The organism is Flammeovirgaceae bacterium, assembly GCA_015180985.1.
In the GTDB taxonomy this organism is placed as follows: domain Bacteria; phylum Bacteroidota; class Bacteroidia; order Cytophagales; family Cyclobacteriaceae; genus UBA2336.
Genome location: CP054185.1, coordinates 1 through 57,671 on the forward strand (window position 1 = coordinate 1; position 57,671 = coordinate 57,671).

Annotated in this window: 57 protein-coding genes (1 of these 57 running past the window's edge); 27 read left to right on the top strand and 30 right to left on the bottom strand. The window is 46.1% G+C overall.

Annotated features, from left to right (window positions below):
* Nucleotides 1-263: 263 nt before the first annotated feature.
* Nucleotides 264-713 (top strand): hypothetical protein, encoded by a 450-nt coding sequence (locus HRU69_00005; protein ID QOI95952.1) that lies wholly within the window; start codon nucleotides 264-266, stop codon nucleotides 711-713.
* Nucleotides 714-958: 245 nt separating this feature from the next.
* Complete coding sequence (locus HRU69_00010) at nucleotides 959-1,756, top strand: NAD(P)H-binding protein (GenBank protein QOI95953.1); 798 nt, start codon at nucleotides 959-961, stop codon at nucleotides 1,754-1,756.
* Between the two features lie 198 nt (nucleotides 1,757-1,954).
* Here the strand turns inward: HRU69_00010 and HRU69_00015 are convergent, their stop codons facing one another.
* A complete protein-coding gene (locus HRU69_00015) occupies nucleotides 1,955-2,491 on the bottom strand; it encodes a redoxin family protein (protein QOI95954.1) in 537 nt (178 codons plus the stop codon).
* Nucleotides 2,492-2,631: 140 nt separating this feature from the next.
* Here HRU69_00015 and HRU69_00020 point away from each other — a divergent pair, with 140 nt between their 5' ends.
* From HRU69_00020 to HRU69_00030, 3 genes are read left to right on the top strand one after another with little or no spacing between them, the layout of a single operon-like run.
* A complete protein-coding gene (locus tag HRU69_00020) occupies nucleotides 2,632-3,129 on the top strand; it encodes a mechanosensitive ion channel (GenBank protein ID QOI95955.1) in 498 nt (165 codons plus the stop codon).
* 17 nt (nucleotides 3,130-3,146) lie between these two features.
* Nucleotides 3,147-3,965, top strand: a complete 819-nt coding sequence (locus tag HRU69_00025; protein ID QOI95956.1) for a DUF1801 domain-containing protein — start codon at nucleotides 3,147-3,149, stop codon at nucleotides 3,963-3,965.
* A gap of 1 nt (nucleotide 3,966) precedes the next feature.
* On the top strand, nucleotides 3,967-4,332 hold the full coding sequence (locus tag HRU69_00030; protein QOI95957.1) for a DUF2200 domain-containing protein: 366 nt from the start codon (nucleotides 3,967-3,969) through the stop codon (nucleotides 4,330-4,332).
* Between the two features lie 35 nt (nucleotides 4,333-4,367).
* On the opposite strand, the gene HRU69_00035 is transcribed toward HRU69_00030, so the two are convergent.
* From HRU69_00035 to HRU69_00080, 10 genes are all read right to left on the bottom strand, one after another.
* Nucleotides 4,368-4,736: a group III truncated hemoglobin gene (locus tag HRU69_00035; GenBank protein QOI95958.1), complete on the bottom strand. Its 369-nt coding sequence runs from the start codon at nucleotides 4,734-4,736 to the stop codon at nucleotides 4,368-4,370.
* A complete protein-coding gene (locus tag HRU69_00040; GenBank protein ID QOI95959.1) occupies nucleotides 4,736-5,926 on the bottom strand; it encodes an exo-alpha-sialidase in 1,191 nt (396 codons plus the stop codon). Before HRU69_00040 ends, HRU69_00035 begins: the two co-directional genes overlap by 1 nt.
* Nucleotides 5,927-5,929: 3 nt before the next feature.
* Complete coding sequence (locus HRU69_00045; GenBank protein QOI95960.1) at nucleotides 5,930-6,697, bottom strand: ABC transporter permease subunit; 768 nt, start codon at nucleotides 6,695-6,697, stop codon at nucleotides 5,930-5,932.
* A gap of 3 nt (nucleotides 6,698-6,700) precedes the next feature.
* Nucleotides 6,701-7,483, bottom strand: a complete 783-nt coding sequence (locus HRU69_00050; protein ID QOI95961.1) for an ABC transporter ATP-binding protein — start codon at nucleotides 7,481-7,483, stop codon at nucleotides 6,701-6,703.
* Nucleotides 7,467-8,714, bottom strand: a complete 1,248-nt coding sequence (locus HRU69_00055; protein ID QOI95962.1) for a nitrous oxide reductase family maturation protein NosD — start codon at nucleotides 8,712-8,714, stop codon at nucleotides 7,467-7,469. The genes HRU69_00050 and HRU69_00055 overlap by 17 nt, the downstream gene beginning before the upstream one ends.
* Nucleotides 8,715-8,744: 30 nt before the next feature.
* Nucleotides 8,745-9,182: a nitrous oxide reductase accessory protein NosL gene (locus tag HRU69_00060; protein ID QOI95963.1), complete on the bottom strand. Its 438-nt coding sequence runs from the start codon at nucleotides 9,180-9,182 to the stop codon at nucleotides 8,745-8,747.
* A gap of 1 nt (nucleotide 9,183) precedes the next feature.
* On the bottom strand, nucleotides 9,184-9,756 hold the full coding sequence (locus tag HRU69_00065; GenBank protein ID QOI98781.1) for a hypothetical protein: 573 nt from the start codon (nucleotides 9,754-9,756) through the stop codon (nucleotides 9,184-9,186).
* Between the two features lie 115 nt (nucleotides 9,757-9,871).
* Nucleotides 9,872-11,842: a Sec-dependent nitrous-oxide reductase gene (gene nosZ / locus HRU69_00070; GenBank protein ID QOI95964.1), complete on the bottom strand. Its 1,971-nt coding sequence runs from the start codon at nucleotides 11,840-11,842 to the stop codon at nucleotides 9,872-9,874.
* 25 nt (nucleotides 11,843-11,867) lie between these two features.
* Nucleotides 11,868-12,413, bottom strand: coding sequence for a fasciclin domain-containing protein (locus tag HRU69_00075; GenBank protein ID QOI95965.1), 546 nt, complete (start codon nucleotides 12,411-12,413; stop codon nucleotides 11,868-11,870).
* A 19-nt stretch (nucleotides 12,414-12,432) separates the two neighbouring features.
* Complete coding sequence (locus tag HRU69_00080; protein ID QOI95966.1) at nucleotides 12,433-12,894, bottom strand: cytochrome c; 462 nt, start codon at nucleotides 12,892-12,894, stop codon at nucleotides 12,433-12,435.
* Nucleotides 12,895-13,131: 237 nt separating this feature from the next.
* Here HRU69_00080 and HRU69_00085 point away from each other — a divergent pair, with 237 nt between their 5' ends.
* A complete protein-coding gene (locus HRU69_00085) occupies nucleotides 13,132-14,670 on the top strand; it encodes a GAF domain-containing protein (GenBank protein QOI95967.1) in 1,539 nt (512 codons plus the stop codon).
* A gap of 12 nt (nucleotides 14,671-14,682) precedes the next feature.
* Here HRU69_00085 and ccoS read toward each other — a convergent pair whose 3' ends face one another.
* The 10 genes from ccoS to HRU69_00135 all read right to left on the bottom strand — a co-directional run bounded on the left by ccoS (nucleotide 14,683) and on the right by HRU69_00135 (nucleotide 24,006).
* Entirely contained in the window at nucleotides 14,683-14,871 is a 189-nt protein-coding gene (gene ccoS / locus HRU69_00090; GenBank protein QOI95968.1) for a cbb3-type cytochrome oxidase assembly protein CcoS, read from the bottom strand.
* On the bottom strand, nucleotides 14,868-17,276 hold the full coding sequence (locus HRU69_00095; protein QOI95969.1) for a heavy metal translocating P-type ATPase metal-binding domain-containing protein: 2,409 nt from the start codon (nucleotides 17,274-17,276) through the stop codon (nucleotides 14,868-14,870). Before HRU69_00095 ends, ccoS begins: the two co-directional genes overlap by 4 nt.
* 4 nt (nucleotides 17,277-17,280) lie before the next feature.
* The gene (locus HRU69_00100; GenBank protein ID QOI95970.1) at nucleotides 17,281-18,117 is read right to left on the bottom strand and encodes a universal stress protein; all 837 of its coding nucleotides are present in this window, start codon (nucleotides 18,115-18,117) and stop codon (nucleotides 17,281-17,283) included.
* An 81-nt stretch (nucleotides 18,118-18,198) separates the two neighbouring features.
* On the bottom strand, nucleotides 18,199-19,095 hold the full coding sequence (locus tag HRU69_00105) for a 1,4-dihydroxy-2-naphthoate polyprenyltransferase (GenBank protein QOI95971.1): 897 nt from the start codon (nucleotides 19,093-19,095) through the stop codon (nucleotides 18,199-18,201).
* Nucleotides 19,096-19,112: 17 nt separating this feature from the next.
* Nucleotides 19,113-19,514: a DoxX family protein gene (locus HRU69_00110; protein ID QOI95972.1), complete on the bottom strand. Its 402-nt coding sequence runs from the start codon at nucleotides 19,512-19,514 to the stop codon at nucleotides 19,113-19,115.
* Between the two features lie 6 nt (nucleotides 19,515-19,520).
* The gene (locus tag HRU69_00115; protein QOI95973.1) at nucleotides 19,521-20,075 is read right to left on the bottom strand and encodes a glutathione peroxidase; all 555 of its coding nucleotides are present in this window, start codon (nucleotides 20,073-20,075) and stop codon (nucleotides 19,521-19,523) included.
* Entirely contained in the window at nucleotides 20,062-20,523 is a 462-nt protein-coding gene (locus tag HRU69_00120) for a glutathione peroxidase (GenBank protein QOI98782.1), read from the bottom strand. Before HRU69_00120 ends, HRU69_00115 begins: the two co-directional genes overlap by 14 nt.
* A 108-nt stretch (nucleotides 20,524-20,631) precedes the next feature.
* Nucleotides 20,632-21,162: a GNAT family N-acetyltransferase gene (locus HRU69_00125; GenBank protein QOI95974.1), complete on the bottom strand. Its 531-nt coding sequence runs from the start codon at nucleotides 21,160-21,162 to the stop codon at nucleotides 20,632-20,634.
* 6 nt (nucleotides 21,163-21,168) lie between these two features.
* The gene (locus HRU69_00130; GenBank protein QOI95975.1) at nucleotides 21,169-22,950 is read right to left on the bottom strand and encodes an arginine--tRNA ligase; all 1,782 of its coding nucleotides are present in this window, start codon (nucleotides 22,948-22,950) and stop codon (nucleotides 21,169-21,171) included.
* A 78-nt stretch (nucleotides 22,951-23,028) separates the two neighbouring features.
* Nucleotides 23,029-24,006, bottom strand: coding sequence for a deoxyhypusine synthase family protein (locus HRU69_00135; GenBank protein ID QOI95976.1), 978 nt, complete (start codon nucleotides 24,004-24,006; stop codon nucleotides 23,029-23,031).
* A 94-nt stretch (nucleotides 24,007-24,100) separates the two neighbouring features.
* Here HRU69_00135 and HRU69_00140 point away from each other — a divergent pair, with 94 nt between their 5' ends.
* On the top strand, nucleotides 24,101-24,307 hold the full coding sequence (locus HRU69_00140; protein QOI95977.1) for a hypothetical protein: 207 nt from the start codon (nucleotides 24,101-24,103) through the stop codon (nucleotides 24,305-24,307).
* 55 nt (nucleotides 24,308-24,362) lie between these two features.
* Complete coding sequence (locus HRU69_00145; GenBank protein QOI95978.1) at nucleotides 24,363-24,752, top strand: hypothetical protein; 390 nt, start codon at nucleotides 24,363-24,365, stop codon at nucleotides 24,750-24,752.
* A gap of 44 nt (nucleotides 24,753-24,796) precedes the next feature.
* On the opposite strand, the gene HRU69_00150 is transcribed toward HRU69_00145, so the two are convergent.
* Together HRU69_00150 and rocF are read right to left on the bottom strand one after the other, a co-directional pair.
* Nucleotides 24,797-25,471 carry a hypothetical protein gene (locus HRU69_00150; GenBank protein QOI95979.1) on the bottom strand — a complete coding sequence of 225 codons (675 nt, stop codon included), beginning with the start codon at nucleotides 25,469-25,471 and terminating at the stop codon, nucleotides 24,797-24,799.
* A 263-nt stretch (nucleotides 25,472-25,734) separates the two neighbouring features.
* Nucleotides 25,735-26,697, bottom strand: a complete 963-nt coding sequence (rocF, locus tag HRU69_00155; protein QOI95980.1) for an arginase — start codon at nucleotides 26,695-26,697, stop codon at nucleotides 25,735-25,737.
* 292 nt (nucleotides 26,698-26,989) lie between these two features.
* Between rocF and HRU69_00160 the strand changes: the two genes are divergently transcribed.
* Nucleotides 26,990-28,396, top strand: coding sequence for an arginine decarboxylase (locus HRU69_00160; protein ID QOI95981.1), 1,407 nt, complete (start codon nucleotides 26,990-26,992; stop codon nucleotides 28,394-28,396).
* Between the two features lie 67 nt (nucleotides 28,397-28,463).
* On the opposite strand, the gene HRU69_00165 is transcribed toward HRU69_00160, so the two are convergent.
* Nucleotides 28,464-30,065 (bottom strand): hypothetical protein, encoded by a 1,602-nt coding sequence (locus tag HRU69_00165; protein QOI95982.1) that lies wholly within the window; start codon nucleotides 30,063-30,065, stop codon nucleotides 28,464-28,466.
* 23 nt (nucleotides 30,066-30,088) lie between these two features.
* Complete coding sequence (locus HRU69_00170) at nucleotides 30,089-30,562, bottom strand: YceI family protein (GenBank protein ID QOI95983.1); 474 nt, start codon at nucleotides 30,560-30,562, stop codon at nucleotides 30,089-30,091.
* Between the two features lie 408 nt (nucleotides 30,563-30,970).
* On the opposite strand from HRU69_00170, the gene HRU69_00175 reads away from it, so the two are divergent.
* From HRU69_00175 to HRU69_00190, 4 genes are all read left to right on the top strand, one after another.
* On the top strand, nucleotides 30,971-33,097 hold the full coding sequence (locus HRU69_00175; GenBank protein QOI95984.1) for an elongation factor G: 2,127 nt from the start codon (nucleotides 30,971-30,973) through the stop codon (nucleotides 33,095-33,097).
* Between the two features lie 202 nt (nucleotides 33,098-33,299).
* Nucleotides 33,300-34,046, top strand: coding sequence for a polyprenol monophosphomannose synthase (locus HRU69_00180; protein ID QOI95985.1), 747 nt, complete (start codon nucleotides 33,300-33,302; stop codon nucleotides 34,044-34,046).
* 156 nt (nucleotides 34,047-34,202) lie between these two features.
* Nucleotides 34,203-36,044 carry a DUF3857 domain-containing protein gene (locus HRU69_00185; GenBank protein ID QOI95986.1) on the top strand — a complete coding sequence of 614 codons (1,842 nt, stop codon included), beginning with the start codon at nucleotides 34,203-34,205 and terminating at the stop codon, nucleotides 36,042-36,044.
* A gap of 32 nt (nucleotides 36,045-36,076) precedes the next feature.
* Nucleotides 36,077-37,531, top strand: a complete 1,455-nt coding sequence (locus HRU69_00190) for a hypothetical protein (GenBank protein QOI95987.1) — start codon at nucleotides 36,077-36,079, stop codon at nucleotides 37,529-37,531.
* Here the strand turns inward: HRU69_00190 and HRU69_00195 are convergent.
* Nucleotides 37,528-38,748 (bottom strand): ABC transporter permease, encoded by a 1,221-nt coding sequence (locus HRU69_00195; GenBank protein ID QOI95988.1) that lies wholly within the window; start codon nucleotides 38,746-38,748, stop codon nucleotides 37,528-37,530. The two genes, HRU69_00190 and HRU69_00195, sit on opposite strands and share 4 nt — an antisense overlap.
* Nucleotides 38,749-38,776: 28 nt before the next feature.
* Here HRU69_00195 and HRU69_00200 point away from each other — a divergent pair, with 28 nt between their 5' ends.
* The 8 genes from HRU69_00200 (at nucleotide 38,777) to HRU69_00235 (ending at nucleotide 45,981) form a co-directional block, all read left to right on the top strand.
* Nucleotides 38,777-39,955, top strand: a complete 1,179-nt coding sequence (locus HRU69_00200) for a DUF1343 domain-containing protein (GenBank protein QOI95989.1) — start codon at nucleotides 38,777-38,779, stop codon at nucleotides 39,953-39,955.
* Between the two features lie 112 nt (nucleotides 39,956-40,067).
* Nucleotides 40,068-40,703, top strand: coding sequence for an endonuclease III (gene nth, locus HRU69_00205; protein ID QOI95990.1), 636 nt, complete (start codon nucleotides 40,068-40,070; stop codon nucleotides 40,701-40,703).
* 26 nt (nucleotides 40,704-40,729) lie between these two features.
* Complete coding sequence (locus HRU69_00210; protein QOI95991.1) at nucleotides 40,730-41,647, top strand: methionyl-tRNA formyltransferase; 918 nt, start codon at nucleotides 40,730-40,732, stop codon at nucleotides 41,645-41,647.
* A 16-nt stretch (nucleotides 41,648-41,663) separates the two neighbouring features.
* Nucleotides 41,664-42,167 (top strand): dihydrofolate reductase, encoded by a 504-nt coding sequence (locus tag HRU69_00215; protein ID QOI95992.1) that lies wholly within the window; start codon nucleotides 41,664-41,666, stop codon nucleotides 42,165-42,167.
* A gap of 44 nt (nucleotides 42,168-42,211) precedes the next feature.
* Nucleotides 42,212-43,027: an SDR family oxidoreductase gene (locus tag HRU69_00220; protein ID QOI95993.1), complete on the top strand. Its 816-nt coding sequence runs from the start codon at nucleotides 42,212-42,214 to the stop codon at nucleotides 43,025-43,027.
* Nucleotides 43,027-43,785, top strand: a complete 759-nt coding sequence (locus tag HRU69_00225; protein QOI95994.1) for a sulfite exporter TauE/SafE family protein — start codon at nucleotides 43,027-43,029, stop codon at nucleotides 43,783-43,785. The genes HRU69_00220 and HRU69_00225 overlap by 1 nt, the downstream gene beginning before the upstream one ends.
* Nucleotides 43,785-44,681 carry a hypothetical protein gene (locus HRU69_00230; GenBank protein QOI95995.1) on the top strand — a complete coding sequence of 299 codons (897 nt, stop codon included), beginning with the start codon at nucleotides 43,785-43,787 and terminating at the stop codon, nucleotides 44,679-44,681. The genes HRU69_00225 and HRU69_00230 overlap by 1 nt, the downstream gene beginning before the upstream one ends.
* A 52-nt stretch (nucleotides 44,682-44,733) precedes the next feature.
* Nucleotides 44,734-45,981 (top strand): sodium:proton antiporter, encoded by a 1,248-nt coding sequence (locus HRU69_00235; GenBank protein QOI95996.1) that lies wholly within the window; start codon nucleotides 44,734-44,736, stop codon nucleotides 45,979-45,981.
* A gap of 9 nt (nucleotides 45,982-45,990) precedes the next feature.
* On the opposite strand, the gene paaN is transcribed toward HRU69_00235, so the two are convergent.
* Nucleotides 45,991-47,661 (bottom strand): phenylacetic acid degradation protein PaaN, encoded by a 1,671-nt coding sequence (paaN, locus tag HRU69_00240; GenBank protein QOI95997.1) that lies wholly within the window; start codon nucleotides 47,659-47,661, stop codon nucleotides 45,991-45,993.
* Nucleotides 47,662-47,669: 8 nt separating this feature from the next.
* Nucleotides 47,670-48,386, bottom strand: coding sequence for a DUF4197 domain-containing protein (locus HRU69_00245; GenBank protein ID QOI95998.1), 717 nt, complete (start codon nucleotides 48,384-48,386; stop codon nucleotides 47,670-47,672).
* Between the two features lie 106 nt (nucleotides 48,387-48,492).
* Between HRU69_00245 and HRU69_00250 the strand changes: the two genes are divergently transcribed.
* The 5 genes from HRU69_00250 to HRU69_00270 all read left to right on the top strand — a co-directional run bounded on the left by HRU69_00250 (nucleotide 48,493) and on the right by HRU69_00270 (nucleotide 53,384).
* Nucleotides 48,493-49,740, top strand: coding sequence for a competence/damage-inducible protein A (locus tag HRU69_00250; protein QOI95999.1), 1,248 nt, complete (start codon nucleotides 48,493-48,495; stop codon nucleotides 49,738-49,740).
* A gap of 215 nt (nucleotides 49,741-49,955) precedes the next feature.
* Complete coding sequence (locus HRU69_00255) at nucleotides 49,956-51,257, top strand: 2-oxo acid dehydrogenase subunit E2 (GenBank protein QOI96000.1); 1,302 nt, start codon at nucleotides 49,956-49,958, stop codon at nucleotides 51,255-51,257.
* 7 nt (nucleotides 51,258-51,264) lie between these two features.
* On the top strand, nucleotides 51,265-51,888 hold the full coding sequence (locus tag HRU69_00260; GenBank protein QOI96001.1) for a ParA family protein: 624 nt from the start codon (nucleotides 51,265-51,267) through the stop codon (nucleotides 51,886-51,888).
* Nucleotides 51,885-52,202, top strand: coding sequence for a hypothetical protein (locus HRU69_00265; protein QOI96002.1), 318 nt, complete (start codon nucleotides 51,885-51,887; stop codon nucleotides 52,200-52,202). The genes HRU69_00260 and HRU69_00265 overlap by 4 nt, the downstream gene beginning before the upstream one ends.
* A 36-nt stretch (nucleotides 52,203-52,238) precedes the next feature.
* Complete coding sequence (locus tag HRU69_00270) at nucleotides 52,239-53,384, top strand: PLP-dependent transferase (GenBank protein QOI96003.1); 1,146 nt, start codon at nucleotides 52,239-52,241, stop codon at nucleotides 53,382-53,384.
* Between the two features lie 6 nt (nucleotides 53,385-53,390).
* Here the strand turns inward: HRU69_00270 and HRU69_00275 are convergent, their stop codons facing one another.
* Nucleotides 53,391-55,457 carry a tetratricopeptide repeat protein gene (locus HRU69_00275; protein QOI96004.1) on the bottom strand — a complete coding sequence of 689 codons (2,067 nt, stop codon included), beginning with the start codon at nucleotides 55,455-55,457 and terminating at the stop codon, nucleotides 53,391-53,393.
* A gap of 71 nt (nucleotides 55,458-55,528) precedes the next feature.
* Nucleotides 55,529-56,755 (bottom strand): MFS transporter, encoded by a 1,227-nt coding sequence (locus tag HRU69_00280; protein QOI96005.1) that lies wholly within the window; start codon nucleotides 56,753-56,755, stop codon nucleotides 55,529-55,531.
* Nucleotides 56,756-56,889: 134 nt separating this feature from the next.
* On the opposite strand from HRU69_00280, the gene HRU69_00285 reads away from it, so the two are divergent.
* A protein-coding gene (locus tag HRU69_00285) for a glycosyl hydrolase (protein QOI96006.1) crosses the window boundary here: on the top strand, nucleotides 56,890-57,671 show its 5' portion. Its footprint extends 2,353 nt past the window's final position; only the first 782 of its 3,135 coding nucleotides appear in the window; its start codon is at nucleotides 56,890-56,892; its stop codon lies off the right edge, out of view.

Genomic DNA, 57,671 nt, shown 5'->3' on the forward strand with positions numbered 1-57,671 from the left:
CGTTGGCGGCAATTTTGCGAATGACAAAATAAAGAGCGATTTTAGGATAAAAATTTTGGAAATATGGTGATTGAACGGACAAAAAACGAGGTGATTATTAGACTTCCATCCTACATTGACACTGAAGGACTTCAGAATCTTATTAACTATCTGACCTATAAAGAGGCAACCGACAAATCTCAGGCAAAGCAAGAGGACGTTGATAAATTAGCCAAAGACATAAAAAAAGGTTGGTGGAGTAAAAACCGTAGACGATTTATTAAGTGAAAATAATTGTCGACACCAACATAATTTTTAGTGCCCTACTAAAAACTCAAACGACATTTGGTCACATAATCTTCAATTCAGACGGGATTTTTGAATTTTACAGTCCAAACTATTTAAGGACTGAAATTCGAAAGCATTGGGACAGAATTAAAAAGATTTCAAAACTCACCGACCAACAATTAGAAGAATCATACGACTCACTGCTGACAAAAATCAATTTTATTAATGAGGAGATAATTCCTCAAAAAATATGGTTGGACTCTGAAAAAATTGCTGACGGGGTTGACCTAGACGATACAGACTTCATTGCTCTTACAAAACATCTAAAAGGAAAGCTTTGGACTGGCGACTTAGAATTGAGAAACGAATTGAAAAAGAAGGGTTTTAAAAATATACTAACGACAGGAGAGATATTTAAACTTTGGACTAAGAAGAGAGAGGAGTAGCAAAACGGCCGCTAACAAACAGGTGTAGGCGGACAAATCCTCCGGATTTGTCCGCTATCAAGAAAACACAAACGTTGGCGGCAATTTTCGGTGACACTAAAAACGTTAAACAGTTCGGAGCAGGTCGCGCTAAACATTCCGCTACGCTTCATTTTAAAGCCCTTCTATTCAAACAACTGATTGGTAGCAACAACTCATGAAAAACCAAACAATCAAAAATCATCCGCACGAAATAAAAACAAACCATGACTTCTGATAAACAAATACTCGTTACAGGAGGAACAGGTAAATTGGGTACCGTGCTTGTTGCGCAGTTATTAAAAAATAATTTTCGATTTGAAGTGCTGACTTCGAAAAAAACTGAAAGCGCACCACCATCATTTTCGTTAGTTTATGGAAACCTTGTAAATGGGGAGGGCCTGGAAAATGCGCTCAGGGGAGTTGAGTTGATAATCCATTGCGCTAGCAATTTCTTTGACCATGAAAGCATAGATGTTGCCGGCACGCAAAAACTTATTGACAACCTTGATAGGGCATCTGTTAATCTGCTTATTTATGTTTCCATTGTTGGGGTTAATAAAATTCCGCTGCCATACTACAAGTCAAAGAGAAAAGCAGAGTTGATAATTCAGCAATCAGGATTTCCCTATCTTATACTGCGGTTCACCCAGTTCCACGACTTTGTTTTGCACTTACTCGATGGCTTTGAACAACAAAGCACCGCATTACCTTATTTCGAAATTCCTGACAAACTTCAGTTTCAGTCCATCAGCATGGATGATGCAACCGCAACTATTCTGTCAACTATTAAATCAACACATAAAGGAATAATTGAAACAGGCGGACCAGAAATACTACCGTTGAACAAAATGGCAGAAACATATTTGCTTTTCAAAAGGAACCATAAAAAATTAAAGACATTTGAAGCCACCGATGAATTACACAAAGCATTTACAGGAGGAAAAAATCTGACTGCAAATAAATTGACAGGCGGCATTACCTGGGAAATGTTTTTAGAGCAAAATCCCGCTTTGGTATTCTGACGAATTAAGCAAATTTGAAATGACAGCGATGATACCAAAAAAGAGCAACCCCTAACATAGTGTTTATTCCGGATACGGATGGCGTGTTGTTACGAAATTTAGTTTCCCTTAAATTCGCTTTATCCTTTTGGGATAATGACCCGCTTCGAAAGCCGTAGCTGTTATAAATCCAACGCGTAACACCTAATACCCATCTTATCACCTCAACACCTTGCTCAACTGCCTTTTCAACGCTTCCGTATCGCTTGGCTTTGAGGCATTGGCATTAACCACCCTTCCATCGGCATCGATAAGTAAATAAGTGGGGTATATTAATGCCCGTTCGCCAGAACTTTTCAAGGGTCTGGAAAATCGTTTTATGATATCCAGTTTAAGTGATTGATTTGCCCGGAGGTGGTAACCGTGCAGGTTATTTTCGGTAACAACCCGTTTCCACTTCGCCTCATCCGCATCCTTATCTCCGGAAACATACAGCAGGATAATTTTATTTTGATTGGCCAGTTGCTGAAGATACCCCAAATGCCGGAATTCGCGCCTGCAGGGCTGGCACCAGGTAGCCCAGATATCCACAAAAACCGGTGTGCCCCTGAACTGCGCCAGTAACGAATCGAAGCCGGCCACCGGTGTCGTGATGAAGGTAACGGTCTTGCCAGACGGGTGGCTTTCTTTGTGCTGAGCCGTAGCCACACAGGCTACCGCAAAAAAACATACCACAAAAAGCAAGCACCTTCTCATTTGTTTTTCAATTCCATGCATACCCTAAGCCTGATTGAAACAAGTTGTGATTTCAAAAATAGTCGAAACTCCATTTACCGGCCGAAAATCTGCACAACAAACTGAACTTTACTTATTTTTAAGCAGCAACTTGCCGGCCTATGGAACCCCTTCATCTTAAAATCATCGAAACGGTACTTGTACTGGTAGGGCTTGTTATCCTTAGTTTGATCATCAAAGGAACAATCCGGAGGATCGGCAACCGCTACCACCTGCAGAAAGACCGCGCTGCCTTTATTATTAAAATCGTATCCATCGGGCTGTATGTTGCGGCAGGTGTAACCCTGTTGTTCATCTGGGGTGTTGACCAGAACGAACTCGTGTTGTTCCTGTCGTCTTTTGTGGCCATTCTGGGCATTGCCCTGTTTGCCCAATGGTCTATGCTCTCAAACGTTACGGCCAGCATTTTACTTTTTGTGAGTCATCCGGCCAAAGTTGGCGACAGCATCAGCATACTCGACAAGGACTACCCGCTTACCGGAACCATTAAAGACATCGGGGCCTTTTTTGTAACAGTTGAAACAGAGGCAAACGAAGTTGTTACCATACCCAACTCGTTGTTGTTTCAAAAGATGATTAAGGTTATTGCGAAGCACTAATTCAAAACATTGACAAAATGAATACCAGCCGGGTGAAGCATGGAAATGTTGAGCGTTATATAGCCGCCTTTCCGGTGCCTGTACAGGAAATCCTTAAAAAAATCAGAGCGGCCATACGAAAAGCCGCGCCCGGAGCAACCGAGCGCATTAGTTACGGGATGCCGTTCTACGAGTATGGCGGAAGAGGCTATGCCGGCCGGCTGATTTATTTTGCCGCCTTTAAAAAGCACATCAGCCTGTTCATTACACCACGCCACAACGAAACAATACCCTCAGCGATGAAAAAATATCATGTATCAAAAGCAACGTATCAGTTTGCCTTAAACGAGCCTGTTCCGTTTTCGCTGATTGAAAAAACCGTAAAAAACCTTGTAAGCCAACGCGACAACCAACGCCCGGAAAGTAAACCGGCCGTTTCAACATCAAAAAAACAAATGCAGCCATTCAGTCAGGCAATTCGAAAATACAACAGCCAATTAACCCCATCAGAAGCAGCAGTTTGCAATTTACTGGCACAGGAAATCACGAATGGATTGCCCGATGCAGAAAACAAAATCTGGCACGCACACCCGGTGTGGTTTTTAGCCGGCAATCCGATAGTGGGGTACAGCAAACAGAAAAAAGGCATCCGGCTTATGTTTTGGAGCGGTGCCGGTTTTGAAGAAGATAAATTGAACGTACGCGGAGAAAAATTTAAGGATGCCTCTGTTTTCTATAACACTTCTTCGGAAGTTAATGCAAAGGATTTGCAACGCTGGCTTAAAAAAGCACGGCTCATTCAATGGGATTATAAGAACCTGGTAAAAAGAAAAGGACGACTGGAACGACTTCTGTAATATGAAAGCAACAGCTGCGCACGATGAGCGAATTGCAAAAATGGCATTCGCTTCGGTATATCCGCATTATCTCACAAAAGTGGAAAAAAAAGGCCGGACAAAAGAAGAACTGCACCAGGTGATTAAGTGGCTAACCGGTTTTGACGACAAAAAACTGCAGAAGCTCATTACCGAGAAAGCAACCTTCGAAATATTCTTTCAACAGGCCCGGCTTAACCCCAACGCCCGCCTGATTACCGGGGTCATCTGCGGGTACCGGGTAGAAGAAATCAAAAACCCCTTAACCCAACAGGTGCGCTACCTCGATAAGCTGGTGGAGGAACTGGCAAAAGGAAGGAGCATGGATAAGATTTTGCGTAGCACCTGAGTTGAACTTGCCAGCGCGTGATGACGGATGCCCGTTCAGGTTTTTAAAAGTCCCATTTTATATTGAAACAACTGCGCTACCGAGTTAGCCCTGCTTTTGGCCTCCTTGGCATTGGAGCCCTCAAAGTGTTCATCAACTGTTTTGGTGAATAGCTCCAGCCAGCGGGTAAAGTGCTCCGGTCTGATTTTTAATGGCAGGTGCTTGGTCAGCGGGTTGCCGCTGTAGGTCAGGTCGCCAAACAACACCGATGACCAGAAATTGTACATGACGGGCAAATGATGCGGCCAGTTAACATGCGCGAACACCGGGGCCAGCAGTTCATCGGCTTTTACTTTTTCATAAAAGCTGTCTACCAGCAACTTTACATCAGTACGGGTTTTAATATCGTTTTTGGCGGCTTCCATTATTTCAAACCAAGTGCAGCTGTACGGATTGTTTTTGTATTGCTGTCAGTCCAGGCCATCAATAAGCCAGCTCCGGCTTTGGTTAATTGAGGAAATCCGCTGGAACGGGCTTCCGATGATTTAGCAATTGATGTTATAGCCTCCACCTGTCCGCTTCGGTTAACCGTTGCCACTTTAATTTCCGATCCTTCCATCCAGCTAACAACCGCAGTACTCTCATTGAGCAGCACCAAATCAACCCGGCCGATGGTTTCGCTTTGGCTTAACTGAACGGGAATTGAAAATGTTTCTCCGGCATCATCTGAAAAAGACACCTTCACCGCAGGATTGTCATTTGCCATGGTAAACCAGGCCACGGCCAATGTATTGCCTATAGCTTCGCAACGCGGGCCGTTAACCGGGCAGCCGCTGATGTTCCAGTTATCAGCATAAACCGGTTTGGGCGCTGTCCAACTTCCATTTACCCACCGTACGATGTAGATGTCGCGAATCTCCTGGTGCGAGCGATCGCGGTAAATCACCACCGGACCGTTGGCTGTAATCGCAGCCGTAGTCTGGCAACAGTCGCACACGCGGTTGTCGAGTTCCCATTCATGTGCTTTAGCTCCCTTGTTGCTCAGCAACGCAGCCCGCAAGGTCATTTGCCCGTGGTGGTCGTGGCCGGTTTGTTCAGGCTTGTCGCTTACCGTATTTCGTCCATCCAGCCAACTGATAAAAACCTGGTCGCCCTGAGGCACCAGCGAAACGAATCCGTGTTCAGCATATTTTCCGTCATCATGGAGCATAGTTGGATCGCCCCAGGTAATACCATTGGAAGAGGCGGTGATTTTTACATCATAGGAGAATTTCTCATCGCTGCTTTTTTCCAGAAATGCGGCCATCAGGTTTTCGCGGCCATTTGAAACAATCATCGGATAATCGGCCCAGTTTACAAACCAATTGCTGCTACTGGCAATGGTAACCGGTTCATTCCATTGCTGCCCGTTCCACCGGGAATACCGCAGTTGGTGGATCGTATCGTTTGTTTCAATCCATGAAAGCAAAACATCACCTGCCGGGTCAGTAAACAGGTACGGTTCGCCCGCGTTGTTTCCGGCCGGTGAAGGAAGGAACTCAATCGTAAATGACTTATCGTTTACAGAACAGGCCAGAAGAAGCAGAAGAACAGGTAGTGACGTAATTTTTGACATGGTCTATAAATCCTTTCGGATAAAAATACGCAATGCGCCCCATACCGGAACAACAATCCACACCAGCAACACCAGCGAAGAAAAGATCAGGCCGAGGTTACTTCCAAAAAACTCTTTATAAAATGCGCCTGTGTAACCCATCAGTGCCGAAATATCCAGTTGCAGCAGCATAAGGATACGGGCCAGGTCAACCGGGTTAAGCGAAACAAGGGCAAGGGTAATTTTCTCCAACGGGTAATCCATGAAGGTATAAATAATCCACATGAGCAGCCCATCGTAGATCAACGAAAAGTAAAACCAGAATAGCAAGGCTATGCCAATGGCTTTGGCCTTATCGCGTGTAACTACAGATGAAAGAAATGCCAGCGAAACGAACACCAGCGTAAGCATAATGCCGGAATAGACCAGCGTAAACCCGCTTACATCGGCTTCATAAAAAACCATGGGAATGCCCACGCCAGCTACAAAAGCAGAACAAAGTGAAAAGACTACCGCGAAATATTCACCCAGAAAAATGATTCTGCGGTTAACGGGTTGCGCCAGCAGCAACTCTATAAACTCGTAGGAATTAAAAAAGTGGATGGTGCTGAACACAATGCTCACCAGCGGAACCACCATCAGCACAATGTTCATCAGACTTAAAATAACTTTGCCCGTATCGGTATCGAGCTGAAACATGGCGATGGTACTTACCAACAGAAATAACGTGTACAGCAGGATAAACCGCGTGCGCAGGATGTCGTAGAAAACGTATTTGATTACACGGGGCATAGCTTATCCGGTCTTTATTCTGACACTCCCCGTTCCCCCCTCGAGGGGGGACACAGGGGGGTGTTTTGATTGTTTCTCATGTTCCAATCCTCTGATCATCTTCGCCATGGCTTTGCCAAGTTTGCCCTCACCGGTAATGTCTTTTAATTCTTCAATGGTGTTGTTGTAGCGTATCCTGCCCTCCTGCAGGTACACCACTTCGGTAGCCAAATCATCCAGGTCGCTCATAATGTGCGAGGTGATGATCAACAGCCGGCCGGCTTCTTTTTCTTTTTGAATTTTATCTTTCAGTAATTCTACCGATACCGGGTCAAGCCCGGCAGTCGGTTCATCTAAAAACAATATGGGCGGGTTAAACATAAATGCCAGCGCTGCACTCACCTTCTGGCGCGTGCCACCCGACAGGGTGTGCATGCGTTTATCTATAATCTGATGCAACCGGAAAGCATCTATTAATTCTTCATCCGGCAGAGGCGGGTTTTTACGGATGTTGCGCATCATTTCGAACAACTGCCCGATGCGCATGTTGTCGGGGTAGCGGCCAATCTGCGGCATATACCCGATTTTTTCGCGGTAGTGCCAGTGATTTTTTACGGGCTCCTTATCCACCACGATATCGCCCGAAGTGGGGATGACCATGCCCAGCACGCTTTTGATAAGGGTTGTTTTCCCTGAACCGTTCGGCCCGATTAATGCATACGATTTACCCGGATGGAAATCAACCGTAACGCCATCCAGGGCCCTGAGCTTGCCGAAGGTTTTAACTACGTTACGTATTGAAATCATGCGGTCGCAAGTTAGGATATTCGTCTTTCAGGTTTTCGGGTGTTACCGCAGGAAATACTTTTTCGGCCCGATCGAGCAGAAATACCAGAAAACTGCGCCATAATAATACCGCGGTAGGAATGCGTTCAACCACCATCGTGTACATGTTTACGGGGCGGTAGGGCACATCGCCAATGCCGTCTTTATTCAGGTCGTAGCCCTGATATTTATCCCAGTAATTGCCGTTTATGGTATTCAGCACCAATGTTCCGTTGGTGGCAAAATCAAACGTATTGCGGGTAAAATTATTCCGTGTAAATGTATTGGCATCGCAACTGGCCTGCAGCCGTATTCCCCAGCCATTTGATGTAAAAATGTTTTCTGAAAATTCGGTACGGCTGGTGCCCTCCATGTAAACAGCAATGGTGTTTTGAACAAATCGGTTGTTGGTTACTTTGCTGTCGCTGATGTCTTTGAGCAGTAATCCATACACACTGTTGCCCCAGTTCTTTTCAAACAGGTTGTACGTCATGGTTACATTGCGGGTGTACATCACAGCAACACCGGCACCGTTCTCCCTGAAACTATTCCGGTGGTACTCGTCATCATGCGAGAACATAAAATGCAAACCATAGCGCTGGTTGCGCTCGCACGTGTTACCTTCAATGCGTGAACTGGTAACAAATTCAAAATAAATACCATCGCGGTGGCCGCTAACGTAATTATTGCGAATGGTAGCCTGGGTGCTTTGCCATAAATGAATGCCATTGCCTATCTCGTATTCGCTTCGCGCACTCACCAGAAGCCTGTTGTTTTCGATAATGCTGTTGCGGCTGTTTGAGATGTGGATGCCAAAAAAAGTTTCGGCAAACTCATTATTACGGATAACCAACCGGTCGGTATTGATAGCACCAATGCCGGCAAGGTCTTTCACACTGGAAACCCCTGAATTGATGATGCGAAATCCTGAAATACTAACACCATCGGCATTTATAGTAAATACCTCATGTTTCATTTCGCCATCCAGTACAGGCCTTCCTTCCCCAATAAATACCAATGGTTTGTTGATGGTGATGTTTCCCTCGCGGTAAATACCGGATTTAACCAGTATGGTATCGCCTGCTGCGGCAAGTGATATAGCCAGGTTAACCGACTTAACCGGACCACCCGGATTAACGATTATTCTTTTTGCGCTAACCGGTATACCGGCAAGACATAGTACAAGTGCAATATAGAATTTTAACGGGTTCATTTTGCGTGGCGACAAAACAACCTTACAGGATTATTTATACTGTGTGGTTAGTTCGCCCCAGGTTAAATAAATGCTGTTGCTCCATTGTTTCTTAAATTCATTTTTGCGCTCATCGGTTTCAAACGAAGCCACCTGGCCGGCCATGGGGCTTCGGATGTCCGGTGATTTGATGAAGAAGGCTTCATCGGCAGCAATAAGTTTACCCGGCTGGCTGTAATCCGTTACCAATCTAAAAGCAACATCGCGTTCTTCGAGGTAACCGGAGTTCAGAAAATTAACCATGCAGTTTACATCGTCAAATTTGAAAACTTTGCCTTTGGTGGTCACTACTTCAGCTCCAAACTTTTTATCCATAATAGTCATTTTACATAAATGACAATTATCCTGACCGTAGTTGATAGGCTCAGGCTTTACGGAACAGGCTGTAATCACAACAGCGCCAATTACTGCAAGTACTTCAACTCTCATTTTACCTTTGCTTTCCGAATTTAAAAATTTCAAGAGCCAGCACAGCGTATAAAGCAAGGCCAATAACCAGAAAAATCCACCCGCCAATATCAGGACCAGAAAATGCTGTGAAATTCAGTAATTGTTTGGTACCAATAAGCGGGGGCTGATAGGCCATACCCGGTACAACAATGGGTGCCGATGGATCAAGATTATGTCCGTAATCGTAACCCCACATATAAAAATCAACTAATGCCGCAATACCTGTTGCAGTTATTAACACAACCAGTGCGGCAAGTGCCCACCGCTTGTTAATCAGGGCAGTTAGCAATCCGATACCCACCAAGGCCATCACAATGTACTTCATGTAACCAAACTCCGGGAACATGCTCACCTCGATGTGCTTCATGCCGATGTAGTGGTTCAGCGCACTGATGATTTTTACATCGCCCGAAATATCATCTATCCAGATTTTCATTTCAAGCCCTTCGGGGTATTGAGGTGCCCACATCAGAATTTGCCATAGTGGCACGTACAACGCGCTGATCATCGCCAGGGAGGCCACAACAATAACAAGCCGCGTAATTTTATTCAGTTTTTTCACAGCACAAGTAATTTTTCGTTTTAACCCTGGCCCCGTCACGCCAAGGCGTGACGGGTACCCGGGCTTTCAACCTGCAAACTATGGAATTGCCCTGCCGCCAGCGCCACTATTTCTGACTGGCAGTTTCTCCGGTTGAAAATTTCAATGGCGTAGTTGCTCCGGCAGGCGATACACGGGCATACCCCTGCATCTCCTGATGTAAAGCCGAGCAGAAGTCGGTGCAGTAGAACGGATATACTCCGGCCTTCAGCGGCTTCCACAACAGGGTTTGGGTTTCGCCCGGCATAATCAAAATTTCGGCATTGGTAGCGCCTTTTACAGCAAAGCCATGCGGTACATCCCAGTCCTGCTCCAGGTTGGTAACGTGGAAGTACACGTTATCGCCAACGCGGATGCCTTCAATGTTATCGGGGGTGAGGTGCGAACGGATGGCTGTCATGTACACGTGCACATCATTGCCTTTGCGTTCAACACGGGCCATCTTCTCGCCTTTGGCGGCATAAGGATGTTCGTTTTCCTCAATCGGGAAAATCTTTACCGACCGGTCTTTAATTAAACTGGCCGGAATGGCTTCGGCATAGTGCGGCTCGCCAATCGTGGGGAAGTCGAGCAGCAACTGCATTTTATCGCCATCGATTGAGTATAGTTGAGCACTTTGTGTTAACTCCGGACCCGTAGGCAGGTAGCGGTCTTTGGTAATTTTGTTGTACGCGATAACATACTTGCCATGCGGTTTGGCGGTAGGGCCGCCCGGTACACACAGGTGACCAATGGAGTAGTAAGTAGGTACGCGATCGAGCACCTGAAGCGACTTGACATTCCACTTCACAATTTCGGATGAAACAAAAAACGAGGTGTAGGCATTACCATTGGCATCAAACTCGGTGTGGAGCGGGCCCAGGCCGGGCTTCTTCACTTCGCCATGCAGGGCCGATTCGTACTTGATAATCGGGATGCCGGCAAAATCACCTTCATAATCTTTATTGGCAATGGCCGTTTGTATTTTACCGAACGAGAATACCGGCATTACGGCAGCCAGTTTACCGCTGCCCACAATATATTCGCCTGTAGGGTCAACATCGCAGCCGTGAGGCGATTTGGGGCATGGGATGAAATAAACTATATCAGGCAGTTCCATAACATCCAGCACGGTTACTTCTTCCATGATGGTACTGGTAGCCATGTGTTTCTTATGATCGTACACATTGTGGGCATAGCGCACTTTTTCTTTTTTGCCTTTACCGGCTGCTAAGTATTCTTCTGCCTTCTTCCAGTTCACCGCCATAATAAAGTCCTTATCGTTACGCGAAGCGTTTACCTCGAGCAGCGTGTAAGCTTGTTCGGTGTTGTAGCACGAGAAGAAGAACCAGCCGTGTGACGGGCCTTTACCGGCCCGGCTTAAATCGTAATTGAAACCGGGTGTGCGCAACTGAAACTCAATGTTCATGCGTCCCGTTTCCGGATTTACCTTAATAAAACTGATGGAACCCTTGAAATTTTCTTTATACGAACTGATGGGCACATCGCGGTTTTCGCCAAGCGGCACGCTAAAGCGTGTGCCGGCAACAACATACTCGGTGTTTTCCGTAATGAACGGAGAGGAGTGGTTACCACCACTGTTGGGGATTTCAATAATCTCTTCCGTGCGGAAAGTGGCCAGGTCGATGCGGGCTATGCGGGGTGTATTGTTGGCATTGCCAAATACCCAGCGGCCATCGTGCTCACCTTTGGTGGTGGAAATAGCCGGGTGGTGTAAATCGTCCCAGGGTACAAAACCGTGCGAAGTGTTGAGCATGGCCTTGGTTTCTTCGCTGTACCCGTAACCACTGGTGGGGTCAACGGAGAAAACCGGTATGTTGCGGAACAACCGGCCTGAAGGCAGACCGTAAACAGCCATCTGGCCGTTAAAGCCACCGGAAACCAGGTTGTAAAATTCATCATACTGGCCGGGAGCCACATATACTTTCGAAGCGGCATCGCCTGTAGTTACACCGGCAGGACCTTTCGGCTTACAGCCGTTTAACGCATAGAGCGCCAGGCCCAGCACTATAAATAATGATATTCGGTTATGTTTCATGGATGTATAGTTTAATTAGGTTGAATTATTTCTTATCCGGAGGGAGCAGTACGCCATCAATTACGTAAACAGTGCCGTTGCTTGCACTTACCGAGCCGATAACATTAACACCGTTAATGGTTATTTTACCGTCAGCCGATTTGTTCAGCGTTACATTCTGCAAGTTGACCTGGTTGAGTGTCATCCCATCCTGAATCTGATCTTCACGGATGTTGCCTACGTACACATGGTACTCCAGGATGTTCTGAAGTGTTTCTTTGTTTTCAGGTTTCACCAGGTTATCAACCGTACCAGCCGGCAACTTGGCAAACGCATCGTCAGTGGGGGCAAAAACGGTAAACGGTCCGGCATTGGACAGCGCATCAACATAGTCGGCTGCTTTTAAAGCAGCCACCAGGGTTTTGTGAACATTGGAATTAACCGCAATGCGAACGACATCAGGTTTTGATGTTTCATCTTTTACATTGGATTGCCCACCCGGCAGCGGAGCAGAGGCGACTTCGGCACTTCCGGAAGGCTGCTGTGTACAGGCCAGCAGAAGTATGACAGGAAGAACTAATAGTTTTTTCATATTGTAACAGATTTAAGGTTTACTTCTCGCCATCATTTTGCCGCATAAACTCCAGGATGTCCCGCGCATCGCCAATAGAAACATTCTGATTAGGCATGCGGGTTAAGCAAAGTTCAAGTAACTTTTGAGCTTCCGGATCCTGATCAAGCATCACATCCACATTGGTAATCATGTTCATGATCCACTCCGGTTTCCGAATTTTCGTTACCCCCTTCCATCCGGGGCCAACCACACGCTGGTCGTCTAACCGGTGGCAGGCCTGGCATTTCATCTCATAAATATCTTTTCCGCGTTTAATGCGTTCTTCGTCCAGGGGATTGTAGAGGGTTACACTCTTTACCTGGCCGATGCCTTTGGCAGGATCAACTACCTCTTCAACGGCACTGCTTTTCTTCTTCTCCCCTTCCTCAAATTTTGGTTTTTCAGGAGTACATGTGGCCAGCGCCAGCAGCGTGGCTAATGCGAAAATTGATTTTTCCATAGTTTGTAAAGATTAGTTGCGGTTTTAAGCCTTGAAATTTGCCTAAATTTAAAGGGGTCATCTCCGGGCAATTATGAGGTTAGTCATACTGCTACCCTGATTCTAATCAGGTAAATGGCGGAGGCTTAAGTTGATTAATTTTGTTTTCAATTTCTGTTGGCTAACCGTAACCACCCGGTAATTGTTAATCATATAAGGGGACTAAAAATGCCACTTTTTAACGCTCTAAGCCGGTTAATGCACCTAAGTGCGTTTAAATTTCAAAGCACTAAAATCACGCTGGCGGCTATTGTGGCTATAAATGCGCTTACTACCGCCAACCTGATTGCCGAACTGACCATCGACCTGGAAACTACTACCACAGGTGTAATGGTCTTGTTTTGGGCCGTTAGTGTGGGAATGTTACTGATTTACCTGAAGTGGCCCAATTGGTCAGTTATTCCCGGTATAATTACATCTTTCGCTTACCTGCTGCTGGAACTTATTTTTTTCACCAATGCAAAAAGCTTTCATACCATTAACTTCTGGCTCGTTTTTGTACCCATTGCCGCCCTTATTCTTCAAGGTGTTCGCGCATCACTTATTTGGGCATTTATTGTGCTGGCCACTTTCCTGTTCAATGCCTACCGGATTGAATATCTTTTTGAAGGCCGTTATGACATCGTGGTACGAAAGGAGCCCTTTCTCATTACGCATTATATTTTCTTCTTCGGGATACTGGCTTCCGTGTATTTACTCCACAAACTACTTGGAGATGCCTATGAGAATATGCGTAAAAAAAATGAAGAACTTGACCGGCTGCGACAGAATCTCACTGAAAAAAAACAACGCCTGGAGAATTATCAACAATCGATTATAGCGCTAAACCGCGATGAAGCTTTGATTGAAGATGACATCCAGGCCATTAACCATATCGTTTGTACGGCTGCAAAAAAGCAGCTATCCGTGAGCCGCGTAAGTATTTGGGTATTGAATGGTACTATGCTGGAAAGAAAGTGCCTGCAGGAAACCTCTGGTGCTACCGATGCCATTGTTACCCTGCACACCAACGATTACCCGGCTTACTTTAACGCCCTGCATAACAAACCGGTTATTATGGCCGATGATGCCACCGTGCATGAAGATACCCGCGAGTTTGCCGAAGGCTACCTGAAACCACTCCACATTGTTTCGATGATGGATTGCCCTATTAAGATTGGCGGCAAAACCATCGGGGTTATTTGCTGCGAGCAGCAGCAAACCCAGCGCCACTGGCAACCCGAAGATGCTTTATTTGTACAATCGCTTGCTGATATTATGGCCATGTGCCACCAGAATGAACGCATTAAAAACCTGCTGCGCCAGATACGCCATCAAAACCATGAGTTAATTGAAAAAACTAACTCCATCGAGACAATGAACGAAGAGCTTACCTCACTTAACGAAGAACTCATTTCGTTAAACGACCAGTTAACCGGCACCAACGAACGACTTGAACTGGCTGTAAAGAAACGAACCGAGGAGTTGGAATCCCAAAACAAACAACTTACCGAATATGCTTTCATTAACTCGCACCTGCTGCGCGCCCCGCTGGCACGCCTGCTGGGTATATCGCACCTGGTGGCTATGGAGGTGAGCACGGTTAAAGACAAGGAACTGCTCGAAGCCCTGCAGGTTTCAGCCAGAGAATTGGATGAGATAGTAAAAAAGATTTCGGAACTCCTTTATGCCGGCCACCCGATGAGCCGCGAAGATATTAACGCCATTGTGGATAAGAATTTTGCTAAACTGAATTAATACGAATAACAACTACCCGGCCTTTGTATTTGCACTGCCCGACTTGTTCTTGGCCGGATGCTTTGAATCCTCAAACAGCATCCGCACCGAAGGGGTATAGGTGTCATCGTACTGGCCGCTTTTCATGCTCCAGTAAAAAATAGCAAGAAAGACCACCGCTATGGAAACGCTAATCAGTATGAGTAAAGCGATAATTTTCATAATGCAAATTTTCTTGCTGCCACCAAGTTAACTGAAACGGTTGTAAACACCACCACGCTGATGCTGCTGAGCGGCATTAAAACAGCAGCTATTAACGGGGTGAGGTGACCGGTAACCGCAAAACTCAATGCAATGGCGTTATACAAAAACGATAGCACAAAAGCTGATTTAACAATAGTGGTTGCCGATTTGGCCAGATGCAGAAACCTGTCCAACAGCGGAAGTTTATCGCCCTGCAAAATACCATCACACGAAGGTGTAAATACCCCGGTATCATCGGTAACAGCAAGGCCCACATCGGCTTGCTTTAATGCCCCGCTGTCGTTCAGGCCATCGCCCAGCATCAATACCTTGTTACCTGCTTGCTGCAATTCTTTTACGTAATTCAGTTTATCGTGCGGATTCTGATTAAACAGCAGTTGTGCGTCCGCACCAAACAGTATCTTCATCCGGTCTTTATCTGCATCGTTATCACCAGAAACCATAGCCACCGGCCGGTTCCACCTCCTTAGCATAGGCTCAATGTTTTCCCTCACGGAAGTTTTAATCTGAAAATATCCGCGCGGCTGTTCGTTAATGCTTACAAATACCACCGAAGCTGAATCATCGGCAAGTGGCAGCGCTCCGGTAAAGCGGGCCGACCCTACCTGATAGTGATCGGTATTGATACACGCCTCAATTCCCTGTGCCGGTATCTCTTTAAAGTCCTTCACTTCGCCTGCCCCCCGCTGGGTAAGCGCCTGGCTGATGATGGTGCTGAGCGGATGCGTTGAGAAGCTGCATAACCGCCTGATGTTGGCCAACTCGTTATCGCTCAACCTGCCCACAAAATCAACCTGCGGTTTCAAACCGTGTGTAAGGGTTCCTGTTTTATCAAACACCAGTGCATCAATACCGGCCATGCGTTCAATTACATCGGCATTCTTTAAATACAATCCATGCCGGCCAAATTGCCGCAGCATGGTGCCGTAGGTAAATGGTGCGGTAAGCGCCAAGGCGCACGGGCAGGCCACCATTAGCACGGCCGTTACAATAAGCCATACCTGCGAGGCATCGGCCAGGTACCAGTAGCCGGCTGTTATCAGTGCAATGGCAAGTACAATCCAGGTAAACCGTTGCGCAGCCTTATCAAGAATTTTGCGATAACGGCTCTCAAGGGGTTTCTTAAAAATAGCATTATTCCACAGGCTGGTCAGGTGGCTTTGCGATGTTTCCTTGTCCACACGCAACGTTACCGGCTGGCCGATTAACCGGCCTCCTGCATAAACGTAACTGCCGGGAGTAATTTTTACCGGTCTGGACTCACCCGTTACAAAACTGTAATCCATAAAACCCTCACCGGTGAGCAACGTGCTGTCGGCCGGCACAATCTCCATGTTCCTGATTTTGATCTCGTCACCCATGCGCAGTTCGTAGATAACCACCGGCTTCCATTCATTACCCTGTCGCCTCTGCACAGCCAGCGGAAAGTATGATTTGAAATCGCGATCGAAGGCAAGGCTTTGATACGTTTTGCTTTGAAACCAGCGGCCAATCAGCAGGAAGAATACCAGGCCGGTAAACGAATCGAAGTAGCCCGGGCCGTAGCCGGTTATGATTTCCCAGAGGCTTCGTCCGAAGAGTGCGATAAGCCCAACAGCAATTGGAACATCAATGTTAATCTGCCGTTGTTTAAAACTTTTCCAGGCCGATGTGAGATAGTCGATACCGCTGTATAGCAGCACCGGTACAGACAGAAGTACGTTCAACCAGGAGAAAACTTCTTTTAATGAGTCCTCACCTTCCAGCCCCAGGTATTCCGGAAAGCTGAACAACATCACATTGCCGAAGCAAAAACCGGCAATGGCCAGTTTGGTTATGAGTTGTTTATCGGCAGTAAAAAATGATCGGCCGTGTTGTGCCTTTTCAGTATCATCATCCAGTGTGATAACCGGTGCATAACCCACCGTAGCCATCAGCGAAGCCACACGTGCAAGCGAAATCTTTTCCGGATTAAAATCAATAACCACCTGCTTGCGGGCAAAGTTCACTTCCGACTTTACAATACCTCCATCAAGACGTTTCAGGTTCTCCAGCAGCCATATACATGACACACAATGGATAGCCGGTACAAAAAAATTTACACGGCTGAATGTGTCGGAATTAAACGTTAACAGTTTCTGGCGGATGGCCGGCTCATTCAGGTAGTCATAAGCCGACTCATCAACCGGTTTGTTTAACTGGATACCTGGGTTTTGCTGATAATTATAGTATTCGCATAAATCATTGGTGCTGAGTATTTCGTAAACTGTTTTGCAGCCAACGCAACAAAACGGCTTATCGTCCTGCCAGGAAACATCTTCGCAGGGCTGGCCGCAGTGGTAGCATTGAACATCAACATCAATCGTGTCGTGCTGTACCTCCATGCTGTTATTTCTTCAGTGCATACGTCCAGATGGGGCAATCCACATGGTTTACCACATCTTCGGCCACACTGCCGCTCAGGATATGCGCCAACCCTTTACGACCATGCGTACCCATGGCTATCATATCGGCTTTTACAGCGTGCGTATAGTTAATGATTCCTGATTCTTCAAAGGGATCGTTATAAACACTCACTGTAAAATCCTTAAACATAAACCGCTTTGCAAAAGCATTAAGGCGCTCAAATGTTATCCGGTCGGGCGTGAAATTAGTGGGTGTGTTAATCCACACAATGTGAATTTGTGCTTTGAAGAAATTTTGCAGCGCTTTTACCTTCATCACCAGGTCTTCCTGCTTTTCGGTATCCAGGGTGTTTGGAAAGACAATGTTTTTAATGGAGGAAGCCTTTGCATATTTTTTAATGGCTATAACCGGAACCGGTGATCTGCGCACTACCTTTTCGGCATTGGAGCCGATGAGCACCTCTTTAACACCGCTCGCTCCCTTGGTGCCCATTACAACAAGTTCAATAGCGTTATCGGTTATATAATCGGTAATCATTCGCGAAGTGGCCCCGAAAATAACCTGGCTGGTAACGCTAAGTTTACCGGCATATTTATCTTTAAGCTTCTTAAACTCTTTTTCTGCCTTTTCGCGTAACTCTTTCAATAAAGCTTCTTCAAACGACATCACGGGCATGAGTACGGAGTCGTGCATGACCGGCAATTCGATAACATGTACCAGGTGGACTTCGCCTTTTGCCTGATCAGCAACATCAACTGCAAACCGGAAGGCATTTACGGCCTGCTCGGAAAAATCGCATGGAACAAGGATCTTTTTCATAATTCCTGGGATAAGCCTTTCTACAAATATACAAGCCGGCCTTGGCCATGCTGCGTGACGGGCATCACGCCCGGGCCTGATTTATATCATCAACTGTCCGATTCCGAACCAAACAACGAATAACAGGGTTGAAATAGCCAGTTGCTTCAACAGTGGGTCCAGTTCGGCCGGGCCTCTTTTGCTTACCATAGCCACATTATAAATAAAGAAGGGTGCTGTTACCAGGAAGAGAAACTGCCAGGGTGTTTTAAACAGCAACACATTATAAAAGATGGCTGCGGCCAGCCCTCCGACAATAAGGAACCAATGGTAGCGTATGGCATTTTTACGGCCAATACGAACCGGTATTGAAAATTTGCCGGCTTGCCTGTCGGATTCCATATCGCGGATGTTGTTCACATTTAAAACTCCCATTGAAAAAAACCCACAACTTAATGCAGGAAGCAACTGAAGCCAGTTAACCTGACGTGTAAACAAGTACGCGGAGCCCATTACGCCAACAATTCCAAAGAACAACAGCACCGACAGGTCGCCTAAACCTACATAACCGTAGGGCTTTCTTCCTACCGTGTAAGCAATTGCCGCAACGATGCTCAGCACACCCAAACCAAAAAAGAAAAGGAGGGCATTCCAGTTAAAACCGAATGCACGAAGCAATAGTGCAATTCCGCTTGTCAGGCACAACAATACAAACAATCCGATGGCTATTCGCATCTGTGCCGGAGCGATACTTCCCGATTGAACGGCCCGCTGAGGTCCGATGCGAAATTCACTATCGGCCCCATGTACAGAATCGCCATAATCGTTTGAAAGATTGGAAAGAATCTGAAGGAATATGGTTGTTAAGATGCAAAGAAAAAAAATATCCCAACGAAAAGCCCCGGCTGAGGCAGCCAGAAAACCGCCCATACCGATACACGCTATAGCGAGCGGCAACGTACGCAGGCGGAATGCAGTAATCCAGACTTTAACGTTCATACCTGCACAAAAATAATTTATTTATGAATGCCTGCATCAAGCGAATATTTGCCCGGACCGGTAAAAAACAATACCACAAACGGGACAAGAAAAGAGAAGGCGTGTTCGCGTGCAAGAAAGGGTTGCCCGGCATGCCCTATAAGAATGGCAAAACACATATTTAGTATTGCCGGTACCAACGCCAGTCGCATCTGCAAACCCAGAATAATAAAAACCGGACAGACCAATTCCGCAAAAATGGTAAGCCCTAATGATACCCCACCTCCAACATGCAAAGGATCAGGCCAGTAAGCGGCCTTTTCTGAAAAATTAATCAGCTTATCGTATCCATAGTACATGAGGAATGCTGAAAAAAAGCGCAACAGGAGTAACCCGGCATCAGGATATAACGGGGTTGCGCTGAAAATTTTGCGAATCATTCTATACTACAGAATGCTGTCCAGAATGGGTTTATCAAAAACCCTGATGCCGGAGTTGAAATAGGTTACCGTTTGTCCGTCTTCACTCACCAGGTATTTGGCAAAGTTCCAGTCGGGCTTCTTGCCGGTTTTGCTTTGGAGCCAGGCAAATAGCGGGTGCTGATCGTTTCCTTTCACCGAAATTTTCTCAAACATCTGAAAGGTTACCCCATAGTTTCGTTCACAGAATTCGGCTATGGCTTTGTTTGAGCCAGGCTCCTGCCACAAAAAGTTATTGGCCGGGAAGCCCAGTACCACTACCCTGTCGCCATGCTGCTCGTGTAATTTTTGTAAATCGGCATATTGAGGAGTCTTTCCGCATTTAGAAGCCGTGTTAACAATCAGCAGTTTTTTTCCGCGATAGCGTGTAAAATCTATCTCCTTCCCCGAAAGAGCTTTTGCTTTAAAATCATAAACTGACCCGGCACTCACAATCGGTTCACGGCCGGAAAATTTATTTGAAAGGAGTGCGCCCAAGCCCATAAGAATCAGTAAGGCCAGTATGACTTTAATTAAGTTCATCAATAATCTGCGGATCGAGTGGCTTAACCTTGGAATTAAAAAACTTCACGGTGCCATCGGCTTTCACCAGGTACTTGCAGAAATTCCAGGTGGGCTCGCTGCCGGTTTTTTCTTTAAGCCATTTATACAGTGCATGCTGATCATCGCCCTTAACCGAAATCTTTTCAAACATCTGAAATTTAACACCATAGTTTTTCTGGCAGAACTCGGCAATCTCGGCATTGGTACCCGGCTCCTGACCGCCAAAGTTGTTGGCCGGAAATCCCAGCACCACCACCTTATTGCCATAGGTTTCGTGGAGTTTCTCCAGATCGGCATATTGCGGGGTGTACCCGCACTTCGAGGCCACATTAACAATCAGCAGGTTTTTGCCTTTGTAGCGGGCAAAGTCGATAGGCTCCCCATCAATAGAGTTCACTTTGAAATCATAAATAGTAGCGGAGGTCATCAGCGAAGAAACAATCAGCAGCGATAAGGCTTTCATAGTTATTAGGTTTTAACAGGTTAAAAACAAGGGCAAAAGCAAAAATGTTTCGGCTATGAAAGTTCGTTGTTTTTAACGGATTATTGGCTTAAAAATGCGGAAAATATATACCGGGTTATTTTTATAAATGGTTTGTTTTTCAATTTCCATACCGTTGCGCCTGGCTACCTGTTGCGAGGGAAGGTTGGGAACGGTGATGATGGAAATAAGCGATTCAGCAAAGTTTTGTTCAAAAGCATACCTTTTGCATTTGCGTGCTGCTTCGGTGGCAAAACCCTGATGCCAGAATTTTGGCAACAGCGAATAGGCTACTTCCAGTTCTTCAACACCATCAACCTGCTGCACCAGCAAACCGGCATGGCCTATTAATTCGCCTGTATCTTTTTTGATAAGCGCATTCATTCCTCCGCGATCTTCCCGGTAACGCGCATACTGGCTTTCGTACCAGCGTGTACACTCTTCCTCGGGTGTTCCGAAAACGCCCTCCCAATGTTGCTGCGTACGCGGGTCTTCAAAGAACGTTAACCAATCCGGGTAATCCCCGGCTTGTACTTCACGAAACCACAAGCGTTCGGTTTGCTGATTGGTAAGGAGATATTTCATAAGCAATTACATGCGTTCCGGAACCCGAATACCCAGCAACCCCATGGCCTGGCGGATGATGCGTGCAGTAACCTCAGATAAAACAATACGAAGGTTCAGTTTAGCCTGATCGGCCTCATTGAATATGCACACCGACTGGTAAAACTGGTTGTACTCTTTGGCCAGTTCGTATACATAATTGGCAATGATAGCCGGTGAATAGGCGGCCGCGGCCTCTTTTACTTTCTCGGGATACCGGTTTATCACCTGAATCACTTCACGTTCGGGTTTTTCAAGGTTTATTGTTTGATTTAGTGAAGTTACCTGAATTTTCAACTCAGCCGCTTTACGTAAAATAGCCTTGATGCGAGCATGGGTGTATTGCACAAACGGGCCGGTAAAACCCTGTAGCTGGATGGACTCGTTCGGATCAAACAGCATCCGCTTTTTCGGATCAACTTTAAGAAGGAAAAATTTAAGTGCCCCCAACCCGATTAGTTCGAATAACTGCCTGGCTTCATCATCGGTAAGCCCCTCAATTTTACCCAACTCCCGCGTTTGCTTCTCAGCTTCGGTAACCATTTCGGCCATCAGGTCATCGGCATCTACTACCGTGCCTTCGCGCGATTTCATTTTACCGGTGGGCAGATCAACCATGCCGTACGACAGGTGATAACATTTTTTTGCCCACGCATAGCCGAGCTTGCTTAAGATCAGGAATAAAACTTTAAAATGGTATTCCTGCTCATTACCCACAGTATATACCTGTCCTTCAATATTCGGAAAATCGCGGAAACGGAGAATAGCCGTGCCAATATCCTGCGTAATGTACACCGAGGTGCCATCGGCACGCAGTAAAACTTTTTGATCGAGGCCATCAGCAGTAAGGTCAACCCAAACAGAACCGTCCTCTTTCTTAAAGAAAACACCCTGCTTCAGTCCTTTCAATACTTCTTCTTTACCCAACAGGTACGTGTCCGATTCATAATACAGTTTTTCAAAGTCAACACCCATGCGTTTATAGGTTGCCTCAAAGCCGGCATACACCCAGCCGTTCAGGGTGCGCCACAACGCAACGGTTTCTTTATCCTTTGCTTCCCACTTTCGCAACAGGTCTACAGCCAGTTGCATAATGGGGGCTTCTTTTTCGGCTACCTCCTGGCTAATGCCCTGTTGCTTTAATTCCTCTGTTTGCTTTTTATAGTTCCTGTCAAACTCCACATAATATTTACCAACCAGGTGGTCGCCTTTCATGCCGCTGCTTTCGGGCGTTTCGCCATTACCAAAAAGTTTCCAGGCTGCCATCGACTTGCAGATGTGAATACCCCGGTCGTTGATAATCTGTACCCGGTGAACGGTATAGCCGTTGGCCTTATAGATTTCGCTGACGCTCCATCCCAGAAAATTATTCCGCAAATGCCCCAGGTGCAACGGCTTATTGGTATTGGGCGAGGAATACTCCACCATAATCTCTTTGCCGGATGGAGGCAGGTGTCCGAAATCTGCTTCGCGGTGGGCTGCCTGAAGAACAGTGAGCCATGCAGCATCTTTCAAAACCAGGTTTAAAAAACCTTTTACAACATTATACCCGGATACAACAGAAGAATGGGATGCAAGGTATTCGCCAATCAACTTCGCTGTTTCTTCAGGGCTCTTTTTAGAAATTTTCGTTAATGGAAAGCAAACCAGCGTGTGCGAACCTTCAAACTCAGGATTGGTGGGCTGCAATTGAAACTGATCGGCCGTGCCGTTAAAAAGTTGCTGAACAGCTTGTTGTATTTCGGAGCGAAGTGTCTGGTCGAGATTCATAAGAGACGTTAGTAGCAAGACATGAGTAGCAAGATAGTTTCATTTAAAGTCTTGCTACTTAAGTCTTACGTCTGACTATTACATATCAAGAATGTACGCGAAAATCAAAGGCGCAACAATTGTTGCATCCGACTCGATAATATATTTTGGAGTTTCGATGCTGAGTTTGCCCCAGGTGATTTTTTCATTCGGCACGGCACCGGAATACGACCCGTATGAGGTGGTGCTGTCGCTAATCTGGCAGAAGTAACTCCAGAAGGGAACGCCATCGCGCTCCAGGTCCTGGTGCAGCATGGGTACCACGCAAATCGGGAAGTCGCCCGCGATGCCTCCGCCAATCTGGAAGAAGCCGATGCCTTCGGTGCCGGCATTCTGCGTATACCAGTCGGCCAGCCATACCATGTATTCAATACCACTCTTCATGGTGGAGGCTTTCAGTTCGCCCGTTACACAATACGAAGCAAAGATGTTGCCCATGGTAGAATCTTCCCAGCCGGGCACAACCATCGGCAGGTTCTTTTCGGCAGCGGCAATCATCCACGAATTTTTCGGATCGATCTCGTAGTACTGCTTCAGGTCACCGCTGTTGAGCATGCGGTACATAAACTCATGCGGGAAGAGGCGCTCGCCTTTGTCTTCGGCATCTTTCCACACTTTAAAAAGATGCTTTTGCAATCGCCTGAACGCTTCTTCTTCAGGGATGCAGGTATCGGTAACACGGTTTAAATGATTTTGCAGCAGGTCCCACTCCTGTTCAGGGGTCAGGTCGCGGTAGTTGGGTATGCGCCTGTAATGCGAGTGAGCCACCAGGTTCATAATGTCCTCCTCCAGGTTGGCGCCCGTACAGGAGATGATGTGTACTTTGTTCTGGCGTATCATCTCCGACAAGCTGATGCCCAGTTCACCGGTGCTCATGGCCCCGGCCAGGGTAACCATCATCTTCTTGCCTTCGGCAATATGTTTTTTATATCCTTTGGCGGCATCCACCAGGGCCGCGGCATTAAAATGGAGGAAATTTTTTTCAATAAATGCTGAAATAGGGCGGTTTGAACTCATGGCAAAAAGTTTGGTGCGAAATTAAGGAAAGTAGTTGTAACCCCCACCTAATTTAGTCAGGGTACAAAATCGAAATTACTATCTTTACCAAGGAATGATTAACGTGATTGTTTATACCGGGTTTGACCAGGAAAAGTTGTTTCTGGATAAAAAGGGCATTGCATTAACCGATCAGGAAGCATTAATTGCCGCCCTGGATTTCATGGATTTCATTTCAGCCTTAAGGAGCCAACATAAAACCGAGCAAACAGACAAGGCCATCTCCTGGATCAGCCTTACTATGAAACAAGGCAATGATTGACAACGAAGTACGGAGTTGGCTAAAAAAAGTATGCGAGGCGTTAAACCAGTGCAAGGTGGAATATCTTGTAGTTGGAGGTACAGCGGTTGCCTTTTACGGATACAGCAGGATTTCGGGCATCACCTCTAAACAACCACAGGTTACCATTGACCTTGACTTCTGGTACAAGCCAACTCTTAGTAATTACAACAATCTGGTAACGGCCCTTAAAATTCTTGGGGTAGATGTTTCCGCCCTTTCAAATCTTGTTTTCGATCCTAAAAAGACATTTCTTAAAATTCCGCGTCCCAATTTTCACCTGGATTTTCTGCCAGAAATGACCGGGTTGGATTCGTTTTCAGTTTGTAAAGCAAACGCAAAACAAGTTAACCTTGATGGCAACAATATTTACATTTTAGGTTACAATGATTTAATTAAAAAAACCGGCAGTTGGCAGACCCGGTGATGTTGATGATGTTGAGAACCTGCCGGACCAGTAATATCTCCAAACTAAATTTTTGTTTCAAAAAACACCAGGTTATGGATGGGTTTGAACAGGTGGATTTCGATGGCATCGCCAATTTCGTACTTGTTAAATACTTTTTTCCTAACAAATACTTCAAGCCCATCGATGACCAATTTATAATGGGTGCTGTTCTCATCGGCATCAGTCAGTTTATCCGTAACAATTCCGCGTACTATGGTTTTCCTGCCGGTTTTAACTTTCTCATCATGCTTACGTATGGTGTACAGTAACCCCGCACCAAAACCTGTAGTGATAAGAATAACCAAAGCAAGCTGATAGTACAAGGCGTTAGGAACTCCGGTAACCCAAAGAAGAAAAACTCCGCCACCCGTTATAACCACAGTTCCCGCAATTACAGACAGAATCAGTTTTATCCGGTAGGCATTGAGAATCAGTTTATCCGATTCGTTCAGTTCTTGTTCGGTTTCAGTTAAAAGTTCGTGGCCTTCTTTACGCAGCTGGTTAATCTTTTCAAGTAAAGGCCTCCTTTTTCTTTGAGCGATGCGATAGCGGATAAACATAAAAACCGCTATTGCTATAAACACAATCACTGTAACATATACCTCATTACCTTCTTCGCGGGGAATAAAGAGAGCAGACAAGACCATGGCAACCATGACTACGCCAACGAAGTAAAAATCTTCTTTTTTCCAACTCATTTTTAGATTGCCGTTAAAGTGCTTTTAAATTGTTCGTACCGCTCCGGATCTGCATCAAATAATTTGCGATGAAAAAGCACGTAAGGATACCAACCTGTTTTATCGAATACATGCAACTCCACACCATCACCAAGCTGGTAAGTCGAAAAAACTTTTGAGTTTATACTCATCCTGATACCACTGATTATAAAAATGTTTGTTATAAAAATTCCTAACTCACCCCATCGCAGCAGATCATGGAATTTATCAGCAAGAGCTTTAAATTACTCTACAAATACCGGCCTGTCAACAATTGTTTTTGCGGTTGCTTCCAGAATTTCAAAAGCGTTCTCGGCCATCCGGTTCTCGGTGTCCAGTGTCGGGTTTACTTCCACAATTTCCCAGGCTACCAGTTTAGGGCTTTTAGCCAGCTCCACATTAAGCGTTTTTGCTTCATCAACGGTTAATCCGTTGGGCACAGGCGTGCCTGTTCCGGTGGATATACGACTATCAAGACTATCCACATCAAACGAAACATAAATCAGGTCGCAGTGGTCGAGCATCTCCAAAACACGGGTGGCAATTTTTGCGGGGCCCAGTTTCTTTACTTCATCGGCTTCAATGAAGTTGATGTTGTGCTTATTGATTAAATAGTTCTCGGGCTTTTCTAAGTCGCGCACGGCAATGTACACGATGTCTTCCGGGTAAATTTTAGGGCCGGGCATGCCTACATTTTTTATCTGCTCCCAGTACTCCAGCGTTTCACCCCGCGGATCGTTTACTTTACACTCCAGGTTATCAATACCGCAGGCCATGGCCAGCGGCATGCCGTGCATGTTACCCGATGGTGTGGTGAACGGTGTATGGATATCGGCATGGGCATCAATCCACACAACACCCAGCCGGGCATTGGGGTTTGCTTTTTTTATTCCGGCAATAGTTCCATATGCGGTACTGTGATCGCCCGCCATGATCAGCGGAAAGTAATCGTCCCACAGGGTTTCGTACACTTCCAGGCACACACGTTCCTCCATGATCATCACACCATCAATAAACTTGGCGTAGGCATGCTTGGCGCCATCGAATAACAATTCGTTAACATGCTCTACTTCTACCGACTCGTGTTGTTTGAAAAAATCAGACTTCAGGTCCAGGCTGGCAATTTTCATCGCCTCCACACCCAGGCTGGCCCCGCGGGTGCCGGCTCCGATTTCTGATTTTACCTCTATGATCTTTATCTCTTTCACAAAATACCAATTGAAATTAACGAATAAACCTACCTCTGAAAAGAACAGAAATTACCGCCCCCGGGTTTGCCTTAGAAATCGGGCAACGGGTTAAGCCCCTGATAAATTCGGGCGAAAACGAGGTTTTTAACGTGGTTTACCATGCTGTACAAGCGTTGCAAAGATGGTGAAATTATGGCAATATTGCACTCTTTTTTAGCGCTTCACTCCGTGTTACCTGTTGGGGTAATACCCGGAACAACCACCCCGGTAACGGTCGTGAACGGTAAACAGGCAGAACAAAAAAAATGAAATGAAGAGTTATCGCGAACTGATTGAACAAACCTTTGAATTCCCGCAAAAAGAATTTAAAGTACGCGACCATGAACTGTTGTTTAACGATGTTCCGCTCACTGAAATTATTGAGCAATACGGAACACCGCTAAAGCTAACGTACCTGCCCCGCATAAGCGAAAACATCCGTTTTGCCCAGGCCACCTTTAACAATGCCATCGAAAAATTTAAATATAACGGAACCTACACATACTGTTACTGCACCAAATCATCGCACTTCTCATTTGTATTGGAAGAAGCGTTGAAGAATAACGTGCACCTCGAAACATCTTCTTCTTTTGATATCCCCATAGTAAGAAGTTTGTACGAAGCCGGCCGCATCAGCAAGGACACGTACATCATTTGCAACGGCTTCAAAATGCCGCTCTACCTGCAGTACATTAACGAGTTACTCAACGAAGGCTTTAACTGCATTCCCATTCTCGACAATATGAACGAGTTGGAAGCCTATGAGAAAAATGCAACGAATCCGTATCGCGTAGGCATACGGGTTGCGGCCGATGAAGAACCGAATTTTGAATTTTATACTTCGCGCCTGGGCATCCGGTATAGCGACATTACCAATTTTTATAAAGAAAAAATTGCAACCAGCAGCAAGGCAACCCTTAAAATGCTGCACTTCTTTATCAATACAGGTATTAAAGACACCGCCTACTATTGGAGCGAACTGAGCCGCTTTATTTTCAAGTATTGCGAACTGAAGAAAATCTGCCCCACGCTCGACTCGGTGGATATCGGGGGCGGCTTTCCGATTAAAACATCGCTCACTTTCCAGTACGATTACAAGTATATGATCGAGCAGATTGTTGAAAACATCAAATGGATCTGCGACAAGAACAATGTGCCGGTACCCCATATTTTTACCGAGTTCGGAAGTTATACCGTAGGCGAAAGCGGAGCTGTGCTGTATAAGGTAATTGACCAGAAACTGCAAAACGACAAAGAATTGTGGTATATGATTGACGGCTCGTTCATCACCCACCTGCCCGATGCCTGGGGCCTTAATCAGAAATACATACTGCTGGCATTAAACAAATGGGATGATCCCTTCCACAAAGTGAATATTGGTGGACTCACGTGCGACAGTCACGATTACTATAATTCTGAAGCCCATACCGGTGAGGTGTTTCTTCCGATGATCAATGATGAGGAGCCTTTATATATCGGTTTCTTTCATACCGGAGCCTATCAGGAATCATTGGGCGGGTATGGCGGCATCCAGCATTGCCTGATACCGGCACCCAAGCATGTGTTGATTGACCGGAATGAGGATGGTGAAATTTCTACCTTACTTTTTGCCCCGGAACAAACCGAAGACAGTATGCTTAGTGTGCTTGGCTATAAAAAAACATTTGCACACTCCTGATAAGGGTTCACGCATAACAAAAAAACCTCCCGATGGGAGGTTTTTTTCTGGCGAATCAAAAGACGCTTCAGAAGGTAACAACACCTTGAATAACAAATCCTTTAAACTCGCCATTGGCAAACATGCTCGTGTCTTTAAAGCCAGCAGCAGATGTGGAGCGGTTGTCGAAGAATTCGGGGAATCCGGTATACTTCTGATTAACATACTCCCCTTTCAGGAGCACATTTTTGGTAATAAACCAACCACCGGCAAAGGCCGTCCGTTTGATGGTCACATCAACCCGGTCGCCCTGGTAAATGTAGCTGGCCGTGTTCGTAGCCTGGCCCAATGCAATTTCGGCATCAACTGAGTTGTACTTCACGCCCACAAAAAACTGTTCTTTCTTACCAAACCGATACAGTAAATCAACAGCAGACTGGGTGGCTTTGCGTTTATCCAGCTTATCGAAAACCGGTTTCAGGGTACCATCATTGTTGGTCGGATCACTGTATTGAAGTTCTCCATTTTCAACCGGTGAATTTCCGGTTGCCACTTCATACGTACCGAATAATTCAAGCCCTTTGAATTTAATGAAGGGGTTAATCACCCAACTTGTAATGTTATCTGTAATTCCCGGGTTAAAGCGGCCCGAAGTAAAGGCAGTGGTAACGGTTGCCGCATTGTTATCCATAACAAACTGATAATTTGACCCGGTGCGGTCGCCACCATATAACGTATTGCGTATAGATGACTTGGTGGTCAAGAATGTTCCGCTGAGTCTGACACGCAGATCCTCATTAACATTTTTATCATAGGCAGCTTTCCAGTACAGATTGGGGTCACGCTCGTTTGGCTTGGTAACGTTACCCTGGATTTCACCATCGGTATAGCCCATCATCAACATGAGGTCATTCTTATACCAGTACAGTTCCCAACCGATTTCGGTAGTGAAGGCATCCATGATGTTGTTTTCGATAAACGGATTCCATAGGGTATGCCCGCCATCTGACCTGCGGAAGTGTGCATCACCATAGTTAATTTCCATGTGGCCAACGCGCAGCGACAGGTTGGTCCAGAGTTTATCCATAAATGCGCTGTTCAGGAAACTCACTTTATCAACTTGCAGGTAGCCGCCCTTTACCCAAAATTCGTTATGGTGGTGGGATGCCATGTAGTTAGCCAGGTGTAACCGTACCCCATCGGCAAGCTGAACATCAAAATATAAGTTGGCCTGCGCCAGCGGGAATCCTGCGGACATTTCATACAATTGGTTGGAATTGGTTAATACCCGCTGGGTATTGGGTGCACCAATCGGGTCGGGCGTGTAAACCCAGGCGCCATATACATTCGGGTCGGGAGCGAAAGTACCCGGAGCCGCCACACCCGTTACCCGGTTAATAAAGTTACCGTTATCATCTTCAATCCAGGTGGTAGCACCATCAGCCAACACCACACGCGCTGAATTTGAGTGGGTAAATTTCTGAAAGCCTTGTGTAAAACCTGCGCCAATGCGCAGTTTAAAACCATCGTACGCTACGGTGTCTTTGTGCTTGTTTATTTCAAATACATTGACCCCTCGCTGATCATAAGGGCGAAAATACTGGATAGCCGGTTGTTGGGCCAGCAGGGGGCCCGCAAAGAAAGTCAGCAGCAGCGTACTGACTTTACCGATATGTTTTAAGTTGTTCATAACATGTTATTTAGGTTATACATCTATTTGTTCGGAGTAATAGTTAAATCAAATCTTACAATCACCTCCTCGCCTACTTTAATAGTGCCCATCATAGCGGTTGGCGGTTCCATTTTATAATCCTTCATTTTAATCTTATGCGATCCCGTAAACCGGATCTCGCCCGATGGCATTACTGTGTATTGAATTTCCATGGCAATGGATTGAGCGGCACCTGCCATGGTTAATGCTCCGGTGGTTTTCAACAGTCCATCGTGTACAGAAAGGGTTACCAGCCTATACGTGATGGCCGGGTATTTATCGTACTTAAATGCCTCCCATGTTTTGTTGTCCATCATTTTCCCTTTGGTACTCTTAATGGATTCTACCGGGATTTTCACATTTACATCTTTTACCTCCTTAAGTCTTGCGCCTTCTGTAACGAGGTTTCCGGAAAATTCAAGTTTAGTAACATCCGAAATCCAGTCGTGAAGTGTGGAGGTTCCCTCAATTGTCATCTTAAAGGTTTTGGTCTGATAATTCTGGGCGATGACCGTTTTTGCACAAACAATGGCGGATAAAAAAAATACTGCGAACAGACACTTGGAATTCGGATTTGGCCTCATGGTTTGCTGATTGATCACGCCATGAATGTATTGGCCCCTGTGTCGATCAGGAATGATAGCCATCACTACGTTGCGTGATAAATATCACATATCGGTATGTTTATTATCATGCCTTTAAAAGTTAGTGAGCCACCTGGAACAATTGTTTTGAGCCATGAGCAACCCAATGAGCACTTGCTTAAAAATTTGAAACAGCCTTAAAACAACGGACTTTTTTCTTGCAGCAATTTTCCTTTATTGAGTATATTCAAATCCCGTTTCTGTTAATTAAATCGTCAAACCTGCTAACCCCGCACGCCTATGAAAGTTTATGATGAAAAACACCTGAAAAACATCGTTTTGCTGGGAGCCCCGAAAACCGGCAAGACATTACTTGCCGAAGACATGCTGTTCGAAGCCGGTATCACCCACCGAAGAGGAACCATTGAAGGGAAAAATACGGTATCAGACTACCACGAAATAGAACAGGAACGGGGCAACTCCATTTTTGCTACCGTTTTACATACCGAGTGGCGCGATTATAAAATCAACATTATTGACACCCCGGGTTTTGACGATTTTATTGGTGAGATGATTTCGGCTATTCGCGTTGCCGATACCTGCGTAATGGTTATTAACGCACAACATGGTGTGGAGGTGGGCACCGAACTGATTTGGAAATATGTTGACGAATTTAACAAACCCGTAATCTTTGCCATTAACCAGGCCGATCACCCTAAGGCTGATTTTGAAAACTCGCTGGAGTCGCTGAAAAAGACATTCGGTAAAGCAGTAACCCAGATGCAATACCCCGTAAACCAGGGCGATGGATTTGATGCCATTATTGACCTGCTTAAAATGGTGATGTACAAGTTCCCGGCTGATGGCGGTAAGCCGCAGAAATTACCCATCCCCGACAGCGAAAAAGAAAAAGCCACCCACCTGCACAACGAACTGGTTGAAAAAGCGGCTGAGAACGATGAGAAGCTGATGGAAAAATACTTTGAAAAAGGAACCCTTGATGAAGACGAGATGCGGGAAGGCCTGAAATTGGGAATGATTCATCATGATGTTTTTCCGGTATTCGTCATGTCGGCCAAAAAAAACATGGGCAGCGGCCGCATGATGGGCTTTATTGATAACGTGGCCCCCTCGCCACGCGAAGCAAAACCCGAAGTTACTACTGATGGTAGGGAAATTCCTTACGATCCGACAAAACCCACAGCACTCTTTGTATTCAAATCGCATCTGGAACCCAACCTCGGCAAACTGTCATTCTTTAAAGTCATCTCCGGTGAAGTTACTTCCAACTCCGAACTGATTAACAGCCAAACGGGAGCCACCGAAAAGTTTCACCAGTTGTTTATTATGGATGGCAAAACACGCAACCCCGTTGATAAACTGGTGGCCGGTGACATTGGTGCAACGCTGAAATTAAAAGATACCTTCACCAATCAAACGCTGCACGCCAAAGGGTTTGATGTAACCATTCAGCCCATAGCTTACCCCGAACCCCGCATACGCACAGCCATTGTAGCACAGAGCAAAGGCGATGACGAAAAAATCGGTGAAGTATTACAGAAAATTCACCAGGAAGATCCTACACTGGAAGTCGGCTATTCGCGCGAACTGAAACAACTGATTATCTCCGGGCAGGGCGAAATGCACCTGGCTGTTTGCAAATGGTTTTTGGAACAGATGTACAAACTACATGTAGAGTACAAAACTCCCCGCATCTCCTATCGCGAAACCATCCGCAAGCCGGCTACAGCCATGTACCGGCATAAAAAACAATCGGGCGGTGCCGGCCAGTTTGGTGAAGTACACCTGAAAGTGGAGCCGTATTACGAAGGCATGCCAGAACCCACCGACTATTCGGTGCGCGGCAAAGAATTCATTGATCTTGAATGGGGCGGCAAACTTGCCTTCTACAACTGTATTGTTGGCGGAGTAATTGATGCGCGGTTCATTCCCTCCATATTAAAAGGCATAATGGAAAAAATGGAAGAAGGGCCGATTACCGGATCGTACGTACGCGATGTGCGTGTTTGCGTTTACGATGGCAAAATGCACCCCGTTGACTCAAACGATATTTCCTTTAAAATAGCCGGCATGATGGCCTTCAAAGAAGCTTTCTTAAATGCCGAACCCATTTTGCTTGAACCTATTTATGATATTGAAGTGATGGTGCCCGAAGAAATTATGGGCGATGTGATGGGCGACCTGCAAACCCGCAGGTCGATGATTATGGGTATTGACTCGAAAGGAAATTTTCAGGTAGTAAAAGCACGCACCCCGCTTGCGGAACTCGACCGGTATTCTACAACGCTTCGTTCGCTGTCGCAGGGAAGAGCAAGTTTTACTCAAACGTTTGCCGAATACGTGCAGGTACCGTTTGAACTTCAGCAAAAATTAGCGAAACAAACACAAGAAGCCGAACTGGTTTAAGTACTCGTAATCCGGCTAACCACACAGCAGCGTAAAGGAGGTACAACGGTTACACAGAAGGAGGTTACTATATTGCATTCTTCGTGTCCTTTGTGTGAACCCTGCGACCATTTGTGTTCATGATTTAATTTTAAGATACCATTTAATTACAGGTGTCGTCAGGCAATAAAAATTAGTAGTTTTGCCCGTAACCAGTCCCACTGTGAGCGATTCAATCGTTATCATACCTACATATAACGAAAAGGAAAATATTGAAGCCATTATTGCTGCAGTATTTTCTTTACCCGTTCCCTTCCACATTCTGGTTGTTGATGACAATTCGCCTGATAACACAGGCGATATTGTAGGGTCCCTTCAGTTACAATACAACACCACCGGCACACGCCTGCACCTGCTCAGGCGCAAAGAAAAACAAGGGCTGGGCACGGCCTACATAGCCGGCTTTCATTACTGCCTCGACAAAGGATACGAGTACATTATGGAAATGGACGCGGACTTCTCGCACAACCCGGCAGATCTGCCGCGACTGCTTAACGCCTGTAAAGACAGGGGGTATGACATGGCCATCGGCTCGCGTTATGCTACCGGTGTTAACGTGGTAAACTGGCCTATCGGGCGGGTGCTGCTCTCGTATTTTGCCAGCTCGTATGTTCGTTTTATTACCGGTATGCCCATTCGCGACACTACGGCTGGATTTATCTGCTACAAACGAAAAGTTCTTCAAACAATACCCTTGGATAAGGTAAAATTTGTGGGGTATGCCTTTCAGATTGAATTAAAATTCAAAACCTGGAAATACGGATTTAAAATTACTGAGGTGCCCATTATTTTCACCGAACGCGAGCGCGGACAATCCAAACTTTCGGCCGGTATTTTTAAAGAGGCTTTTTTAGGGGTAATTCAGCTTGAACTTCAGAGTTGGTTTAAGAAATACAATCACCCAAACTAAACTTTACCTATGCGAGCATTCCTAGTACTCTTCGCGTTAACACTTGCTTATCAAAGCAATGCCCAACAGGATATCGGCTTTCCATTTGGAAAGGTTACTCTGGAGGAATTGAAAATGACCACCTACACCAACGACACTTCGGCCAGTGCAGTTTTTTTGAATGAGTTTGGTGATGCTTTTTTCGATCCGCAGGATAATCAGTTGATATTCGACTACCACTGCAAAATAAAAATCTTAAAGCCTGAGGGAGTCCGCTTTGGTGATTTCGAAGTTTCACTTTATAAATCAATTATTTCACCAGGTAAAGAAACCTTAATGTCTGTAAAGGGTTCAGTATTTAATCTGGAAAACAATCAGATAATAGAAAGTAAACTTGAACAACGGGATGTTATATCCGAGTCAGTGAACAAAAACTATGATGTTAAAAAATTTGCACTGCCCAATGTTCGCGTTGGCAGCGTCATTGAAGTTATCTATCAAACCAGTTCACCATTTATTTACAATTTCCATGGCTGGAAATTCCAGGCTGAAATTCCAAAAATCAAAAGCGAGTATCATGTTAAAATTCCCGGAAAGTATATCTATAACATCCAGCTAAAAGGCTTTCTCAACTTGTCGAAAAACGAAAGCACCATTGTAAAAGATTGCATGGGCAACAGAAATTCCCCGGGTTCACCTTCCGTTGATTGTGTTGAAAATAAGTATGGAATGGAGAATATCCCGGCCTTTGATGAGGAAGATTACATGACTGCAAAAAAGAACTTTATATCTGCAATTACATTCGAACTCTCCGAAATAAGGCACCTCGATGGGCATGTAGAGAAAATTACCAAAGAATGGAAAGATGCCGAGAAAGAACTTAGCCTTGAACAACGCTTTGGGCGTCAACTCAAACGCGGAAAAGAAATTGGTAAACAGATTGACCTTGCAATTGGAAATGAGAATGACCCGCTTGAGAAGGCAAAAAAAATATATACCTACATAAAGGATCATTTTATGTGGAACGAGGTTTTCGGCTTTCTTAGCGACCTGGGTGTAAAAAAGGCATTTGATACCAAAACCGGTAGCGTTGCCGATATTAATCTTACGCTGATTGCGGCACTGGATTATGCCGGATTCCAGGTTGAACCCATGTTGCTCTCAACCCGTGCAAACGGACTCGCAACTGAGTTACATCCTGTATTAAGCGACTTTAACTATGTGGTCGCTAAACTGAATCTAGATAACACCATTTATCTTCTCGATGCGACCGACCCTTATCTCCCATTTGGGATGTTACCCGAACGGTGCTGGAATGGAAAGGGGAGGGTTTTTGGAGAAAAAAATTCTTATTGGCTTGACTTAAAACCGTTAGAAAAAGATAAAAAAGTGAGTGTATATACTTTGGAACTTGACCCCAATGGAGTTGTAAAAGGAACTGTTCAATATAATTATTACGGATATGCATCTGTAAACCAACGCAAGAAGATTCTTGCCTTTGGTGATACAAAAAATTACGTTTCGGACCTTCAGAAAAAATCCGGTTTAAGCAATATCCTGAATTATACCATATCAGGGCTAGAAGATATTTATGCACCAATTGTCGAGAAATTTACCGTAGAAATCGAAGGCATTGATAATCTCAACAAGAGTACGCTATTCATAAATCCCTTTTTCGCCAGCAAAATCGTAACCCAAAATCCTTTCAGGTCTGCACAACGCCTTTATCCGGTCGATTTTGGTGTACCTATGGAAAGGACCTCTGTGTTGAACTTGTCTATTCCAGAAGGTTTTGAACTTGTTGAGCGTCCGGACCCTGTAACCCTAAGTCTACCTTCCGGTGGTGGACGATTTGTTTACCAGGCACTTGCACTGGGCAACAATAAGTTTGCAATCAACTATTCACTCGTACTTAATAAAACAGTTTATAATTCACAGGAATATCAGTTCCTCAAGAACTTTTTCGGAAGGATTATACAGATTCAGCAAGCAGATTTGATTTTCAGAAAGGCGAAATAATCCTTATTCCAGTCCACAATTAACCAGCCACCATGCGCAAAGGAATAATGATCCTAGCGGGTTTTACAGGAATAATATACCTGCTGTTACTCATACCCGGGCGCCCAATAAATCACTTTGCACCTGCTACCTCCACTCCCTTTACCTGGAACATGGATACACGCTGGCAGGAACTGCAAATGCAATTTGAAGAAGCCAGGCTTTTCTCTGCCGAAAAAAAAGATTCATTTGTTACGCAGCACCGGCACCACCTTGAACAATTGATCGCAGGCTTTGAAACGGCCGGTAATCCATTGCTGGCCGAAGAGTATCCCAACCTGCTGAACGCCCTCTTTAATGCCGCCCCCATCGTAGCAGCAAGCGGTGAAACCGATTGGTTTATTCGAGCATACAATCAAGCCCGAAGGCATGTTAAGTACCAAAGCAGAAACATGGATCTTAATGATCAGGAAAACCGGGCCATGCTATACCGGCTGCTGTACGGACTTCGCGCTGCCGTTGAAGAGGTGTTACTGCAGCAAAACACCACCCACTTTAACCCTGTTCAGCAAGTTACCGATGAACCTTCCGTTACACCTTCAGCTGTAATAAATGGCATTCACGTGCATAGCGGTGACTTGCTGGTATCACGCGGAGGTGCCGAAGTTTCTGCTTTCATTAGCAGGGGCAACGATTACCCTGGAAATTTCTCGCACGTAGCTTTACTGCATGTGGATGAGGCAGGCAAAGCCAGTTTAATTGAAGCCCACATCGAGAAAGGTGTTGCCCTTGCCACGGTTGATGAATACCTGAAAGATAAAAAACTGCGTTTCATGGTACTGCGCCCCCGAGCCGACTTGCCGCAACTCATTAAAAACCCCATGCTACCCCACCGGGCTGCGCAAACTGCGCTGGCTGAAAGCAACCGCAGGCATATCCCCTACGATTTCAAAATGAATTTTTACGATTCATCGGCCATGTTTTGCTCGGAAGTAGGCTCGTATGCCTACCGCAAAAACGGCATTCAATTGTGGCAGGCCGTTTCTACTATTTCTTCAGCCGGAGTGGCAAGCTGGCTAAGCGCTTTTGGTGTTGAGAATTTTGTAACACAGATGCCCTCTGATCTGGAATATGATCCACAACTTTCCGTTGTAGCCGAATATTGCGATCCGGAAACTTTATTTAAAGACCATCTTGATAATGCCGTGATGGACGTGCTTTACGAACAGGCTGATAAAGGCAAACAAATTTCTTACATCCGCTGGCTGCTGCCTGTTGCGCGGATTATTAAAGGTTACTCAATCATTCAGAATACACTGGGATACCCGGGCATCATTCCTGAAGGCATGACAGCAACCCAGGCGTTGAAAAACAGTACGTTTGTTGCACTTTACCAGGAAACACGCCAATCCACCCGGGAAAAAGTTGATCGTTTTATTACTGAAAAAAAGTATCGGCCGCCCTATTGGGAGCTGGTTAACATGGCACGCAAATCGGTGCCAAACTAATCAAAACGAATAGCTTTTATAGGACTGATGCGCGTTACGATTGTAGTTGGTAATAACAATACAACCGCAACGACAGTGAAGGTAAGCAGGTTGAGCGAAACCACCAGGGGCCAGTTCCAACTGATGGGAACAAAACTCATATAATAGTCTTTTGGATCCAGGGGTATCAGTTTAAACCGGTCTTGCAAAAAACAAAAACCCAGGCCGATAAGATTTCCAATGGCCAGTCCTTTTACGATTAACTGAATACCACTGTAAACAAACACCCATCGGATTAATTTATCGGTAGCGCCCAGCGCCTTCAGCATGCCAATCATTTGGGTACGTTCCATCACCAGGATAAGAATAATCGAAATCATATTAACGCACACAACTGACAGGATGATGGCCAGTAAAATATTAACCTGGCGGCTAAGCAGGTGCAGCCACTCAAACACCTGTATGTACTTGTCTTTAACGGCATACACATTCAGGTCAAAATCAATTTGTTCGCCCAGCGCATAGCCGGCTTCATCAATCCGGTTTACATCGTTTACAAACACTTCAATGCCTCCGGCAATGCTATCGGCCCAGTCATTCAACCGGGCGATCAGCCGGATATCGCCAAGGATGATTTTGCCATCAAAGTATTCGGAAAGGTTTGTCTCGTAAATTCCGCTAACACGCAACCGCCTGAAACGCGGGGGGTTCTGAAAAAAATGAACGATTACCTGATCGCCCACATCCAGGTTAAGCTTATTGGCAATGGATTTACTGATAACAACTTCGTTCGAGTAGCCCGAATCCGGAAAGTGGATGAACCTTCCCGTTACCATATTGGTATGGAATGAAAGGGTATCAAAACTTCTTCCCACACCCTTCAGCACAATACCCAGTACTTCCTCACCGGTTTTGATAAGCCCGGCTTTATGGGCATACTCCTGCATGTGCCGCACCAGGCCCGACCGGTTGAAATTTTTATACAAGTCCACATTAACATCCATCGGTGTTTCCTCTACCGAGTTATTCATGGTAAACTTGTTGATGAGTAAATGGCCGCTGAAACTGTAAATCTTGTTCTTAACCGTATCCTGAAAGCCCCGCATGATTAGAAACGAGATGATGGCAGCGGCCAACCCGATGCCGATGCTGGCCACGGCTATCTTATGGATGGTGGATGAAAAACTCTCGCCCACCTCACGGCTGATTCGCTTTGATATAAAATAAGAAAGGTTCATTTATATTTATAAGCAAGATAACGAAGATATGATTCGCACTCTACTTATGGTACTGGTATTAAGTTGCTCCAATAATCCCAGGTATTCTTATCCAGACCAACAACATGAAGAAATGCCTGCAAACGAAATAATTGTAGGAGCCCGACAATTGGATGTTCTGCTCCCAAAACTCGTTTCGCAGCGGGTAGCGCTGCTGGTAAACCATACCGCGCTGGTCGGCAAAACCCACCTGGCCGATACCTTGCTTAAACGCAACGTAAACCTGGTTAAAATATTCGTTCCTGAACACGGCTTTCGTGGTACAGCCGATGCCGGTGAAGAAATAAAAGATGGAACCGACACAAAAACCGGACTACCGCTGGTCTCCTTATATGGATCGAATAAAAAGGCATCCCCCCAGCAACTGGCTGATGTGGACGTAGTGATATTCGATATACAGGATGTAGGTACTCGCTTCTTCACCTATATAAGTTCCATGCATTACATGATGGAGGCCTGTGCGGAGAACAACAAAAAACTTATTGTGCTCGATCGGCCTAACCCCAACGGGTATGTTGACGGGCCGTTACTGCAACCCGAACTAAAATCGTTTGTCGGTATGCACCCGGTGCCCATTGCACATGGGCTTACGGTTGGTGAACTCGCCCTGATGATTAATGGCGAAAGGTGGCTGGGTGAAAATAAAAAATGCAACCTCGAAGTGATTACGGTTAAAAACTGGAAGCACGATGACTTTTATTCCGTGCCGGTTCGGCCATCGCCAAATTTGCCCGATGATCAATCCGTTAAACTGTATCCCTCCACTTGTTTGTTCGAAGGAACTGTACTGAGCGTGGGTCGCGGAACAAAAACTCCCTTCCAGGTTATCGGGCACCCCGAATTAAAAGGTATGTCCTTTCAATTCACCCCCGTAAGTATTAACGGCATGTCGAAAAACCCACCGCATGAAAACAAAGTGTGTTACGGCATTGACCTGAGGAACGTTCCGGTAAAACGGCAGATCGATCTCAGCTACATCATCAGCCTGTACAAGGCATTTCCTGACAAGGAAAAATTTTTCATCAGCTATTTCGATAAGCTGGCGGGCACAACGCGGTTGCGGGAACAAATCACGCAAGGACTTGACGAAGCAACAATCCGGCAGAGCTGGCAGGAGGAATTGAACGGGTATAAGGAAAAGAGGAAGAAATATCTTTTGTATCCGTAAAGTTAGCTGCAGGTTACAAGCCACAAGCTGCAAGTTTATCGTTGGATCTTGAAACTTGTGGCTTGTGGCTTGCTGCTATAAGTTGGCAAATGAAAAGTCTGAGATTTTAAACATGACCAAATCCGAAAAAGTAAACGACATCCTCCGCCTGCTGGATACGTATGTTCCTGACGTTCCTGTACCGTTGCACCACAACGATGCCTACACCTTATTGATTTCTGTTTTGCTTTCAGCCCAATGCACCGATGAACGCGTAAACAAAACAACACCTCATCTTTTTAAACTTGCCGATAATCCATTCGATATGATGAAGCTATCGGTGGAAGAGATCCGGGAAATCATCAAGCCCTGCGGGTTGTCGCCCATGAAATCGAAAGGCATTGCCGGGCTGTCAAAAATACTGGTGGAAAAATACAACGGCCGCGTACCCGACACCTTTGAAGAACTGGAGGCATTGCCGGGCGTTGGGCACAAAACCGCCTCCGTAGTGATGACGCAATGGTTCGGAAAACCAGCCTTCCCGGTAGATACGCACATCCATCGGCTGGCCTACCGCTGGGGGCTTTCCAGCGGAAAAAGCGTAGAACAAACCGAGAAAGACCTGAAACGACTCATTCCGGAAAAAAAGTGGAACAAGGCTCACCTGCAAATCATCTATTTCGGGCGCCAATACTGCCCGGCACGGGGCCATACTTGGAGGGAATGCCCCATCTGTTCAAAATACCTGCGCAAAGAACTTCGTGACTGAATGGGTTCACTATTTTTACGCCTGCCATGAATGACCTCCGCATCATCTTTATGGGCACACCCGAGTTTGCCGTGCCCAGCCTGGAAATACTGCTTGAAAATAAATTCAATGTAGTGGCGGTGGTTACGGCACCCGATAAACCCCAGGGGCGTGGGCAAAAAATTACAGGTTCACCGGTAAAGGAATGCGCTTTGCGGCACAACATTCCCGTGCTTCAGCCCGCTAACCTCAAATCACCAGCTTTCATTGAAGAACTGAAAAGTTACCATGCCAACCTGCAGGCAGTTGTGGCCTTTCGGATGTTGCCCGAAGTGGTTTGGGCGATGCCAAAACTTGGAACATTTAACCTGCATGCCTCCCTCCTTCCTCAATATCGCGGAGCCGCACCCATTAACTGGGCCATCATCAATGGCGAAAAAGAAACCGGGGTTACCACGTTTTTCCTGAAACATGAAATTGATACCGGCAGCATCATCTACCAGGAAAAAGAACCCATTTATGATACCGATGATGCCGGCTCGTTGTATGAGCGCTTAAAAATTAAAGGAGCAACACTGGTTTTAAAAACTGTTCAGGCCATTCAGTCGGGTAACTACCCTTCACTACCGCAGGATGAATCGGCTACCATTAAACACGCTCCTAAAATTTTTAAAGAAACCTGCCGGATAAACTGGCACCTGCCCGCCCAACAGATTTACAATTTTGTACGCGGACTTAGTCCGTACCCGGCAGCCTGGACAGTTCTCAACGATAAAGCGTATAAAATCTTAAAAACTGAGGTTTTACAAAAGCAACTTGGGGTAGATGCCGGAGGAATTGAGACCGACAACAAAACCTATCTTTATATCCAAACTTCCAACGGTTGCATTTCTATTGCTGAACTTCAGCCTGAAGGAAAAAGAAAAATGAGTATTACAGAATTTTTCAGGGGCAATAAATTATAAATACAAGAAACAGAAGATGATTATTTCATTAATAGCCGCATTAACAAAAAACCGGGTCATCGGTAAAAACAACGACCTGCCCTGGCACTTGCCCGATGATATGAAGTACTTTATGCAAACTACCAAGGGGCACCACGTTATCATGGGCCGTAAAAATTATCAATCCATACCCGAAAAATTCAGGCCGCTGCCGAACCGCACCAATATTGTTGTAACCCGACAGTCGGAATTTTCAGCGCCCGGTTGTATCGTAGTGCATTCTGTAGAACAAGGATTGGAAGTGGCACGTAACAACAACGAAACCGAGGTTTTCATTATCGGTGGTTCAGAAATTTACCGCGCTGGTTTTGCTTATGCCGAAAAGCTGTACCTCACCGAGATTGACACAACCCTTGAAGGCGATACGTATTTTCCTTTATTTGATAAACAACAGTGGAGAGAGATAGCCCGCAGGCATCATCCGGCCGATGACCGCCATGCCCATGCTTTTGATTTTGTGGTGTACGAAAAAATTAACTAACCTTTCATGTAGTACCTTTAAAATAAAAAAGCAAAGGCTTATTCATGGCAAGCAGATATTTTTCGGATAAAGTAGTATGGCTAACCGGTGCCTCGTCAGGTATTGGTGAAGCATTAGCCTATGAACTTTCACAAAAGGGCGCTAAACTGATTTTGTCATCGCGCAGAAAAGAGGCCCTCGAAAAAGTAAAAGGCAACTGCCCGGCAGAAGCCCAACCGAATATCCGCATCCTGCCGCTCGACCTGGCGAAACCATCCACCCTCAGCCTGAGCGTTGAAGCAGCCTTACAACTCTTTGGCCGGGTTGACATCCTGATTAACAACGGAGGTATTTCCCAGCGAAGCCTGACAAAAGAAACCACCCTTGAGGTTGACCGGCACCTGATGGAGGTTGATTACTTCGGAACGGTTGCCCTGACGAAATACCTTTTACCGCATTTCCTTCAGCGCAAGTCCGGTCATGTGGTAACCGTTAGCAGCGTGATGGGTAAAATCGGAACACCATACCGATCGGGCTATGCAGCCGCCAAACATGCCCTGCACGGCTTTTTCGATTCCCTCAGAGCTGAATTGTGGAGAGAAAGCAAAAATATTCACGTAACCCTGGTTTGCCCCGGATGGATTCGCACCAACATCACACTCAATGCCCTTACGGGCGATGGAAGTGCATTGAATAAGATGGACACCACCACCGATCGCGGCATGAAGCCCGATGTATTTGCCAAAAAAATGGTTCGGGCCATTGAAAAGAAAAAAGAAGAAGTGTACATCGGGGGCGCAAAAGAAAAATTTGCCGTTGTGGTAAAGAGGTACTTTCCGAAAGTTTTTTCACGCATCATCCGGACAGCAAAAGTGCGGTAATGGAAATTGATTACCTCACCAACCTGTTCATCATTGTCATCGGATTTATTGCCGGTTTCCTGAACACCGTGGCCGGTGGTGGCTCGCTGATTAGTTTACCCATCCTTATTTTCCTGGGGCTCCCCGGTTCGGTGGCCAATGCCACAAGCCGTGTGGCAATCCTGGCGCAAAATGTTTTTGCCGTTACAGGCTTCAACAGCAAAGGCATTAAACTGCCCATGCCGTACAGCATCTTTCTATGCATTGCCTCTCTCATAGGCGGATTAATCGGTGCGAAGCTGGCAGTTGACATCCGCGATGCACTGTTTAACCGGATCCTTGCTATCATCATGATCCTGGTAGTGTTGAGCATCGTACTGGAGAAAAAGGTTAAATCCGAGCATCGTGCCGAACGGCTTTCAGTCAGGCATCAGGTGTTGGGAACCTTTGCCTTTGTGCTGCTGGGCATTTATGGTGGATTTATCCAGGCTGGCATCGGCTTTCTGGTTATTGCTGTGCTCACCAACATCAATCACCTTAGCCTGGTAAAAACCAATTATGTAAAAGTATTTGCAGCCATTGTATATACCGGAGTTTCGGTGATTGTATTTACACTTGAAAATAAAATCGTGTGGACTACCGGGCTGGTACTGGCCATCGGCCAGGGGTTTGGCGGGTGGTACGCCAGCCGGTGGAGTGTAGAGAAAGGCGATGTATGGATTAAACGTATTATGATTGTTACCGTTATTGCATTGGCTGTTAAACTCTGGTTTTTCTGATGACCGATATAACCTTACTGACCGACTCGCGCTACGTTAACCCAAAAGAAATTAACTGGTATATTCAGAATATTCTGGATGAAGACCACCTGCTTCGTACAGCATTAAAAAAGCGCGGCCTGCGTGTAAACAGAACAAACTGGGATAATGCTGATTTTGACTGGACCAGTACCAAGTTTGCCGTATTTCGCACTACGTGGGATTATTTTGATCGTTTCAATGAATTTTCGCAGTGGCTTGCGTTAACTGCAACCAAAACAAACTTCATTAATCCGGTAGAATTGGTACGCTGGAACATGGATAAACATTACCTGCGCGATTTAAACAATCAGGGCATTACAATACCTCCAACCATATTTATTGAACCGGGTGATGCTCGTTCACTAACTGAAATTGTCAATGCTTCAGGCTGGAAAGATTGCATCTTAAAACCCGCTGTTTCAGGAGCGGCACGCCATACCTACCGGCTTAACCTAAAAAACAGTACTGAGCATGAAGCCATCTTCCGCAAATTAATTGCCGATGAATCCATGCTCCTGCAACAATTTCAGCAGCCGGTTATTGAAAGAGGCGAAGTAGCTTACATGCTTTTCAACGGCCGGTACAGCCATGCCGTATTAAAAAAAGCAAAACCCGGTGATTTCAGGGTGCAGGATGATTTTGGCGGTACGATTCACGATTACGAACCTGTACGAAGTGAAATTGAGTTTGTTGAAAAAGTTGTTGCCAACTGCAATCCAAAGCCTGTTTATGCCCGCGTGGATGTAATTTGGAATAATCAGCAGGAGTTATGCGTATCAGAACTTGAACTGATAGAGCCGGAACTGTGGCTCAGAAAAAATAACCTGGCCGCTGATCACTTTGCAGAGGCCATAGTACTGGCTATAGATCGATGATTATTCAACAAAAAACGTTGCCATTTCGTATCTTGAATTCAAACGATAAGGCATGGAGTTATACTACACGTTTTCAATCCTGATTGTACTCTCTGCGTTGTTTTCTTACCTCAACAGCCGGTACCTGAAACTCCCGCCTGCCATCGGTATTATGCTGCTGGCCATCATTACCTCACTCAGTATGGTGGCCGTGGGCAAATCCCATCCCCAGTTTTCAGCCTGGATTTCCGATTTGATTGCAAGCGTTGATTTTCCTTCGGTGCTCATGGGCGCCATGCTTAACTTTCTGCTCTTCGCAGGGGCCATCCACATCAGCATGGCCGACCTGCAAAAACAAAAAACGCCCATCCTTATTCTTTCAACGGTTGGCGTAATCCTCTCTACATTCATTGTTGGTTCGTTGCTTTACGTTATCCTGTTGGCATTGGGGTTAATCGTTCCGCTTATTCAATGCCTGGTGTTTGGGGCACTCATCTCCCCTACTGATCCGCTGGCTGTTATTGCCATTCTGAAAAAAGCCGGTTTAGGCAAAACACTGGAGGTAAAGATCTCCGGAGAATCACTCTTCAATGACGGTGTAGCCGTGCTGCTGTTTGCCATCCTGCTGCAACTGGCGCAAGGCAGCGAAGTAGATATTACGTTTAAACATATTGCAGGCTTGTTTGTACAAGAGGCCATTGGCGGGCTGGCCATCGGATTTCTGTTGGGCTATATCGGTTCGCAAGGCATCAAGCGCATTAACGATTATCAGGTAACTGTTTTAATTACGGTTGCCATTGTTATGGGTGGGTACCTTATCACCCGCTTCCTGCATATTTCCAGTCCGCTTACCATGGCGGCTGCAGGCCTTGTAATCGGCAATTATGGTAAAGCCAAAGCCATGTCGGCTCTTGATAAAGATTACCTGGATAAATTCTGGGAGATGATTGATGAAATCCTGAATGCCATTCTGTTTCTGATCATCGGCTTCGAAATCCTGCTTATCCCCGACATCCGGCAATACTGGCTGATTGGGTGTTTAAGTATAGGCATTGTATTGCTTGGCCGCTTGCTTTCCATCTGGTTGCCTGCCCGGCTTATTCCAGGCCTCGAAAGATTTGATTCCAAAACGCTGACTATTCTGGTATGGGGCGGCCTGCGGGGCGGTGTATCGGTTGCGCTGGCCCTAACCATTGACCCTCATCTGAATCAGAATTTATTTCTCTCAGCAACATATTATGTGGTTGTGTTTTCAATACTCGTGCAGGGTCTTAGCATCGGCAAGCTCATCAGTTTGATGAATTCCCGTAAGAAGGGCTGATGTACCCCCTTAAACAGGCCTAACAGGTTCGCGATGCCCCACCCAGGTAAACCGTTTAATTACATACTCCGGATTGGTGAATGAGGCGTTGCCGGCCGGGTTACCACCGGTAACATGGAAATCGCTGAAGCCGGCATTTTGATTCATGTAAATACCCCCGGTAAGATTAAACGAAACCGGTGTAGCCGCAAGCGCCATTGCATCAGCAATTTTTTCGCGCATCCCGGCATCGGTGGTGTAAGCACCACAACTTATCGCGCCATGCTGTCGTGCCAGTTGCTGAGCCAGCTCAATGGATTGGTCGGTATTTTTTGTTTTGATAAGTAAGGCTATTGGTCCGAATAATTCTTTATCAAAAATATCTTTTTTAGATGCATCAATTTCCACCACTACCGGGGTAGTTGTTCGGGCGTTGGTAAACACAGGGTTGGCAATGGTTCTTGATTTTAACCATACTTTGCCCGGAAGCTTTTCTGCTTCGGCTACCCTATCGCAGGTTTTTTTATTCTGCACTGTGCCCAGTACAAACGGGCCGGCTTTCGGATTATCCACCAGACTATTTACATTGTCCACAACCTTTTGAGCAAACTCATCAAAGCGTATAGTCCCGTTTGGCGTTTTAATTCCGCTTTCGGGTATAAAAAAATTCTGGGGTGCCGTACACATTTGTCCGCTGTACAGCGAGACTGAAAAGGCCAGGTTAGCTGCTACCTTGTCGGCATCTTCAACGGAATCAATGATTACCGAGTTTACACCCGTTTTTTCGGTAAAGGTTGTTTTACCGGGCAGCGTTTCCAGGTAATTACCAAATGCGGAGTTGCCGGTAAAGTCAATCAATTTTACATCCGGGTGTTCAGCCAATTCCTTCGTAATCATTTTTGAAAACGTATCGGGGGCCAGCTGGCAGATGTTTGTATCGAGATTATTTTCTTTCAAAACGTTTTGAATCTCAGCAATCACAATGGCAATAGGCAGAATGGCCCCCGGGTGCGGTTTAACAATTACGGGGTTTCCGGTAATCAAACTGGCATAAAGGCCCGGTACGGTATTCCATGTCGGAAAGGTAGAGCAACCAATTACCAACGAAATTCCTTTTGGTACGGCACGCCACTCTTTGTTAAGTTGAATGTTGAATTTACCCATAGGCTTATCCCACAATGCCGCTGCCGGAAAGCGGTTCAACTCTTCGTAACCGGCTGCAATGGCTTCCAGTGCGCGATCGGCTGCATGGGGCCCCGATGCCTGAAAGGCCATCATATACCCCTGGCCGGTGGTGTGCATAGTGGCGTAGGCTATCTCAAAGAAGCGGGACTTCACACGTTCCAATGATTCAATTAAAATCCCGGCACGATCCTGTACGCTTACTTTGCGCCAAACATGATAAGCCTTAGTTGCCCGGTCAATTAATGTATTGCTTGAGAACGATGGGTAAGAAATACCAAGCGGCTCCTGCGTATAAGGCGACTCTTCCTGCCCTATCCAGTTTTCGGGATTATCCTGCTTTAGTTCTTCAAACTTCTTGCCCAGCCAGCTTTTGAATTTTGCCTGGCCGTCTGCATCAGCAGTCTCTCCGTAAACAGCCGGTGCAGGGTGTTCAGGATAAGCGGCAAAGAACGTGCGGTTGTGAAGGGCCTCAATGGCTTTTGCCAGAAGTAACTTATGCTTTTCAAATAGCGTCATGTTGATCATTATTTATTATACCCAAAAACTTTCTTCAGCAAATCGGTTGTACGTGCCACTGGATCTTCGCGTATGCTTTTTTCTTCTTTAGCAATCATCAGGAACAAACCGTCAATGGCTTTATTAGTGGCATAGTCATCGAGATTGGGATTTACCTTTTCAACCGTTGGAATTTTATTGTACCGCGTTACCAGGTCGCTGTAATATTTGGTGGCATTTACTTTGTTCAATGAGTTTTGAATAACGGGCTTAAACTTTTCTACTAACTGGGCCGATGTGGTGCGCTTCAGGTACTGGGTGGCTGCGTCCTGATCGCCTTTCAAAATTCCCCAGGCATCCTCAATCGTCATGGATTTAATGGCACTGATGAAAATCGGCTTGGCTTCCTTGGCGGCATCTTCTGCACCCCGGTTGAGCGTCATAATAAATTTATCCACTTCACCACCCAGGCCGATGTCACGAAGTGTGTTCTCCACTTTTTTAACATCGGGCGGAAAGGGGATTTTTATTTCCGGGTTTTTGAAATAGCCATCCAATTGTGAAACCAGATCCGATCCCTTTGATATACCATTGATCAGCGCTTCCTTCAACCCTTCCGCTACTTCGGCAGTTGTGAGTGGTTTTTCACCACCGATGGATTTATTCAAATCGCCAAGCGCCTGGTTAAGTTGGGTGGTGGTGCAGGAAAGAGAAAATAAAAGAATAGCCACGCTAATTCGGTTCATATCCTTTGATTGAGGGGCCTAAATTACCGAACATTCACTAAAACCCAGTATGTAAAATTTTCAAAATCCTAAGGTATTTAATTTATTGCATCTTAGGGCCATTAAAATGAAACCCATCCTAGCTGAAATACTGGCCATTGGCGATGAACTGCTCATCGGGCAAACGCTGGATACCAACTCGCACTGGATTAGCGGAGAGTTGGATAAGGCTGGTATAAAAACCATCCGCAGAACAACCGTTGGCGATACAGAAACTGAAATTCTTACAGTTTTTGCCGAAGCCGAACAACGTGCCGACATTGTACTGATTACCGGTGGTCTGGGCCCCACCAGCGATGACCTGACCAAACCCTGCCTGGCGAAATATTTTAACTGTGAAATCAAAATTCATGAAGAGGCCCTGGCCGAAGTAACCGAGTTTTTTAAAAGCCGCGGCCGTGAACTTACCGAAACCAACCGGCAGCAGGCAGCGCTGCCCGTGTGCTGCGAAAAAATTACCAACGCCATCGGCACCGCACCGGGCATGTGGTTTGAAAGAAACCGGAAGGTTTTTGTTTCCATGCCGGGCGTACCCCACGAGATGAAAAGAATGATGCAGGAAACGGTCATTCCGAAACTTCAAAAAACGTTTACCCTTCCGGTAATCCTGCATCGCATCATCCGCACGGCCGGCATTGGCGAATCTTTTCTGGCCGATAAAATTGCCGGGTGGGAGAAAGCGCTTCCGCCAAACATGAAACTCGCTTTCCTGCCCGGATTAGGGGAAGTAAAACTAAGGTTAACAGCCTTTGGTAACTCCAGCGAACACCTTCAGCAACAAATGGATGAGCATATTGAACAGTTGAAACCCCTGATAGGGAATTTTATTTATGCATTTGAAGATGTGGAGTTGGAACAGGTTATCGGTCAACTGCTTCGCGACCGCAAACTTACATTAGCTATAGCCGAAAGTTGCACAGGCGGTTACCTCTCGCACCTGATCACCACCATACCCGGAAGTTCCGATTATTTTATGGGAAGCATGATCCCTTACGCGTATGATATTAAAATGCGGCAACTGGGTGTGAAGCCCGAAACGCTTGAACGGTATGGGGCAGTAAGCGAACCGACCATTGTTGAAATGGCCAACATCGTGCGGGCAAAATTCAATACCGATATTGGCGTAGCCACCAGCGGCATTGCCGGACCCGGTGGTGCAACTCCCGAAAAACCGGTAGGCACTGTTTGGATAGCCTACTCCGACAAACACCAAACTGTAACCCGCAAACTACAACTTTCGAAAGACCGGATACTGAACATTAAACTGGCTTCCACAGCGGTGCTGAATCTTATCCGGCTAAGCATGCCGAAATAATAAGGGACCGGCACCTCCTGCACCAGCCCCTTTATTCAACCAAACCCTCTTAGCCGAATTCAGTTGCTATGATACCCGAAGGTAATCAGGCTGCGGAGCGTTGAACATGACCCGGATCATGCAAAAGCCCTGATTCTGGTCAACTGGTAAAGCGTTAACCCGCTTAAGGGTAAGGAAGAAAATAGTAACTTTGGCCGGTCTTAAACTAACGTAGCATGGCGCTGGTTGAACTGATTATGCCCAAAATGGGCGAAAGCATTATGGAAGCCACCATTCTTTCGTGGCTGAAAAAACCAGGTGACAAAATTGAACAGGACGAATCGGTACTGGAAGTAGCTACCGATAAGGTAGATACTGAAGTTCCTTCCACTCATGCCGGTGTGCTGAAAGAAATCCTGGCCAAAGAAGGCGAAGTGGTTAAGGTTGGTAAACCCATTGCTGTTATTGCCACCGAAGCCGATGTAACCGCCACTCCGGTTACTGAAAAACAGCCACCAGCCAAAAAAGCTGAACCGGTTAAAGAAACCGGTACGCCAGCCCCCACCAACGGGGCATCAAAAACCGTTGCCACTGATTTTAAATCAGCCTCCCGTTTTTACTCGCCCCTGGTTAAAAACATTGCCCGCGAAGAAAATATACCGGTCATGGAACTGGAAACCATACCCGGCACCGGCCTGGAAGGGCGGGTAACCAAAAAAGATATTCTTGCTTATGTGCAGCACCGCAAGCTGGGCCAAACCATCCAGTCGGTACAACAACATGCCGGTGTAACCACCGCGCCAAAAGCCGTTCCGGTTTCCATTTCGGGCGGAGATGAAATTATTGAAATGGACCGCATGCGCAAAATGATTGCCGAGCGGATGGTGGATTCAAAACGAATTTCTCCACATGTTACATCCTTTGTTGAAGCTGATGTAACCAACATCGTATTCTGGCGCAACAATGTAAAAAACGAGTTTCAGAAACGCTTCGGAGAAAGTTTAACATTCACACCCATCTTCATCGAAGCCGTGGCCAGTGCCATTAAAGACTTCCCGATGATCAACATCCAGGTGGATGGCGACCGGATTGTTAAGAAGAAAGACATCAACATCGGTATGGCCGTTGCCTTGCCCACCGGCAACCTGATTGTGCCTGTTATTAAAAATGCCGACCAGTACAACATCACAGGGTTAGCAAAAATTGTAAATGACCTCGCCAACCGCGCCCGCGACAACAAACTGAAACCCGATGATTTGGCCGGGGGTACTTACACGGTCTCCAATGTCGGCTCGTTCGGCAATGTGATGGGCACGCCCATCATTATGCAACCGCAGGTAGGCATCCTGGCGCTGGGCGCCATCCAAAAGAAACCGGCCGTAGTTGAAACGCCTTACGGTGATGCCATTGTGGTACGGCATAAAATGTTCCTCTCGCATTCGTACGACCACCGCGTGGTGGACGGAGCATTGGGCGGATCGTTTGTTCGCAGGGTAGCCGACTACCTCGAAAAATTCGATATCAACCGGGCACTGTAACAAGGCAATGGCCAAAATCATTTCCTTCATCAGCCGCAAAGGCGGCACCGGCAAAACCACCAACGCCATTAACCTGGCCACTGCGCTGCACCATGCCGGAAATAAAGTGATGTTAGTTGAAACGGATACCAACTACACGCTTAATACGCTTCGCAAAATGGAACAGTTAAAAGGCGAGGCAGGCGGAGCATTATTTGAAATACTTGGCTCGCATGATCACCAGGTGGCCGATGAACTCATCCGCATAAAGCAAACCCAGGGCCTGCACTATATTATTGTCGACAGTGCCGGTAAAACCACCGATGAGGGCATAAAAAAACTGTGCCTGGTAAGCGATGCGGTGATTGTTCCAACCAGCCTTACTCAAAATGATTTGCTGGTAACTTACCAAACCGTGGCCGACCTGGCTCCCGCGCGGGTACTCAATCCAAACCTGAAAATTATGGTATTGCCCAACCGCATCCACAGCTTTACCAAAATGAAAACTGTGCACGACAGCCTGAGTAATGTAGATGCCATCATTCTGGATGTGATGGTGCCGCAGAAAAACGTTTTTGTAAATTTCAGTACGGTAAATGCAGAAACAGGGTATCAGCCTGTTGTTAATGAACTGATGAAGCATCTGAAATGAGTAAAAATAAAAACCCGCTGAAAGACCTCGACCTGTTTTTGAAACAGCAGGCTGCTTCGTTTGTAAACCCTACCCCATTGAGCGAGCGTGTGGTTTCCGCATCCTCAGAACCCGTACCCGAAACTACTGATGATCTCATTACCCGCCTTTCAGCACTGGCCCAGCAAGACCGTGAAAAATTTTTAGATCTGATTATTCAGGCTGCAGAAAAAGACCCTTCACCCGGCAGCACCATGCTTATTAATACTGCGCTCTACCTGAAAAGCGGGGCCAACTGGAAAGAGGCTGTACGCCAGTATTGGCAAAACAAATAATCCGGTATTTTTGCCGGTCGTTTAAAACAATCAACTATGAAATTTGGTACTAAAGCTGTTCACGCAGGCGTTGAGCCCGATCCTTCAACCGGGGCCATTATGACGCCTATATTTCAAACATCAACATACGTGCAGGAAGCACCCGCCAAACATAAAGGATATGCCTACGCACGCGGGGCCAACCCCACCCGAAACGCCCTTCAAAAAAGTATTGCTGCGCTTGAAAACGGAAAATATGGGCTTTGCTTTTCCTCCGGCATGGGAGCAACCGATACCGTAATTAAACTGCTCAATGCGGGCGATGAGGTAATAACAAGCAACGATTTATATGGCGGATCATACCGCATGTTTAAGCGCGTGTATGAGCGCCTGGGTATAAAATTTCATTTTATTGATTTAACCAACGCCAACAACATTTACCAATACCTCAACGATAACACAAAGTTGATTTGGCTGGAAACACCCAGCAACCCGTTGATGAATGTAATTGACATAAAAGCCTGCGTGGCAATTGCCAAAACAAAAAATATTCGTGTGGCGGTTGACAACACCTTTGCATCGCCCTATCTGCAAAACCCGCTTGACCTGGGCGCTGACATCGTGATGCATTCGGTTACCAAGTACCTGAGCGGCCACTCGGATGTGATTATGGGTGCCCTGATAACCAACGATGAAAAATTGCACCAGGAGCTTGCCTTCATTCAGAACTCCTGCGGTGCAGTGCCGGGGCCACAGGATTCATTTTTGGTGCTACGGGGTATTAAAACGCTTCATCTCCGTATGGAACGCCATTGCCTGAACGGCCGGAAGATTGCTGAGTTCCTGGCGGCTCACCCAAAAGTGGGCACCGTCTACTGGCCCGGTTTTACCACACATAAGAACCATGAAATTGCCAAACAGCAAATGCGCGACTTTGGTGGGATGCTCTCCTTCACGCTTAAGAATGATGCACTTGAAAAGGCATTTACACTGATGAAAAGCGTTCAGTTGTTTTCATTGGCCGAATCATTGGGCGGTGTTGAATCGCTTATTAACCACCCCGCCTCTATGACGCATGCCAGCATACCGAAAGAGGAGCGTATTAAAAATGGTTTGGTAGACTCATTAATCCGGTTAAGTATAGGTATCGAAGATGCCGATGATTTAATCAGCGATTTAGAACAGGCACTGGCTAAAGTATAAACTTGATTAAGCAGGCTCTTTTGGCAACCGGACAGTAAACTCGCTGCCTTTACCAGGTTGTGAATTCAGTTCGATACTCCCGTTGAGGCGATCGACCAGAATTTTCACAATGGCCAACCCCAGGCCGTTTGAACTTTCTCCCCCGGTTGGCCGGGCGCTTAGTTTTTTAAATTTCTGGTAGAGAAATTTTTTGTCTTCTTCGCTGAATCCGGGTCCCTGGTCTTTAACCGATAGCAAAACCATACCGCCCTCATCAGCCAAAGAAATTGTAACGACCGATTGTGCCGGTGAAAATTTTATGGCATTGGACAACAGGTTATCGGTTATCCGGGTAACATAGTCAAAATCGCAAATAATTTCACCGGCAGACCCTGCTTGTTGTATTTGTATTGATTTGCCGTTAGCCGTGTGGCTGAAGGCTCCAATCCTGTCGGCAATTAACTGGTCAAGGTTAAACGGGGCAAAACCCGGTTCGCGGTTTACATCCAGCGAGTTCACATCGAGCAGGTCGGTAATCAGGTCAAGGCCGGCCCTTGTTGAATCCAGCATCAGGCTGAGGTATTTTTTTTGTTCGGAGTTCAGCGAACCTTCCATTTCAATTAAACTGGCCAGTCCGCGGATGCGATTTAAAGGCGATTTCAAATCGTGCGCCACAATATTCATCAGGGTGTCCTTCTCATGGTTTAAATCCGAAAGCTCGCGGTTGTGCTTTGCCAGTTGTTCGTTCTGGCGAATAATTTCCCTGCGCTGCGCTTCGATTTCAGCATTCTGCAGCATCAGCCGTTCGGCCGATTCCTTGCGTTTCTTAGTATTGCGCCACTGCATAAATACAACCAGGCTCACAAAAAATATTACGACATACAGGATGATATTCTGAAGCCGCTGCTGGCGAATCACGGACTCATTTTGTGCAGCCATTGCTTTCAACTGTTCATTCTCCCTTTCCTTTTTTTCTATTTCCAGTTGAAACTGCAGTTTCTCAATTTCGCGGGCCAGATCAACACTTACCAGCGACTCCTTCAGAATCAGGTATTGGTTGATATACCTTGTAGCTTCTTCTTTCTTACCGGTTTGTTCATAAATTTTTCCAAGGTAAAAATTAGCATCCCGTTTCAAATCAAGGTGTACATCGGATTTTAGCTCAACAACCTGTTTCAGGTAAGGAACTGCATCACTAAACTCTTTTAACTGATAATGGACATTTCCCATCAGCAGGTTGGCACGGGGCATCAGGCGCAGATTTTTATTTTTTACCACCATGGTATAAGCCAAGTGCGCCAGGCTGTCGGCTTTCTTGTAATTTCCACTCTTCACAAGGAACTCAGACCATCCCAGCCTGATTTCCGCCAGACTTATTTTATCGTCTATTCGTTGAGCAATGGAGTCAGCCTGTTCAAAACACCGGTTCGCCTCATTTACCCGTTTTAATTCACTATACACCAGGCCCAATTCTGAAAGAGCCGAAAGCAGGGTTCGGGGCTCACCCACTCTTTTACGCAGGTTATATGCCTTTACCGACATATCCAGCGCCTTTTCAAAATCATTTTGCGATTTATAAATATTGGAAAGGCTGCGATACACATAAGCCAATCCGGCCGGCTCCTGAATCACTTCAAAAATCTGAAGGGCCTGGATAAGATTCTCGTAAGCCCGGGTATAGTCGCCCTGATCAAAAAACAGGCGACCGAAATTGTTATAGCCATAGGCAAGCTGCACCGAATCGTTTTGCTGCTGAGCAACCTCAATGGCACGGGTATGGAAATCAAACGATGATTTATAGTCGCCCTTATAGGCCTTTGCCAGCCCGATAAAACTTAACGGCTTGGAAAGTTCCTTGGGTAAATTCAATTCCTGGCCGACTTCGTAAGCACGTGTACAGTACCAGATGGTGCTGTCCGGGTACGACAACCGGTAGGCGAATCCGATATCATTGAGCAGATCAAATTGTTTGCGTTTATCAGAACGGGGAAGCAGGCTGCGGAGGCTGTCTATGCGCGAAAATTGCTGACCAAACGAGGCCTCTGCTAGAATAAGAAGGCCGGCCAAAACAGCAATAAAGAACCGAAAAAGCATTCCCTGGTAACTTTTACCTGCAAAGGTAAGGATTACCTTGCAGCCCACAATTTTATTGAATGATCAGCGTGTTAATCCGATTCAACAAAATCCAGATCCTTACCAAACGTTTCACTCAGAAAGGCAAGCGAAACCAGCGCAATAATAATGGTAGCTATACCAACCATCAACGCACCGGAAACAATACCGTACGAATCACGCAAAAACTTAAAGGCTATGGTTAACGGCACAACGGTGCCACGGATAAAATTCGGAACCGATGTGGCCACCGTTGACCGCAGGTTGGTGCCAAACTGCTCGGCTGCAATGGTAACGAACAGCGCCCAGTAACCCACACCAAACCCAAGGAAAAAACAGGTGAGGTAAAAGAACGAGGTTGATTTTACCGGTGCCGAGAGGTATACTAAAATAAAAGCCAGCGTGAGTAAAATATAAACGCGCACTATACGCTTGCGCGATCGAAACCACTGACTGAATAATCCGCTGCTCAAATCACCGGCCACCAGGCCAAGGTAACTGAACATCACGGCATCTCCGGCAACAATTGCACCGGGTATTCCCAGATGAGCTGAAAATTCCGGTGAGAATGTTATCAGTATGCCGATGGTAAACCAGATGGGCAACCCGATAAGGATGCAGTTTACAAACCGTTTAAACCGGTCTGCATTCGTAAATAATTGAAGGAAGTTGCCGCGCTCAACAGTTTTCTCTTTCAGTTGCATAAACATACCCGATTCGAAAACACTGATGCGTGTAATCAGCAACAACAAGCCAAGCCCACCGCCAATAAAATACGATACCTGCCAGTCAAACTGCTTGGCAATAAAGTTGGCCATAACAGCCCCCAATAAACCCACGCTGGCTACCAGGGTTGTACCGTATCCCCTCAATCGGGTGGGTAACACTTCCGAGACTAATGTTATGCCTGCACCCAATTCACCGGCCAGCCCAATACCGGCAATAAACCGCAGCCAGGCATATTGCTCCACCGTGGTAACAAAGCCGTTGGCAATGTTGGCCAGCGAATACAACAAAATGGATCCGAACAAAACCGAGAGCCGCCCCCTTTTATCACCCATAATGCCCCAGATGATACCCCCGAGCAAGAGGCCGGTCATTTGCACGCGCAAGAGAAACTCACCCTGATCAAACTGCTCGGCCTGGGGTACACCCAATGCAGCCAGGCTGGGAATGCGCACAATACTGAACAGCAGCAAATCGTAGATATCAACAAAGTAGCCGAGGGCCGCTACAATTACCGGAATACTGAAAAGCTTCCGCAGGTCGCCTGGTTGCATAGGTAAAATTTCCCTGAAAATAGAGGTCTTTCGCCAAAGTCAAAATTTCAAACGAAAGCGATATCTGCCACTGATAGAAAAGTTCAAGGCCAATTGATAACTTAACCCTAATCTCACGTCCAAAATCAATGCCTATGAAAAAGTATTACCTGCTTATTGTATGCCTGCTGGCCTTGTGGCCGCACCTGCATGCACAGAAGAAACCGGCTGCTGCACCGGCAACCGCATCGTACGACCCCAAACTTTACCAGGCCCTTGAATGGCGAAGCATCGGCCCCTTCAGGGGTGGCCGCTCGGCAGCCGTAACCGGGGTGCCCGGCAAGCCAAACCTGTTTTATTTCGGGGCCACCGGTGGCGGTGTCTGGCGAACCACCGATGCCGGCAACACCTGGGAAAATATTTCTGATGGTTTCTTTGGCGGCTCCATTGGCGCGGTTGCCGTTAGCGAGTGGGACAATAACGTAATTTATGTTGGAGGTGGCGAAAAAACCGTTCGCGGTAACGTGTCGTACGGCTACGGCATGTGGAAATCGGTGGATGCCGGCAAAACCTGGACGCAGATTGGATTAAAAGATTCACGGCACATACCCCGTGTTCGCATCCATCCGAAAAATCCTGAAATTGTCTATGCTGCAGTACTTGGCGATTTGTTCAAATCATCGGAAGAACGTGGCGTTTATAAATCCGTTGATGGCGGTAAAACCTGGAAGCGCACCCTGTTTGCCAATGCCGATGCCGGGGCCGTTGACCTGTGCTTCGACCCGAATAATCCGCGCGTGATGTACGCCTCCACCTGGCGTATCCGCAGAACGCCCTACAGCCTTGAGAGCGGTGGTGATGGATCAGCCATGTGGAAGAGCACCGATGGCGGAGATACCTGGACCAATATTACACAAAGCGAAGGCTTGCCTAAAGG

Excerpts from the sequence above, each read along its gene's own strand:
- HRU69_00190 (QOI95987.1), top strand. The coding sequence starts at position 36,077 with ATGCGCAAAGGAATAATGATCCTAGCGGGTTTTACAGGAATAATATAC.
- nth (QOI95990.1), top strand. The coding sequence starts at position 40,068 with ATGACCAAATCCGAAAAAGTAAACGACATCCTCCGCCTGCTGGATACG.
- nosZ (QOI95964.1), bottom strand. The coding sequence starts at position 11,842 with ATGAAACATAACCGAATATCATTATTTATAGTGCTGGGCCTGGCGCTC.
- HRU69_00085 (QOI95967.1), top strand. The coding sequence starts at position 13,132 with ATGCACCTAAGTGCGTTTAAATTTCAAAGCACTAAAATCACGCTGGCG.
- HRU69_00120 (QOI98782.1), bottom strand. The coding sequence starts at position 20,523 with ATGACCTCCGCTACTATTTATGATTTCAAAGTGAACTCTATTGATGGG.
- HRU69_00170 (QOI95983.1), bottom strand. The coding sequence starts at position 30,562 with ATGACAATTGAGGGAACCTCCACACTTCACGACTGGATTTCGGATGTT.
- HRU69_00250 (QOI95999.1), top strand. The coding sequence starts at position 48,493 with ATGAAACCCATCCTAGCTGAAATACTGGCCATTGGCGATGAACTGCTC.
- HRU69_00160 (QOI95981.1), top strand. The coding sequence starts at position 26,990 with ATGAAGAGTTATCGCGAACTGATTGAACAAACCTTTGAATTCCCGCAA.
- HRU69_00135 (QOI95976.1), bottom strand. The coding sequence starts at position 24,006 with ATGAGTTCAAACCGCCCTATTTCAGCATTTATTGAAAAAAATTTCCTC.
- HRU69_00010 (QOI95953.1), top strand. The coding sequence starts at position 959 with ATGACTTCTGATAAACAAATACTCGTTACAGGAGGAACAGGTAAATTG.
- HRU69_00045 (QOI95960.1), bottom strand. The coding sequence starts at position 6,697 with ATGCCCCGTGTAATCAAATACGTTTTCTACGACATCCTGCGCACGCGG.
- HRU69_00050 (QOI95961.1), bottom strand. The coding sequence starts at position 7,483 with ATGATTTCAATACGTAACGTAGTTAAAACCTTCGGCAAGCTCAGGGCC.
- HRU69_00055 (QOI95962.1), bottom strand. The coding sequence starts at position 8,714 with ATGAACCCGTTAAAATTCTATATTGCACTTGTACTATGTCTTGCCGGT.
- HRU69_00040 (QOI95959.1), bottom strand. The coding sequence starts at position 5,926 with ATGTCAAAAATTACGTCACTACCTGTTCTTCTGCTTCTTCTGGCCTGT.
- HRU69_00230 (QOI95995.1), top strand. The coding sequence starts at position 43,785 with ATGACCGATATAACCTTACTGACCGACTCGCGCTACGTTAACCCAAAA.
- HRU69_00150 (QOI95979.1), bottom strand. The coding sequence starts at position 25,471 with ATGAGTTGGAAAAAAGAAGATTTTTACTTCGTTGGCGTAGTCATGGTT.
- HRU69_00280 (QOI96005.1), bottom strand. The coding sequence starts at position 56,755 with ATGCAACCAGGCGACCTGCGGAAGCTTTTCAGTATTCCGGTAATTGTA.
- HRU69_00260 (QOI96001.1), top strand. The coding sequence starts at position 51,265 with ATGGCCAAAATCATTTCCTTCATCAGCCGCAAAGGCGGCACCGGCAAA.
- ccoS (QOI95968.1), bottom strand. The coding sequence starts at position 14,871 with ATGAAAATTATCGCTTTACTCATACTGATTAGCGTTTCCATAGCGGTG.
- HRU69_00195 (QOI95988.1), bottom strand. The coding sequence starts at position 38,748 with ATGAACCTTTCTTATTTTATATCAAAGCGAATCAGCCGTGAGGTGGGC.
- HRU69_00105 (QOI95971.1), bottom strand. The coding sequence starts at position 19,095 with ATGAACGTTAAAGTCTGGATTACTGCATTCCGCCTGCGTACGTTGCCG.
- HRU69_00140 (QOI95977.1), top strand. The coding sequence starts at position 24,101 with ATGATTAACGTGATTGTTTATACCGGGTTTGACCAGGAAAAGTTGTTT.
- HRU69_00210 (QOI95991.1), top strand. The coding sequence starts at position 40,730 with ATGAATGACCTCCGCATCATCTTTATGGGCACACCCGAGTTTGCCGTG.
- HRU69_00130 (QOI95975.1), bottom strand. The coding sequence starts at position 22,950 with ATGAATCTCGACCAGACACTTCGCTCCGAAATACAACAAGCTGTTCAG.
- HRU69_00100 (QOI95970.1), bottom strand. The coding sequence starts at position 18,117 with ATGAAAAAGATCCTTGTTCCATGCGATTTTTCCGAGCAGGCCGTAAAT.
- HRU69_00110 (QOI95972.1), bottom strand. The coding sequence starts at position 19,514 with ATGATTCGCAAAATTTTCAGCGCAACCCCGTTATATCCTGATGCCGGG.
- HRU69_00275 (QOI96004.1), bottom strand. The coding sequence starts at position 55,457 with ATGCTTTTTCGGTTCTTTATTGCTGTTTTGGCCGGCCTTCTTATTCTA.
- HRU69_00075 (QOI95965.1), bottom strand. The coding sequence starts at position 12,413 with ATGAAAAAACTATTAGTTCTTCCTGTCATACTTCTGCTGGCCTGTACA.
- HRU69_00095 (QOI95969.1), bottom strand. The coding sequence starts at position 17,276 with ATGGAGGTACAGCACGACACGATTGATGTTGATGTTCAATGCTACCAC.
- HRU69_00030 (QOI95957.1), top strand. The coding sequence starts at position 3,967 with ATGAAAGCAACAGCTGCGCACGATGAGCGAATTGCAAAAATGGCATTC.
- HRU69_00220 (QOI95993.1), top strand. The coding sequence starts at position 42,212 with ATGGCAAGCAGATATTTTTCGGATAAAGTAGTATGGCTAACCGGTGCC.
- HRU69_00020 (QOI95955.1), top strand. The coding sequence starts at position 2,632 with ATGGAACCCCTTCATCTTAAAATCATCGAAACGGTACTTGTACTGGTA.
- HRU69_00080 (QOI95966.1), bottom strand. The coding sequence starts at position 12,894 with ATGGAAAAATCAATTTTCGCATTAGCCACGCTGCTGGCGCTGGCCACA.
- HRU69_00245 (QOI95998.1), bottom strand. The coding sequence starts at position 48,386 with ATGAACCGAATTAGCGTGGCTATTCTTTTATTTTCTCTTTCCTGCACC.
- HRU69_00225 (QOI95994.1), top strand. The coding sequence starts at position 43,027 with ATGGAAATTGATTACCTCACCAACCTGTTCATCATTGTCATCGGATTT.
- HRU69_00255 (QOI96000.1), top strand. The coding sequence starts at position 49,956 with ATGGCGCTGGTTGAACTGATTATGCCCAAAATGGGCGAAAGCATTATG.
- paaN (QOI95997.1), bottom strand. The coding sequence starts at position 47,661 with ATGACGCTATTTGAAAAGCATAAGTTACTTCTGGCAAAAGCCATTGAG.
- HRU69_00215 (QOI95992.1), top strand. The coding sequence starts at position 41,664 with ATGATTATTTCATTAATAGCCGCATTAACAAAAAACCGGGTCATCGGT.
- HRU69_00125 (QOI95974.1), bottom strand. The coding sequence starts at position 21,162 with ATGAAATATCTCCTTACCAATCAGCAAACCGAACGCTTGTGGTTTCGT.
- HRU69_00270 (QOI96003.1), top strand. The coding sequence starts at position 52,239 with ATGAAATTTGGTACTAAAGCTGTTCACGCAGGCGTTGAGCCCGATCCT.
- HRU69_00025 (QOI95956.1), top strand. The coding sequence starts at position 3,147 with ATGAATACCAGCCGGGTGAAGCATGGAAATGTTGAGCGTTATATAGCC.
- HRU69_00060 (QOI95963.1), bottom strand. The coding sequence starts at position 9,182 with ATGAGAGTTGAAGTACTTGCAGTAATTGGCGCTGTTGTGATTACAGCC.
- HRU69_00115 (QOI95973.1), bottom strand. The coding sequence starts at position 20,075 with ATGAACTTAATTAAAGTCATACTGGCCTTACTGATTCTTATGGGCTTG.
- HRU69_00165 (QOI95982.1), bottom strand. The coding sequence starts at position 30,065 with ATGAACAACTTAAAACATATCGGTAAAGTCAGTACGCTGCTGCTGACT.
- HRU69_00265 (QOI96002.1), top strand. The coding sequence starts at position 51,885 with ATGAGTAAAAATAAAAACCCGCTGAAAGACCTCGACCTGTTTTTGAAA.
- HRU69_00235 (QOI95996.1), top strand. The coding sequence starts at position 44,734 with ATGGAGTTATACTACACGTTTTCAATCCTGATTGTACTCTCTGCGTTG.
- HRU69_00015 (QOI95954.1), bottom strand. The coding sequence starts at position 2,491 with ATGAGAAGGTGCTTGCTTTTTGTGGTATGTTTTTTTGCGGTAGCCTGT.
- HRU69_00175 (QOI95984.1), top strand. The coding sequence starts at position 30,971 with ATGAAAGTTTATGATGAAAAACACCTGAAAAACATCGTTTTGCTGGGA.
- HRU69_00200 (QOI95989.1), top strand. The coding sequence starts at position 38,777 with ATGATTCGCACTCTACTTATGGTACTGGTATTAAGTTGCTCCAATAAT.
- HRU69_00035 (QOI95958.1), bottom strand. The coding sequence starts at position 4,736 with ATGGAAGCCGCCAAAAACGATATTAAAACCCGTACTGATGTAAAGTTG.